This is a genomic window from Desulfobacula sp. (genome assembly GCF_014237455.1).
Lineage (GTDB): Bacteria > Desulfobacterota > Desulfobacteria > Desulfobacterales > Desulfobacteraceae > Desulfobacula.
This window is the reverse complement of the sequence record NZ_JABZFL010000058.1, coordinates 1-47,855: the sequence shown is the minus strand read 5'-3', so window position 1 is coordinate 47,855 and position 47,855 is coordinate 1. Positions and strand designations below refer to the sequence as shown.

Annotated in this window: 45 protein-coding genes and 1 pseudogene; 23 read left to right on the top strand and 23 right to left on the bottom strand. The window is 41.5% G+C overall.

All coding sequences use genetic code 11. From position 1 onward, the window contains the following. The first annotated feature begins 198 nt into the window (after window positions 1-198). From HGJ91_RS08840 to HGJ91_RS08790, 11 genes are all read left to right on the top strand, one after another. Complete coding sequence (locus HGJ91_RS08840; protein WP_291347354.1) at window positions 199-360, top strand: hypothetical protein; 162 nt, start codon at window positions 199-201, stop codon at window positions 358-360. 209 nt (window positions 361-569) lie between these two features. After that, window positions 570-1,463, top strand: a complete 894-nt coding sequence (locus tag HGJ91_RS08835; protein ID WP_291347353.1) for a hypothetical protein — start codon at window positions 570-572, stop codon at window positions 1,461-1,463. Window positions 1,464-1,608: 145 nt separating this feature from the next. Continuing rightward, on the top strand, window positions 1,609-2,241 hold the full coding sequence (locus tag HGJ91_RS08830; protein ID WP_291347352.1) for a hypothetical protein: 633 nt from the start codon (window positions 1,609-1,611) through the stop codon (window positions 2,239-2,241). A 123-nt stretch (window positions 2,242-2,364) separates the two neighbouring features. Continuing rightward, window positions 2,365-2,646: a toxin gene (locus HGJ91_RS08825; RefSeq protein ID WP_291347351.1), complete on the top strand. Its 282-nt coding sequence runs from the start codon at window positions 2,365-2,367 to the stop codon at window positions 2,644-2,646. Beyond that, complete coding sequence (locus tag HGJ91_RS08820) at window positions 2,639-2,950, top strand: CopG family antitoxin (protein WP_291347350.1); 312 nt, start codon at window positions 2,639-2,641, stop codon at window positions 2,948-2,950. Before HGJ91_RS08825 ends, HGJ91_RS08820 begins: the two co-directional genes overlap by 8 nt. A gap of 211 nt (window positions 2,951-3,161) precedes the next feature. Beyond that, a complete protein-coding gene (locus HGJ91_RS08815) occupies window positions 3,162-4,136 on the top strand; it encodes a MoxR family ATPase (protein WP_291347349.1) in 975 nt (324 codons plus the stop codon). Between the two features lie 15 nt (window positions 4,137-4,151). Continuing rightward, a complete protein-coding gene (locus HGJ91_RS08810; protein WP_291347348.1) occupies window positions 4,152-5,030 on the top strand; it encodes a DUF58 domain-containing protein in 879 nt (292 codons plus the stop codon). Continuing rightward, window positions 5,031-5,573 carry a hypothetical protein gene (locus HGJ91_RS08805; protein WP_291347347.1) on the top strand — a complete coding sequence of 181 codons (543 nt, stop codon included), beginning with the start codon at window positions 5,031-5,033 and terminating at the stop codon, window positions 5,571-5,573. Next, entirely contained in the window at window positions 5,573-6,568 is a 996-nt protein-coding gene (locus HGJ91_RS08800) for a VWA domain-containing protein (RefSeq protein ID WP_291347346.1), read from the top strand. The genes HGJ91_RS08805 and HGJ91_RS08800 overlap by 1 nt, the downstream gene beginning before the upstream one ends. Next, window positions 6,569-8,341 carry a VWA domain-containing protein gene (locus HGJ91_RS08795; protein ID WP_291347345.1) on the top strand — a complete coding sequence of 591 codons (1,773 nt, stop codon included), beginning with the start codon at window positions 6,569-6,571 and terminating at the stop codon, window positions 8,339-8,341. A 4-nt stretch (window positions 8,342-8,345) separates the two neighbouring features. Further along, window positions 8,346-10,814 (top strand): BatD family protein, encoded by a 2,469-nt coding sequence (locus HGJ91_RS08790; protein ID WP_291347344.1) that lies wholly within the window; start codon window positions 8,346-8,348, stop codon window positions 10,812-10,814. Window positions 10,815-10,866: 52 nt separating this feature from the next. Here HGJ91_RS08790 and HGJ91_RS08785 read toward each other — a convergent pair whose 3' ends face one another. The 5 genes from HGJ91_RS08785 to HGJ91_RS08765 all read right to left on the bottom strand — a co-directional run bounded on the left by HGJ91_RS08785 (window position 10,867) and on the right by HGJ91_RS08765 (window position 18,493). Beyond that, window positions 10,867-13,536 carry a PAS domain S-box protein gene (locus tag HGJ91_RS08785; protein WP_291347343.1) on the bottom strand — a complete coding sequence of 890 codons (2,670 nt, stop codon included), beginning with the start codon at window positions 13,534-13,536 and terminating at the stop codon, window positions 10,867-10,869. Window positions 13,537-13,548: 12 nt separating this feature from the next. Continuing rightward, window positions 13,549-13,989 carry a response regulator gene (locus HGJ91_RS08780; RefSeq protein WP_291347342.1) on the bottom strand — a complete coding sequence of 147 codons (441 nt, stop codon included), beginning with the start codon at window positions 13,987-13,989 and terminating at the stop codon, window positions 13,549-13,551. Window positions 13,990-14,062: 73 nt separating this feature from the next. Further along, window positions 14,063-15,667 carry an ATP-binding protein gene (locus HGJ91_RS08775; protein WP_291347341.1) on the bottom strand — a complete coding sequence of 535 codons (1,605 nt, stop codon included), beginning with the start codon at window positions 15,665-15,667 and terminating at the stop codon, window positions 14,063-14,065. After that, window positions 15,664-17,043 (bottom strand): ABC transporter substrate-binding protein, encoded by a 1,380-nt coding sequence (locus HGJ91_RS08770; protein ID WP_291347340.1) that lies wholly within the window; start codon window positions 17,041-17,043, stop codon window positions 15,664-15,666. The genes HGJ91_RS08775 and HGJ91_RS08770 overlap by 4 nt, the downstream gene beginning before the upstream one ends. Window positions 17,044-17,062: 19 nt before the next feature. Further along, entirely contained in the window at window positions 17,063-18,493 is a 1,431-nt protein-coding gene (locus tag HGJ91_RS08765; RefSeq protein WP_291347339.1) for a PAS domain-containing protein, read from the bottom strand. Between the two features lie 357 nt (window positions 18,494-18,850). Here HGJ91_RS08765 and HGJ91_RS08760 point away from each other — a divergent pair, with 357 nt between their 5' ends. After that, window positions 18,851-19,408 carry a DJ-1 family glyoxalase III gene (locus HGJ91_RS08760; RefSeq protein WP_291347338.1) on the top strand — a complete coding sequence of 186 codons (558 nt, stop codon included), beginning with the start codon at window positions 18,851-18,853 and terminating at the stop codon, window positions 19,406-19,408. Here the strand turns inward: HGJ91_RS08760 and fdhD are convergent. The 14 genes and pseudogenes from fdhD to HGJ91_RS08690 form a co-directional block, all read right to left on the bottom strand. Beyond that, a complete protein-coding gene (gene fdhD / locus HGJ91_RS08755; protein ID WP_291347337.1) occupies window positions 19,405-20,223 on the bottom strand; it encodes a formate dehydrogenase accessory sulfurtransferase FdhD in 819 nt (272 codons plus the stop codon). The two genes, HGJ91_RS08760 and fdhD, sit on opposite strands and share 4 nt — an antisense overlap. Window positions 20,224-20,273: 50 nt before the next feature. After that, window positions 20,274-21,932 carry a class I adenylate-forming enzyme family protein gene (locus HGJ91_RS08750; RefSeq protein WP_291347336.1) on the bottom strand — a complete coding sequence of 553 codons (1,659 nt, stop codon included), beginning with the start codon at window positions 21,930-21,932 and terminating at the stop codon, window positions 20,274-20,276. A gap of 17 nt (window positions 21,933-21,949) precedes the next feature. Beyond that, complete coding sequence (locus HGJ91_RS08745) at window positions 21,950-22,699, bottom strand: ABC transporter ATP-binding protein (protein ID WP_291347335.1); 750 nt, start codon at window positions 22,697-22,699, stop codon at window positions 21,950-21,952. Then, window positions 22,692-23,477, bottom strand: coding sequence for an ABC transporter ATP-binding protein (locus tag HGJ91_RS08740; RefSeq protein ID WP_291347334.1), 786 nt, complete (start codon window positions 23,475-23,477; stop codon window positions 22,692-22,694). Before HGJ91_RS08740 ends, HGJ91_RS08745 begins: the two co-directional genes overlap by 8 nt. After that, window positions 23,474-24,487, bottom strand: coding sequence for a branched-chain amino acid ABC transporter permease (locus HGJ91_RS08735; RefSeq protein WP_291347333.1), 1,014 nt, complete (start codon window positions 24,485-24,487; stop codon window positions 23,474-23,476). The genes HGJ91_RS08740 and HGJ91_RS08735 overlap by 4 nt, the downstream gene beginning before the upstream one ends. A gap of 4 nt (window positions 24,488-24,491) precedes the next feature. After that, window positions 24,492-25,358: a branched-chain amino acid ABC transporter permease gene (locus tag HGJ91_RS08730; protein WP_291347332.1), complete on the bottom strand. Its 867-nt coding sequence runs from the start codon at window positions 25,356-25,358 to the stop codon at window positions 24,492-24,494. 59 nt (window positions 25,359-25,417) lie between these two features. Further along, on the bottom strand, window positions 25,418-26,692 hold the full coding sequence (locus tag HGJ91_RS08725; RefSeq protein WP_291347331.1) for an ABC transporter substrate-binding protein: 1,275 nt from the start codon (window positions 26,690-26,692) through the stop codon (window positions 25,418-25,420). 159 nt (window positions 26,693-26,851) lie between these two features. Further along, the gene (locus HGJ91_RS08720) at window positions 26,852-27,835 is read right to left on the bottom strand and encodes a universal stress protein (protein ID WP_291347330.1); all 984 of its coding nucleotides are present in this window, start codon (window positions 27,833-27,835) and stop codon (window positions 26,852-26,854) included. Between the two features lie 316 nt (window positions 27,836-28,151). Beyond that, on the bottom strand, window positions 28,152-30,119 hold the full coding sequence (gene acs, locus HGJ91_RS08715; RefSeq protein ID WP_291347329.1) for an acetate--CoA ligase: 1,968 nt from the start codon (window positions 30,117-30,119) through the stop codon (window positions 28,152-28,154). 48 nt (window positions 30,120-30,167) lie between these two features. Beyond that, the gene (locus HGJ91_RS08710; protein WP_291347328.1) at window positions 30,168-31,442 is read right to left on the bottom strand and encodes an OFA family MFS transporter; all 1,275 of its coding nucleotides are present in this window, start codon (window positions 31,440-31,442) and stop codon (window positions 30,168-30,170) included. A 248-nt stretch (window positions 31,443-31,690) separates the two neighbouring features. After that, window positions 31,691-33,094, bottom strand: a complete 1,404-nt coding sequence (locus HGJ91_RS08705) for a sigma-54-dependent transcriptional regulator (protein WP_367142592.1) — start codon at window positions 33,092-33,094, stop codon at window positions 31,691-31,693. Between the two features lie 29 nt (window positions 33,095-33,123). Beyond that, window positions 33,124-34,650, bottom strand: a complete 1,527-nt coding sequence (locus HGJ91_RS08700) for a cache domain-containing protein (protein ID WP_291347327.1) — start codon at window positions 34,648-34,650, stop codon at window positions 33,124-33,126. Window positions 34,651-34,933: 283 nt separating this feature from the next. After that, window positions 34,934-35,773: pseudogene (locus tag HGJ91_RS08695) on the bottom strand (aldehyde ferredoxin oxidoreductase C-terminal domain-containing protein); the annotation flags it as partial. An 18-nt stretch (window positions 35,774-35,791) separates the two neighbouring features. Then, window positions 35,792-36,571: an aldehyde ferredoxin oxidoreductase N-terminal domain-containing protein gene (locus HGJ91_RS08690; RefSeq protein ID WP_291347326.1), complete on the bottom strand. Its 780-nt coding sequence runs from the start codon at window positions 36,569-36,571 to the stop codon at window positions 35,792-35,794. A gap of 354 nt (window positions 36,572-36,925) precedes the next feature. Here HGJ91_RS08690 and HGJ91_RS08685 point away from each other — a divergent pair, with 354 nt between their 5' ends. The 3 genes from HGJ91_RS08685 to HGJ91_RS08675 all read left to right on the top strand — a co-directional run bounded on the left by HGJ91_RS08685 (window position 36,926) and on the right by HGJ91_RS08675 (window position 39,116). Beyond that, complete coding sequence (locus HGJ91_RS08685; protein ID WP_291347325.1) at window positions 36,926-37,309, top strand: IclR family transcriptional regulator C-terminal domain-containing protein; 384 nt, start codon at window positions 36,926-36,928, stop codon at window positions 37,307-37,309. A 129-nt stretch (window positions 37,310-37,438) separates the two neighbouring features. Then, window positions 37,439-37,918: a hypothetical protein gene (locus HGJ91_RS08680; RefSeq protein ID WP_291347324.1), complete on the top strand. Its 480-nt coding sequence runs from the start codon at window positions 37,439-37,441 to the stop codon at window positions 37,916-37,918. 154 nt (window positions 37,919-38,072) lie between these two features. Beyond that, window positions 38,073-39,116, top strand: a complete 1,044-nt coding sequence (locus HGJ91_RS08675) for an NAD(P)H-dependent glycerol-3-phosphate dehydrogenase (RefSeq protein WP_291347323.1) — start codon at window positions 38,073-38,075, stop codon at window positions 39,114-39,116. Between the two features lie 88 nt (window positions 39,117-39,204). Here the strand turns inward: HGJ91_RS08675 and HGJ91_RS08670 are convergent, their stop codons facing one another. Together HGJ91_RS08670 and HGJ91_RS08665 are read right to left on the bottom strand one after the other, a co-directional pair. Continuing rightward, complete coding sequence (locus tag HGJ91_RS08670) at window positions 39,205-39,822, bottom strand: GAF domain-containing protein (RefSeq protein ID WP_291347322.1); 618 nt, start codon at window positions 39,820-39,822, stop codon at window positions 39,205-39,207. A 175-nt stretch (window positions 39,823-39,997) separates the two neighbouring features. Next, on the bottom strand, window positions 39,998-41,134 hold the full coding sequence (locus tag HGJ91_RS08665; RefSeq protein WP_291347355.1) for a glycosyltransferase N-terminal domain-containing protein: 1,137 nt from the start codon (window positions 41,132-41,134) through the stop codon (window positions 39,998-40,000). 208 nt (window positions 41,135-41,342) lie between these two features. Between HGJ91_RS08665 and HGJ91_RS08660 the strand changes: the two genes are divergently transcribed. From HGJ91_RS08660 to HGJ91_RS08625, 8 genes are read left to right on the top strand one after another with little or no spacing between them, the layout of a single operon-like run. After that, complete coding sequence (locus HGJ91_RS08660; RefSeq protein WP_291347321.1) at window positions 41,343-43,106, top strand: ABC transporter transmembrane domain-containing protein; 1,764 nt, start codon at window positions 41,343-41,345, stop codon at window positions 43,104-43,106. Window positions 43,107-43,117: 11 nt separating this feature from the next. Beyond that, window positions 43,118-43,285 carry a Trm112 family protein gene (locus HGJ91_RS08655; RefSeq protein WP_291347320.1) on the top strand — a complete coding sequence of 56 codons (168 nt, stop codon included), beginning with the start codon at window positions 43,118-43,120 and terminating at the stop codon, window positions 43,283-43,285. Window positions 43,286-43,288: 3 nt separating this feature from the next. Continuing rightward, window positions 43,289-43,831, top strand: a complete 543-nt coding sequence (locus HGJ91_RS08650; protein WP_291347319.1) for a DUF4416 family protein — start codon at window positions 43,289-43,291, stop codon at window positions 43,829-43,831. Next, a complete protein-coding gene (locus HGJ91_RS08645) occupies window positions 43,828-44,709 on the top strand; it encodes a YicC/YloC family endoribonuclease (RefSeq protein WP_291347318.1) in 882 nt (293 codons plus the stop codon). Before HGJ91_RS08650 ends, HGJ91_RS08645 begins: the two co-directional genes overlap by 4 nt. Window positions 44,710-44,738: 29 nt before the next feature. After that, complete coding sequence (locus HGJ91_RS08640) at window positions 44,739-44,999, top strand: DUF370 domain-containing protein (protein ID WP_291347317.1); 261 nt, start codon at window positions 44,739-44,741, stop codon at window positions 44,997-44,999. Between the two features lie 4 nt (window positions 45,000-45,003). Then, entirely contained in the window at window positions 45,004-45,573 is a 570-nt protein-coding gene (gene gmk, locus HGJ91_RS08635; RefSeq protein WP_291347316.1) for a guanylate kinase, read from the top strand. After that, entirely contained in the window at window positions 45,570-46,313 is a 744-nt protein-coding gene (gene rlmB / locus HGJ91_RS08630; protein ID WP_291347315.1) for a 23S rRNA (guanosine(2251)-2'-O)-methyltransferase RlmB, read from the top strand. The genes gmk and rlmB overlap by 4 nt, the downstream gene beginning before the upstream one ends. Beyond that, on the top strand, window positions 46,310-47,080 hold the full coding sequence (locus HGJ91_RS08625; RefSeq protein WP_291347314.1) for a ComF family protein: 771 nt from the start codon (window positions 46,310-46,312) through the stop codon (window positions 47,078-47,080). The genes rlmB and HGJ91_RS08625 overlap by 4 nt, the downstream gene beginning before the upstream one ends. Before the next feature lie 137 nt (window positions 47,081-47,217). Here HGJ91_RS08625 and HGJ91_RS08620 read toward each other — a convergent pair whose 3' ends face one another. Together HGJ91_RS08620 and HGJ91_RS08615 are read right to left on the bottom strand one after the other, a co-directional pair. After that, on the bottom strand, window positions 47,218-47,520 hold the full coding sequence (locus tag HGJ91_RS08620) for a helix-turn-helix transcriptional regulator (RefSeq protein ID WP_291347313.1): 303 nt from the start codon (window positions 47,518-47,520) through the stop codon (window positions 47,218-47,220). Beyond that, window positions 47,510-47,855: type II toxin-antitoxin system RelE/ParE family toxin (locus HGJ91_RS08615; protein WP_291347312.1), on the bottom strand; the 346-nt coding region annotated here is incomplete at its 5' end. The genes HGJ91_RS08615 and HGJ91_RS08620, both read right to left, overlap by 11 nt.

Here is a 47,855-nt window from a genome sequence, read left to right as displayed (position 1 = left end):
ATGGAGTGAAAAACATGTTTACTGATGACCAGCAGGAGGAGACCGTAAGCAAAAAAACATATTTTTTGTTAATGGATAACTATTTTTTATTGACTTACTTTCTTATAGGCGCTCAAACAATTTGCCGTCTTAACCATTCCAGATCTTTGGAACTTTTATAACCTTTCAGGTCACGCGCAAAAATTACAGGCAAACCGGTTGGACAAGACACTCCTGAATCTCCTTGATACCCTAATCCCCATCCACCCTGACATTCCCATTGATGGCTTTATCACTCATGTTCAGGATCAAACCATGAAAAAATGCCTGAATTGGGGATATCCCTTTACATCATTTTTCTGGTATGGCAAGGTGATTTGAGCGTTTATTAAAAGTAAATTTGAAAACTGTATTAGATGCTTTAATATGATATCATAAAGAAAATATATAGCGGTATTATGCAGATTTTTTTCTGCATAATATGATACGTTATGATTTTATTGCAAAATTTTCTTCTTTAAATAGTGGTGCTAATGAAAAATAGAATAGCTGTAACTTTTCAAGGAAATGATTGCATTCGGATAATTCCAATGCCACCGAAAAATGGAAATGCAGAAATCAAATTCCATTTTTTTGATGACTCATACATAATTCGAAAATTCGATTTCAACCAAAAAGAAGGTGGGTTAATATACATTCCCATAGATCATGGGCAAGCTGAACACGAAATATCATATCACAGCGCTAATGATTATCATCCAACCCCCGTTTTATTGCCAAAATACAAAGACGAAAAAAAACGGACACTAATTAGCGATGAAATAATTAATTTAAGTCTGGCAGAAATAATCGTTCCTATACCAATTTGTAGGTTTACAACCAATATTGCCCCAAAAAGAAAGTATCGAACGAAAGACCAACATTGGGCAATTGAGCTATCTGACAGATATAATACTGCTGACATATATATAGCTGGAAAGGATTATAACTTTGAGGAGATGAGTAAGAAATTTCCTATGATCCTTAACTTTCTATTTCCCATCACAACTGTCGATTTCCTTGTTTATGGTTCAGGTATGGCCACTGAGCCTATCTTTAATAAGATGTTTGAAAATAAAAAACCGATTGTTGCATTCCAGTCAACCATCGTAGGAGATTATCAATTTTTTTGCAGGACTTATCAATTATTCAAAACTGATGCCTTTAGAATGTATTCAAAAGAAGAATACAGCAATAATAATTTCATCGAGTTTTTTAACAACATTGACTACTTGGATCTGCTTGCAACAACGAATATTGCCTACAAGTTGACTCCTTCGAAGACCACTCCCATTAAATCAGCTTACGAATATGACCTTGAAAATCTGAAGAAGATTGGTTTTCGAAGAAAATCAATCTTGAAACTTGAAAAACGATTCTCTAAAAAGAAAAAATTATACGAGGAGCTAAAGAAGTTTAGGTCAGGTATTATAATGGGATCATAACATATTGAAATTATAACCACGGCATTAAGATCGACGGCAAAAAGCCGCCGCGCTTTATGCCGAACGTTAGCTGCACAGGAGTTTGATCATGTTAAAAAAATAGAAGAAGGGCCTTCTTGAAATAATAAAAAATAATGAAATAGACGTGGAAATGTTTTCCGTTAGTGATATTGATGTTGAAGGTGAGAGTGGTCATTTTGAGATAAAGGTAAACAATTCACCATTGAAATTTTTGATTAGAAATTCTTCTGGAAACTTTTATCAATTAGATTGTAATTATACTCTTTTTGCTCCCAATTACCCGATGTCTGGCTTCATCCCAGAACAAGACTGGTTTGACATCGGGCAGATATATAGCCAATTCTCAAATTGGCTAAAAGATACTGTCAAAGAGTACTTTGACGAAATGCTTTTGCCTGATCATTGGCAACAGCTGAACGCTGAAAAGACGATTATTTCTGGTGCTGAGATAAATTCAGATGATATTTCAAAATTTTCAGCCAATGAAAAACAACAATTAAAGCTTTCCATCAATGAATTTCGATTACTGATATTAAAAACTTATAGACCGACACCTGACGAAATAAAAGTGATCGATAGTCGTTTGGAATATTTGGCTGAATCACTGGAAAGACTTAATAAAATAGACTGGCGAGGTTTGGCAATATCTACAGTTATGAGCATTTCAATCGCGCTTTCTTTGGATACTGAAAAAGGGAAACTTTTATTCGGCCTTTTTAAGCAGGTATTCGCAAAGGTTTTACAATTGTTACAATAAAAAAAATCAGCTAACCTTTTTTTTCACAGGACGCCAAAAAACCGGCGCCTGTGAAAATGACGTTAGGTTTCCAATCCAAAGAGTTTTGTTGACATTAAGCACACATTCCATTAGGTTTGATTTATGGAACATTATAAATGGAATAAAGAAAAAAATGAACAGCTTAAAATAGAACGTGGTATGAGTTTTGAACAAATAACCATGCATATTGAACGAGGTGATGTTCTTGATATTGTAGCTCATCCCAACCAAAAGAAATATCCTAACCAGCAATTACTCGTAGTTGAAATTAATAATTATGCCTATCTTGTTCCATTTGTCGAAGATGAAAATGGCAAATTTTTAAAAACAATAATTCCAAGTCGCAAAGCCACTCGTGATTATTTAGGAGGTAAGAATGCATAAAACCAAACTCGATAAAAATGAACAAGAAATTTTGAAATCCTTTGAACAAGGTGAGTGGAAGTCAGTGCAAAATGTCAAAGAAGAAATAATAAAACACCAGCAGTATGCACGTAACACTTTGAAAAAGGATAAAAGGGTTAATATCAGAATCTCTTCTAAAGTTTTGGAAGAGATCCAGGCCCTTGCTGTAGAGAATGGAATTCCTTATCAAACACTTATGTCTAGTGTTCTTCACCGTTACGTTTCGGGCTATCTTATAGACAAACCAAGACCGAACAAACCGCCGGAGCAGACCGGGGGCTAATGAGCGGCTCCAGAAAGTATCGGCTTTAGCCTCAATTTTGATTTTGTCAGTTGAAGGCTGTTTGCCTTGCGGGAGCATATGGATCTTTGCTTATACGGTTCATTTCTTGACACTTTAGTTGCCAATACTATATTAGTTAAAATTTATGATTAAAAAATTGTTTTTTGTCGGGGTTGTTATGTGTAAATCTATAATATGGGCATAAAGGATTATGGAACAGATCAAAGAATCAATTGAGAAAAATTATCTGTTAATCAGCAGTATCCGAAATGAGATTTCAAAAGAACTGGTAGGTCAGGAAAAATTGGTGGACAGTCTTTTGACAGGGCTTTTAACAGGAGGGCATATCCTTATCGAGGGGGTCCCCGGGCTGGCAAAAACAAAAGCGGTAAAAGTGCTGGCTTCCGCTGTGCAGGCAAAGTTCAAGCGAATCCAGTTTACTCCGGATCTTTTACCGGCGGATTTGACCGGTACTGAAATTTATCGCCCCAAAACATCTGATTTTATTACGAGAAAAGGGCCTTTGTTTAACAATATTATCCTGGCAGATGAAATCAACAGGGCGCCTTCCAAGGTCCAGTCCGCACTCCTGGAAGCCATGGAGGAAAAGCAGATAACCATAGGAGACCAAACCTATCTATTGCCGTCTCCTTTTCTGGTTCTTGCCACCCAGAATCCCATTGAACAGGAGGGGACTTATTCTTTGCCTGAAGCCCAGGTGGACCGGTTTATGCTTAAAGTACTCATTGATTATCCCGACAAGGCTCAGGAACTTGTGATCCTTAAAAAGAACAGCTTTCAAAAGCCCGATGCCATCAAGGCGGTCATCAATTGTGACCAGCTTGCCGCTATGGGTGAATTGATCGATCAGATCTATGTGGATGAAAAACTCAAAGAGTATATTGTAGACCTGGTGTTCAGCACGCGGCAGCCTGAGAAATACGGGATGGATGTGGCCGAATATATCGAGTATGGCGCATCTCCAAGGGCCACTATTTTTCTTGCAAAAGCCGCCCGGGTAAATGCATTTTTATCAGGCAGGGCTTATATCACACCCCAGGATATCAAGCTTGTGGGGCCGGACGTATTGAGGCACAGAATTATTTTAAGTTTTGAAGCAGAGGCAGAAGATATCTGTTGTGACGATATCATACAGACTGTTTTTGATTCGGTTGAAGTACCCTAAGGGAAGCAGCACCAGATGATCCCGGCGCATATTATTAAGAAGATAAAGCGGATACACATTAAATCCAGCCGTACGGTAAACAGTATCATGGCAGGACAGTATAAATCCGTGTTCAGAGGCTCGGGTATTGAGTTTGAAGAAGTCCGGGAGTATTGCCCGGGAGATGATGTTAAAACACTGGACTGGAAAGTTTCGGCAAGGCTTGGCAAGCCCTTTATAAAACTTTACAAGGAAGAGCGCGAAAGCATAGTCATGCTGCTGATTGACATGAGTTCCTCTTTGAAGTTCGGGACATTTTCGGGGCCAAAACTCGAGAGAGCCGCCGAGGTGGCATCGGTTCTTGCGTTCAATGCCATTAAAAACAGTGATAAAGTGGGGGCGATTTTTTTTACGGACCGGGTGGAGAAATATATACCGCCTAAAAAAGGCTCCAGCCATATCTGGCGGGTGATAAAAGAGATATTCACTTTTCCGCCCCAGGGAAAAGGAACCCATATATCGGCAGCTCTGGATTATCTGGCAAAAATATCCAAGAAAAGATCTTTTGTCTTTGTCCTGTCCGACTTTCTGGATGACGGGTATTTGAAAAGTCTGAGAACTATCAGGCAACGGCATGAGATCATTGGGGTAATGATATATGATAAAGGGGCGTTCCATCTTCCTTTAAAAGGGATTATCACCCTGTCTGATTTTGAAACCTCCAAAGAATTGGTTTTTGATGGATTTAATAAAAAAATCCGGGAAGAATTTACATCCAGAAAGCGGTCACACTACAAAAAAACATTGAGTATTTTTTTCAAAGCCAAAAGTGATGTGATCGAGCTTGAAGCAGGTGCTTCCGTATCTGATACCTTGCTGCAATACTTCAGGTTCAGGGAGAGGCGGTTAAGGTAAATGCAGGATATCCATGACATAAGGCCCCCGGTCCAGGTTGGTTTTGATCCGATGCTGTTTAAAATTGTCTTAATGGTATTGGGGGGAATTTTTGTCTCAGCAGGCCTGTTTTTTTTGATAAAAAAATGGTTGAAAAAGAGAAAACAACCCAAAGACCTGAAATATCTTTCCGAACCCATGGCACCGTATGAAGCCGCGTTAAAGGAACTCGAATTTCTTTTTCAAAAAGAAATGGTTGATCCAAGACTCTTTTATTTTGATTTGACAGCCGTTCTGCGACAATATATCGGCCGCTCTTATACCATCAATGCCATAGAGATGACCTCACAGGAGTTTGTCAACCACATCAACCGGCTTGATTTTGATAAAGCGGTAAAAAGAGATATTGCAAGGTTTTTCAAATTGTCCGACCCGTTTAAATATGCCGGGACTGTCCCTGAAAAGGACCGGGTAAAAGAAGATCTCTTGTTTATCAAAGAAAAGATTCACCAAATAGAAAAAGATCTGATAAAACTTAAGGAAAAAGAAGAGGAGGCTCAATAATGTTCAGGTTTGCCTCTCCTTTGTTTTTATTATTGTTTTTTGTGGTCGCCCTTGTCTGGTTTCTAAGGCTTAGAAAGAAAAGTACCAGCCATATCAAGGTGTCTTCGTTAAAAGGAGTTGAGCCGCTTTCTCAATCTTTTATGGTGATGCTCTCAAGATTTGTGCCTTTTTTAAAAATAATCGCTCTGATTCTTTTGATTCTTTCCCTTGCAAGACCCCAGTGGGGGGATAAAAAAATAAACGTGACCACAGAAGGCGTTAATATTATCCTGGCCCTGGATCTTTCTGAATCCATGCGGGCCCTTGACTTCAAAAAGGATAAAAAGATTGTAACACGGCTTGAGGCGGTGAAAACTGTGGTCCGGGAGTTTATCATGAAACGGGAAGGGGACCGTATCGGCATGGTCGTTTTTGGATCAAATGCCTTTACCCAGTTGCCTCTGACCCGGGATTATAACACCATTGCCTTTATCCTGGACCACTTGAAAATCGGAGCGGCAGGACCCAGAACAGCCATTGGGGATGCCATTGGAATTTCATTAATGCGGCTTGAAGATATTCAAAGCAAATCCAATATTATTATTTTACTGACAGACGGCAAAAGCAACTCAGGGGAGCTTTCCTGGCAGGATGCTACAAAGATTGCCGCCCAGAGAAAGGTGAAAATTTATACCATTGGGGTAGGAACAAAAGGGGAAGCCCCGTTTCTTGTGGACGGCCTGTTTGGCAAACGGTATGTGTATCAAAAAGTGGATGTGGATCTGGATGCTTTAAAAATAATTGCTAAGCAAACACAAGCTGATTTTTTTGAAGCAGGGGACTTAAAATCTCTTGGGCAGATTTATGAGATGATCAACCGGCTTGAAAAAACAAAGGTAGATGTTGAAAAATGGGTGGAGTACAAGGAATTATATCCCGGGTTGCTCATGGCCGGCCTGATCCTTTTTCTTATGAATATTGGTTTGAGTAATACAAGATTTTTAAGGATACCGTAAATGAAATTTGCCAATCCATATTTGTTGAATTTATTATGGGGTTTAATCCCGGTGTTCGGTATAATGGCATACGGTATTCGGAAAAGAAAAAAAATACTTTCCGGATTTGCTAAGGCTGACATGGTCTCTTTAATTGTTCCCGGGTTTGATCCCAGAAGAAGGTGGATAAAGGCCGTTTTGATCACCATCGGCTTCGGGTTTGCTATTGTTGCCCTGGCAGGGCCGCAACTGGGATACAAATGGGAAAAGACAACTCAAAAAGGGGTGGATATCATGATTGCCCTTGACTGTTCGAAAAGTATGCTGGCACAGGATATTAAACCCAACCGGCTTGAGCGGGCAAAAAGAGAAATTATTGATCTGCTGCACATGATGAAATCCGACAGGGCAGGGCTTGTGGCATTTGCAGGACGTGCTATCCTCCAGTGTCCTCTAACTCTTGACCATGAAGCATTTAATATTTTTTTAAAGGTTCTGGAACCCGGATTTCTGCCGGTTGGCGGCACCAATCTTAATGCAGCGATAAAGACCTGTTATGATGGGTTTGAAGAAGATTCTGATACTGAAAAAGCCATTATTATTATTACGGATGGAGAAAGCACCTCGGGTAATGTGGAAGAGGCAGCTAAAGAGATGGCCAGGCAGGGAATTAAAATATTTAGTATCGGGGTCGGAGATCTTCAGGGCGCACCCATACCCGATGAAAACGGCGGGTTTAAAAAGGATGTATCCGGCAATATTATTTTGTCAAAAGTGGATGAAGAAGGCCTTGAAAAGCTGGCGGCCATGACAGACGGAACCTATGTCAGGTCCGTAGCCGGGGATATGGATCTTGATCTGATTTATAAGGATAAGATCCTTGGAACCATGGACCGAAAGACCCTTACATCAGGGAAGAAAAAGGTCTGGGAAAACAGGTATCAATGGTTTCTTTTTCCGTGCCTGGTTTTATTGTTAATAGAATTTATTTTGTCTTCAAAAAAGAAATTAAAAGGATTGGTCATATTTGTTTTTGTATTTGGCGCCGGTTTTTTTGTTTTTCAGAATGGGCCCGCTTATGCAAAAACGGTTTCTTCCAGCGTTAAACAGGGGATACAAGCCTTTGACGAGCAAAAGTATGAACAGGCTAAAAAACATTTTATTGATGCCCAGCTTGAAAATCCGGAAAATGCAACGCTTTATTATAATATTGGTGCGGCTGCCTATATGAACAAAGAGTATGATCAGGCTAAAAAAAATTTCATTCAGGCTGCAAAAATAGAGGATATCAAACTGCGTCATGATGCACAGTATAACCTTGCCAACACAGACTATCGAATGGGAAAGCTTGATGATGCCATCAAAGGGTATGAAAATATTTTAAAAGAGTTTCCCGAGGACAGGGAAGCAAAAGAGAACCTGGAGTTTGTCAAACAAAAAAAGCAGGAGCAGCAGCAGGAAAAATCGAAATCCGATAAAGACAAGGATGACAAAGAAAAAAAAGAAGGACAAGGCAAGCAGGAAGAGCAAAACCAGGATAAAAACCAGGACAAGAAAGAGCCGAACAAGGGTTCTAAACAAGACAAAAAACAGCCGGAAGAACAAAATCAGCAGAAAGATAAATCTGAAGGAACACCATCTCAACCTCAGGAGAACAAGAATGCAGCCCCTGAAGACAAACAGCCCGAACAGGCAAACCAAAATATGGAAAATATGCTCAACAGGCTTGAAGACAAACCTGGAAAAGCAATGATGCCTGTGTTACAGAAACAACATGTTGAAAAAGACTGGTAATAATATGAATCTGAAAAGAATTTTTTTCATCTCAATGGTGCTGCTGGTGACAATACCTGCAGCCGGTTTTTGTTTTGATGTTACTTCCCATGTGGACAAAACCCGGATTTTTAAGGATGACTCTGTTTTTTTAAAGGTGGAGGTCAACGGCGGGAAAGCAGACCTTGATTTTTCCATGGTCAAGGATTTCAAGGTGATACCTCGGGGGTCTTCTTCAAGTTATAATTATATTAATGGCAAATCCGAAAGAAAGGCAACTTATAATTTTGTCCTGATGCCGCTATCAACTGGAGAGTTAAAGATTCCTGTCATCAAGGCGACACGGGATAGTGAAATTGGTTTTACCCGGGAAATTGTCATCCATGTATCTGACCGGGTGGTGAAACCCGGTGATATCAAGGTATTGTTTGCCAGGGCGGATGTGGCAAACACCCGCCTTTTTGTGGGGCAGCAGTCTGTCTATACATTAAAATTTTTCACTTCAAAAAAATTATCGGGTTTGGGGTTTGAAACTCCGCCTGAATTTAACGGGTTTTCATCAAAACCATTTGAAAAAGAAAAAAGTTATACCCTGGACATTAAAGGTGTCCTTTACAATGTCTCCGAGGTCAACTATGTCATTATCCCTGTCAGGCCGGGGACGTTCAATATTGATCCTGCGGTTCTGATAGCCAGGGTGATGGTGAAATCAAATCGTGATCCGCGGTTTGGGTCTTTTTTTAATGATTCGTTTTTTTCATCTAACAGTTTTAAACCTGTCCGGGTGGCTTCAAATCCGGTCAAAATTGAGGTGTCTCCTGTTCCCCCATATCAGGGCCAAGGTAAGGTTTCAGGCCTTGTCGGCCATTTTGATATTGAGGGAAATATGGATCAAACAAGCCTTAAAGCCGGGGAGTCGGCTACGCTCACCATTAAAATTTCAGGGTCAGGAAATATTATGGATGCAAGTCTTCCTGAAATTGATCTGAATGATGAGGCATTTAAAGTATATGATGACAATCCGGTTGAAACCATTCATCTGACAGAAACCGGATATGAGGGGTTTAAGATATTCAAGAAAGCTATTGTCCCTGTCAATCCCGGGAAATATGTGATCAAACAGGTTCCCCTGATCTATTTTGATGTGGACTTAAAAGCGTATCAAACGGTTTTAACCGATGAAATTAAACTTGACGTTATCCCATCTGAGGAAATGCACCTTGCCGTTAAACCCTTGAATCGCACAACGGATAATTCCGTTGTCAAACAAGAGGTTTCCCTTGTCAATAAAGATATCCTGGAAATAAAAGAAGGGCTTGTGGTGTTGGAAGATTACAGGGAAATTAATCCGTTCTTATTTGTTTTATTGTTGTCGATGCCTGCAATTTTGTTTTCAGGGGTTAAACTTTTTACCATGGTTACAAAAAAGGAATTATCTGTTGAAAAGATAATGGAAGAAAAGGCAAGGCATCATTTAAAACAGGCCCGGAAAATGGGCAGCGGGGAAAAAGGCTTCCTGGGGCATCTTTATTCAAGCCTGGTGGCCCTCATCCTGGCCAAAGGGAAAAAAAGGGGTGAAACCGTCACGATAAAAGAAGCCCAAACCATTTTAACCAGGGCCAATGTGGATAACCTCCGAATAGACCAGATCACCCATCTGCTTGAAACAATTGAATCTGTTCGGTTTGGTGGAAAGAAAATCGATGAAAATAAAGCAAAACAGCTTTTGTCAAAGACAAAACAGGCAATGAAACTGTTTTGTTTTGCATTGGTTTGTCTGGGGGTATTTTCTTTTGTCCCGCAAAAAGCAATGGCTGATCCTACAGCCATATTTATAGACGGGATTAAAAATTACAAGGCCGGTCATTTCAAACAGGCAGCCAAAAAGTTTGAAGCGGTTGCAAAAAGTTCTGTCAAGAACCCCTATCTTTTTTATAATATTGCCAATGCATACCTGAAAGCCAATGATATCGGTCATGCCGTTTTATGGTATGAAAGAGCAAAGGTTTTGGCCCCTAATGATCCTGATCTGAATTTCAACCTTGAGTATGCCAACACCCTTGTGAAAGATAAAAAAGAAAATTCAGTGGATATCATGGATGTTCTCTTCTTCTGGGATAACCTGATTCCTGCAAAAACAATTCAGATCACAGCTGTTTTCTTTTCCTTTGTTTTTTTCACATGGGCGGCAATTAAAGTTGTGAAAAAACAAAGGGTTTTTTCAGGAACCGGCATCATCCTATGTGCTGTATTTTTTCTGGTCACAGTCATCACATGCGTGAATTATTATAAACGGTCTGCACAGCTTTACGCAGTCATTGTGCTGGAAGAAGCAACAGTTCGTTCAGGTGTGACAGACACCTCTACAAAATTGTTCAGCCTTCATGCAGGAACCCGCGTAAGTGTTGAAGAACAAAGAGACGGCTATGTGAAAATACTGTTTTCAAAAGGTAAAGTCGGGTGGGTGAAAACAAAGGAGGCGGTTATTATATAACCATTATTCTTTTGGTTTCTTTTTTTTCATTTTAATATACCAAATTTTTATCTTAATCCAGCACTTCACGTATTTTCCTGGCAAGATCCTTCATCACAATCGGTTTCAATATAAATCTCTTAATACCCAGAGATGTCGCCTTTTCTTCAGACATGATTTCACTGAACCCGGTACAAATCAATATGGGAATATCGGAGCGTATTTTAATCAGCTCAGTTGATAGTTTATCTCCAGGCATATTCGGCATTGCCATATCCGTGATGACTAGATCAAATGTATCGGGGTTAGCCCGAAAAGCTTCAAGGGCTTCAAGGCTGCTGGTACGTGAAGTAACCTGATACCCCAGGCGCTCCAGCACCTGTTTTTCCATTGCAATGATTACTTCTTCATCATCCACCAGAAGAATTTGTTCTGTTCCACCCTGGACTGGTTCTTTAGTCTGGATATTCTGTTTTTTAAAAGAACTTTTTTCTATTGGAAAATAGGCTTTAAATTCCGTTCCTTTTCCAGGCTCGCTGTAGACATGGATACTGCCATCCATGCTTTTAACAATACCATGTACAACCGACAATCCCATTCCAGTTCCTTTGCCTATTGCTTTGGTGGTAAAGAATGGGTCAAAGATTTTTTCTGTCACATTTTTATCCATGCCTGTGCCTGTATCCGATACAGTTAGGCAGGCATAATCACCAGGTGTCATATCAGGAATTATTACGTCCTGTTCACCTAATTCAACTTCTTTGAGGCTGACTTTCAGTTCTCCTCCAGTCTCCTCCATGGCATGGTAGGCATTAGTTGCAAGGTTCATTACAATCTGATGAATTTGTGTGGGATCAGCTTTGATCGCACTACAATCCGCATTGATATCCAGTGTGATATCAATGGTGGTGGGAATGGTGGACCTGATCAGTCTCAATGCTTCCTTGACAACAGGCTGCATCTTCATCAGGATTGCCTCGGTAGTATCCTGACGGGCGAAGCTGAGTATCTGTTTTACAAGGTCCGTGGCTCTCAAGGCACTGGTATGAATTCCGTTCAGGCTGTCCCGGATTGGGCTGTCCTCAGGAATGTCCGCTAATAACATATCTGAATAGCCTAAAATTGGGAAAAGAATGTTGTTGAAATCATGGGCAATACCGCCGGCAAGGGTGCCAATGGTTTCCATTTTTTGGGCTTGTTGGAGTTGGGATTCGAGCTTCTTTTTTTCTGTGATATCAATAAAGCTATCTAACAAGCATTCCTTACCACCCAAGAGTACGGTGGTAACAGTTTTTATAATGGAGATTTCTTCTCCATTTGCCTTAAGCAATATACGCTCTGAGTTATCTATTTTTTGTCCAAGATCGGTAATCGGGCATTTTCCCTTTTCCGCAGGGCAGATATAGTTATGGCACACGTGACCGATAATCTTTTCTTTAGGAGCGCCGATCATTTTGATTGCAGCAGGATTGGCATCAACAATTGTGTGTGTTTCTGCATTGATGACCACGATTCCTGTTTGCATGGAATCCAGTATGGTCTTTAAACGTCTTTCACTATCCTGAAGCTCCTTCTCTGCACTCTTACGTTCGGTGATATCTCGGGTGCTCCCTTGAATATATACGGGATTTCCTGCATCGCCCAATATTATTTTTCCGGTTATCTCGCAGGAGATTTCTTCACCGTTTTTATGATAAATACTCATTTCAAACACTTCGGTCGTCTTTTCAGGCAAGTTGGCCAAAGCATCCGAAATTATTGCCAGTGTTTTTTTCATTTCTTTTGATGAACAATGTTCGGATAATTTGCTCCCCGTCCATTCTTTCGTTGTATAACCGAAAAGAGGGAATACCGCCTGATTGATATAAGTAAATTCCAAATCCAGATTCATCTGCCAGATGCAATCAATTGTGTTCTCTGCTAATAAACGATGTTTTTCTTCGCTTTTCCGCAGTGCTTCCTCAGCCTGCTTGCGCTCGGTGATGTCTGTAGTAGAGCCAAAAACGTGCAATTTCCCGTTTTTTTCAAAACACCTGCCTTTTGAATTAACCCAGATTGTTTGTCCATTGTCTTTTACTAATTCGTATTCGCAATCAATTGGTTTACCTGGCGACATTATTGCTTCTCTGAAAGCATTATTTACCTGTTCCAGGTAATCGGGTTTTATGTAGCCGAAATACTTATCCCAGTCATTTTTCATTGTTCCAGCGGGTAACGCCAATATTTCATCTAAAAAAGGGGAAGTATAAGTGTTCTCAAAAGTTCCGTCGTTTGCAATATCTGCTTTCCAGATAACTATTGCAATATTAGACACAACCTGTTTAAAATTTTCATTGCTTTTTATTAAAGCTTCTTCTGCAAGTCTGTTTTTGTCTCTTTCCTCTTTTAATTTAAGAACATTTTTAATTGCAGGAGTTAATCTTGACAGGTTTTCTTTGATAACATAATTCCAGGCGCCTTTTTTCATGGAATCAACGGCCATCTCTTCTGAAAGGGAACCCGTTACAATAATGAATGGAATATCCGGGATTAGTTTTTTGGCAATTTCCAATGCTTCAAATCCTGTGAATTGGGGTAAGCTATAATCGGAAAGTATAATATCCGGTTTGAAGTTGTGGATAGCTGTGATAAAATTCTTTTCTGTTTCTACCAGCTCAAAAGTAAAATCAAATTTATGCGCTGCCAATTCTTTTTGGATAAGTTCAGCATCAAGCTTGTTATCTTCCAGCATTAATATTTTCATTTTTTTTAGCCTTTACCTATCAGGTGGAGATTCATTCAGGATTGCCCAGAACGAGCCAAGTTCTTTCACTGCTTTCACGAAGTCTTCAAATTCTATGGGTTTTACAACGTAAGCATTAACGCCAAGATCATAGCTTGTTATCAGGTCGCTTTCCATTTTGGAAGAAGTGAGTATAACTACCGGGATATGGCAGAGATCATCACTCTTTTTAATCTGCCTGAGTACTTCCAATCCGTCGACTTTCGGCATCTTCAGATCAAGCAGCACAACAGCCGGATTACCATTTTCCCGATCTTTGTATTCAGCGCGTTTAAAAAGATAATCCAGAGCCTCTTCTCCATCTCTTACCACATCTATCTCATTAGCTAAATTGATATCCTCTAAAGCAGCAAGTGTAAGCTCGATATCTCTCTGGTCATCTTCTGCTAATAGTATTCTTTTCAGGTTTCTCATTTTTTCTCCTTTCCAAAGCTTTTTTTAAAATACTAAATTCACATTTTTCTATCAAGAGCATAAAATTTTATTTTCAAACGTCAGATAATGTAAAAAAGAAAGAAGCGCCTTTATTTATTTTTCCTTCTGCTCTGATGTTCCCGCCATGTTTCGTTATAATACGTTTCACATTTGCCAATCCGATACCTGTGCCCGGAAATTCATTAATATTATGCAAGCGCTGAAAAACATCAAATATTTTACCAACATATTTTTGATCAAAACCAACCCCATTATCTTTGATGAAAAAAATGGCGTTACCGTCTGTATCTTTATCTGTGCCAATATGTATTTCCGGGTTTTTATTATTGCCTGTAAATTTGATGGCATTTGAAATAAGGTTTATCCATGCTTGCTGAATTAATGAAACATCGAGATTAACATCCGGCATATCATCAACCGTGATAGAGATATTATTCTCTTTGATATCAGAATCAAATGTCTGCAATGCTTCATCAATTGCGATTTTCATATTGAATTTGATCTTTTTCATATCTTTTCTGCTTAACCTTGAGAAAATGAGCAGATCATCAATGAGCTTGTTCATTTGTTTGGAAGAATTAATTATGTTATCAAAATAGTTCTGTGATTTTTCATCAATTTTGTTCTTGATATTTTTATTGAGAAGTTTGGTGAATCCGTCAATATGACGCAGCGGCGCGCGAAGGTCGTGTGAAACCGAATAGGAAAAAGCTTCCAGTTTTTTATTTGAAGCTTCTAATTTTCTGTTCGATAAATCAAGTTCTGCTCGTGATTCATTTACATCTTCCAGAAGAAGCGTAAGGGATTGTCGGGATTTTGTAAGTTTCTTTGTTTTTCCTTCTAACTCAATTGTCCGTTCCTTCACTAGCTCTTCCAGGTGATCTCGATATTTTTCCAATTCCCTTATATTATCAAGACCTTTCTGTTGCTCTTCCTTCAATCGTTGATTACGTTCAGCCAGTCTATCTGCCGTATCATTAAAGGTTAAGGCGAGTATCCCAAGCTCATCATGTGAGTTAACGGACAGCCGGTGATTTAGATTTCCTCTCCTGACCTCAGAACACATATCAGTCAAACTCTTAAGCCTGTTTAATATAATTTTTTGGGACAGAAAATATATTAATAAAAATGATAATATTATGCCGAATATATTCAGGTGGAGAACAAACAATATATATTGTCTGACTCTGTCGTTAGATTTTTCAAATGAAAGTTCAAGGTGAAAAATACCAACCACTGTATTTTTGACAATAATGGGGTGCAGTGAAATTTGAACAAGAATTTTGTTCTGTCTGGTAAAAGTTATAATATAACCTTGAAATGCTTTGTCGATCTGTTCCTTGTTAATCTCATATACGGAACCGCCGGTAGTAAAGGCAATACTGCGGTCTTTTTTTATCAGTTCGGCTGATAAAACTTTCTCATTGAGAAGTTTTTCTATTTTTTCCTTTTGTTTTATGCTGCTAAAGCTTAAATCACCACTTTCCAATAAAATTACATAAGATTCAATTCTGTTTGAAGTCAGTTTCCTTTCATCTTCTATTCTATGCTGAATTGATAATATACTGATGATTATCATCACCAGAACAAACGGCATCATAGTAAATACAAATATTTTCGTTCTTAAGCTCAAATCAGATATTTTACTTTTTTTCATTTAACTTCTTTCATAATCTCATCATAAGCCTGCTGAGCAGTTATATTTTTGTCTAACAGCTGCAACAGTTTTTCGTTAATATTCTGCTGCAAAAGCCGGTTCTTTTTTCCTAAGATGTATCCTGCATTAGCGCTATAATGAACATTGCTGCCATATTTATCTGTAATTCTTGTAATGAATTGATCAAAAGGGTCATCGCCGATATCAGAAGAACTTATATTACCGACCAGTCCTGTCGGCGCTTTTGCATAGCGCACCCATTTCTCGGCAACCTGTGGTCTGCTCCAGAACATCAAGAGCTTAATTGCTTCTTCTTTATTGGCACCATCTTTCATTACAGCCCATGCTTGAATAAAGCTCCCAAGATAATAGTCCACTTTCTGAAACACTGGTAGCTCGACAGGAACCATCTTTGCCGTCTTTTCTTTGTCTATCCCCATCCAGTGGCTGTACATCCAGGCCCCCCGTACATCAAAGAGGCATTTTCCTTCTAAGGGATAGTGGCGTGTCTGAAACCACGGGCTCGATGTGTGGGAGTCTAACAATGGGATATACCGCCCCATCTCCTCAAAAGCCTGAAAAGTCTTAAGGAGAGCTGCGTTCTTCTTGTTGGAACCTACCCCTTCCTTTGCCATGTCGAAATTTCCAAGTTCCGATTTGAACAGGCTCTGGAATAGTGTTTCAGACGACAAGAAATCATTGCATTCGTATAATGCGCGAATATTCGTATCATGCTTCTTGTTGTACTGATCAACAGCTTTAAGATACGAGAGAAGGTCGTCGTAAGTCATATCGGCATGTTTTACTTCGATATCCATATTTTCGGCGACATCTTTGTTATAATACATCAGGAAGTAAAAACCCTCGATGTATGGACCAATGATTATACCTCCGGTCTGTTCCCTGTAAATAGGATTATCTATGATGAACGATTTCTGCGTTTGCTTAAAACCATCTACCTCTTCGAAATTCACAAGATGTTTCTGTCCCCAATGTGGATCTCGCAGTTCTTCGGCGACGTACTGGTAAATGCGATCGTCCAGCCAAACAACATCCCATTTTATATCACCGGTTTCTATCATCTTAACAATATATTTAGCCATTTCCTGTTTGCCGCGAAGTCCCATTATGTGCTGTGGATATTTGAGATTGATATCAATATCAGGATTCATCAGTTCGAAGTCCTGAGCAACTTCTTGCACAAGGGTTTCGCGGCCATATTCAAGAAGCCAGTGACCTATCCAATTCAGTCTTTTTTCGGTTTGTTTGGAAGTTTCCTTAAAATCATCTCTTTTCTTTACGGTCGGCGCATCATTATCAGCACACCCAATCAGGAGCAATATTAATAAAACACATGAAATAAGTTTCGATTTCATAGAATTATGCCAACCCCTTTTATTTTATCTCAAGCTTCTTTATTTTATCTTTCAGTTCTTTTATTCTGAATTCTCTGTCCTCAAATAATCTATTATAGCGTTCTAATTCTTTGTTTTTGTCTTCCAGTTCCGTTGTGCGTTCTTTGACCAATTCTTCCAAATGCTCTTGGTGTTTTTTGAGTTCTTCCTCTGCCCGCATCCGATCGGTGATGTCCCGTAGTGTCTCAATAGCCCCTATGATATCCCCATTTTGAGCTTTCAGCGGAGTAACACTAAAGGAAAGCCATTTCCCTTTTTCTCCCATATCCGGAAAGAAATCTTCCGCTTCAAAAGCGCCTTCTATAAGCAAAGATCTTCTGAATTTACCACGGTAATATTTATTTAACTCTTTATCCGGGAGTTTATTGAGTATAATATCTGCCATTACCGGTCTTTGTTCAGAATAGAAAGGTTTCCACTGGTTTTTTGTACCGATCATTTCTTTTGCAGTAATTTCTGTTAGATTTTCAGCAGCTTTGTTCCAATGTGTTATTATGTGTTCTTTGTTGATAACAAATGTTGCTATGGAGTTTCCCTGAATGATCTGAAAAAGTTCTTCTTCGCTTCCTCTTAAAGCAATTTCACCTTCTTTTTGTCTGCGCAGGATCTTTGAGGTAATCAGTCCACATACCAGGCAAAAAATGAAGAAAAAGGTTCTTGTAAAAATATTATACTTCGGGATATCCATCGCCAGAAGGTCGATAAATGAATCGCCCTTATGAAAAGCAAAGGCATAAAAGGCACTGTCCATCAGCCAGAACAAACATCCCAGCAATAAAAAAAGACTGATTATGTAACCGGTTTTTCTGCTATCAATATATCCTTTCAATTTAAAAAATATTCTTACGTGGCTGACAGTCAAAAGCACATCCGCTAAAAGTAAAATTATAAAAGCCACTGCCGCCTGTTTAATCGTAACAAAAACAGAGAAATGCAGGGGAATCGTGTCGGGTGCGTTCGATGCCCAGCCCCAGGACGGCGGATTCTGGGTAATTGCCCATCTGCTTAATGTTAATAAATTTATCGAGTTGAGAATTCGGAATGGGATTTCCACAATGTACATACTCAACCACCATTTGTAAGTTTTCTGCTTTCTGCGAAGCTCTGCAAATATACCATGCCAGACAACCCATAGCGTAAATGGCGGTACAACCAGAAGAATTGCATAACCATTACTCGGCCCCCACAGCCACCACATGCTCTGGCAGCCACCCGTCAGAGCAGAAAGCAATCCGTATTTCCACCCCCAGCTCAAGGTTATAAGTATGGGGAATAACAGTCCAAATAATATGGCAGCAGTGTATTCCCCAAAAGGGAAAATAATTGTATGGAAGTTACAGAAAAAACCAAAAAGGCCAAAAAGAATTGAGATAGATATTTTATAGATATTTTCTTTGTTTTGACTAATCATTTCAAATCCCTTTTTTTCTGAACTTAGGGGTCTTTTTTTTGAGAGTATTTCATATCATCAATTTCAGTCATATTACTGAAGTTTAGAAACACCATATAAGCGGTTGATGTTCAGCTGGAAAATAATTTGATCTCAGTATATCAAAACTTTAAGAATACTGCAAATAACCCGATTTTAATAGAAATCAATTTTCAAAATCCTTAATGTATTCTTCTATTTAAAATTGTTGAAAGGTTTAATAGTTCTGCGATCTGCCCGGCTATCTGAACACGGCTATCTGAACTATTTGACATCAATAAAAGCACCTGTTATCTTTGATTATTTTCTTTTCAATCTTAAAAAGGAAAGGAGCATATCATGGAAAAAAAAGTTCTTGTTCCGGTGGCCCAGGGTGTGGAGGAAATGGAAGCCATCACCATAATTGATGTTCTTCGACGGGCAGGTGCAAGTGTTATTGCAGCATCTGTGGATGAGATCAATATCAAAGCATCAGGAGGCATCGAATTTAAAGCAGACAGACTGATCAAAGACTGTATGGATGAACAATTTGATTTGATTGCCCTTCCGGGCGGTATCCCCGGAGCCAATAATCTTCGTGATTCAAAAGAGCTTAAAGTTCTTCTTGGAAAACAGGCAGACCAGCAAAAATATTATGCTGCCATCTGTGCTTCTCCCGCGATTGTACTACATCATCACGGGCTTGTCACCCCGGGTAAGGTGACCTGCCATCCCGGGTTTGTGGATATGATTGATAATGGCAATATTGTCGAATCAAACGTTGTGGTGGATGGGAATTGTATCACCAGTCGGGGAGCTGGGACAGCATGCGATTTTGCATTGAAACTTGTTGAATTGTTGTATTCTAAGGAAAAGAAAAAAGAGGTGGCACAAAGTCTTGCATTATCTGTTGATTAATCGAGGCGCTTGACGTCATCCGGTACTGACGCCTGAATTCTTTTTTCATGGGTGTAGACATTAAACCGGTTGTTCCTTGCAAACCCGATAAGGGTCAGTCCTGCTTTGTCTGCAAGTTTAATAGCGCTAAGAGTAGGCGCAGCATTGGAAATAACAATGGGAATGCCGGTTTTAATTATTTTGCCGATAATTTCAAGGGACATCCTGCAACTGACCGTTGCAATTTTATCCCGTGTGTCCATCTCTTTTAACAGGATATCCCCTGCCAGTTTGTCAAGGGCGTTGTGCCGGCCGATATCTTCATAATAAGATAGGATTTTTGACGAATTGCAGAGTCCCGCACTGTGAACTGCGCCGGTCTTATGAAACAGTTCGGAATGGTCCCAGTGCAGTTGAATCAAAGTCAGCACCTGATCATAAGTGATCCTGAGGTGATCCTCTGGGCAGGATGAAAAAAGGTCTGCTGGGTCCTGTAGCAGTGTCCCACCCGATGATCCCTTGACCTGATGGCCTTTTTCGAATTCGGTTAACCTTTCCTGCGCCCGGTCATCCAGTGTGATATGGCACTGGTTTCTTTCTTTAAAAAACTCAATGGCCTCTACATCTTTTTTTTTATGAACAATGCCCTGGGTAAATAAAAACCCCACAGCAAGTGCCTCAGTATCCGTCATGGAAAACACCATCTGAAAGGCTTTATTTTTATTAATAAATATTTCAAGGATGTCTTCATCAATAATGCTGTCTTTCATCAGGATTTTTTTGTTATCTTTAATTCTGGTGATATCAACCTGTTTGACGATATGTTTTCTGTCCATGTGTCTCTCCAATACAGGTCCAGGCCAATCAAAATGATCGCTTACGCTTATTAAGCCTTTTTTTCTATTTTTCTTTTTTCATCATCCCTGACTTCACGGCGCAACAGCTTGCCAACTTTTGATTTAGGCAACATATCCCTGAACTCCACATACCCCGGAACCTTGTATGACGCAAGCCTTTCGCTGCACCAACGGATCAGTTCAACACCGCCGACACCTCTTGCATCTTCTTTCAGCACCACAATGGCCTTGATGCGTTCCCCCGTCTTTTCATCGGGAACCCCTATGACACAGGCATTAATCACCGTGGGATGATCCTGCAGCACGGCCTCGATCTCAGAAGCCGATACCCTGTAGCCCTTGTGCTTGATCACATCAGCCGATCTTTCCATGTAAACCAGTTCACCATCGGGTTTGCAGCTGACATAATCGCCCATCCTGCAATAGATTTTGTTATTGACCTTTATATAAGTTTTTTGAGTTTCTTCAGGCTTTTCATAATATTCTTTCATAGAATAAGGCGAGGTGACGAAAAGCTCACCGTTTTCCCCGTCCTCAACACACTCCAGTGTAACGGGGTCCATTACGATACATTCCCGGCTTTTCAAGGGATACCCGATGGAAGAGCCCGAAGAAGGTTCAGTCCCTATTTTGCTGTAGGTCACGTGTCCCGCTTCTGTAGAACCGTAAACCTGGTATATGGGAAGATCATATTTTTCTTTGAACCGGTTCATGACCTTGCCCGGCAGGACATCCCCGCCGCAGAAACAATAGGCCAGAGATGACAGATCATACTGGTCCAGACGGTCATTTTCCAGGATCATCCGGTACAGGGCCGGGACCCCTAAAAGCCACCTGACTTTGTATCTTTGCATAGACTCTAAAATGGCATCCACCTGGGGCTGTGGCATGAGGACGACCATGTTGCCCTTATTTAACCCAATGGCCATAAAAAATCCCAGGGCCATGATATGGAACAGTGGATTAATTCCAATATAGATATCTTCACCTTCTTTTAAATGGTCCCCTGCCACATCATAGGTCACATCATTGATATAGGATGTGGAGCCGATATGGTTGCCTGGCACCCCCTTGGGAAAGCCTGTAGTGCCGCCTGTATAGAGAATATAGGACAGGTCGGTGACAGGATCAATCTTTATATCCTCTTTTAGGGGGTCTGCTTTAAGAATTGATTTAAAGGATAAAATTTTGTCATTATAGTTTACCCTGCCATTGGGAACCTTATCAAACAAAAGGCCCAGGCCTCTTTTCCAGGCCGGTAGAAGATCCACAAGATTGGTCACAATGGCCCGCTTCAACTTTGTACTTGCAAAGATTTCTTTTACATACCCGAAATTGGTATCCATGCAGATAATGGTTTGGGCCCCTGAATTATTGATCATATATTTGATTTCATGGGAAGTATAAATCGGGGAAACAGGCACTATGACTGCCCCTGCCCTCTGGATGCCAAGATAGGTAACCACCCACTGGATGCAGTTGGGGATATATAAGAGTATCTTGTCTCCTTTTCGCACACCAAGATTTTTTAATCCGCCGGCAAAGCGCTCGCTTAAGTTTTTCAGGTGTTTATAGGTAAAATGTTCACCCAGATATAACACGGCCGTGTTTTGCGGATATTTTTCACTCATCAGGTCAAATCTTGTAAAGGAGAGTTCCTTTTCAAGCGGTATGATATTTTTCGTCATTTAGGATGACTCCTTTTTTATGAAACACCAAAGTATGCAGACTTTACATCTGGATTATTCATGAGTTCCTCCCGTGTTCCTTCCATGACAGCCGCCCCGTTTTCAAGGATATAGGCATAATCTACAATGGGGAATACAGGTCGGGCATACTGCTCTGCTATGATTATGGAGATCTTTTTTTCCTTCTGGATGGCTTTGGTCGACTTGATCAGGGTGGCCTGCATCAAAGGACTTAACCCTAAAAGCGGCTCATCCAGCAAAAGGACCTTTGGCTGGGCCATCAATGCCCTTCCTATGGCCACCATCTGCTGCTCACCGCCGCTTAGAAATCCGCCCAGACGATTCTTAAGTTTCTGCAAAGCAGGGTATACTTCCATAACATACTCCAGGGTGTGTTTCGCCTGGGCCTTGGTGGCCAAATATCCGCCGATACGAAGGTTTTCCAGCACAGAGCTTTCCTTGAATAACCGCCGTCTTTCAGGGCAGAGAACAATTCCGGCCTTTGCCCGAAGGCTGGGTTTCAGGTTCATGATGTTCTGGCTCTGAAATATGACTTCCCCTCTCAGGGTAATCCGTTCACCCCCTGCCATCAATTCTTTTTTCCGGATATCCAGCATAATTCCGGATAAGGAATACATGAGCGTGGATTTGCCGGCAGAGTTTGCTCCGAATATACCAACGATTTGGCTTTCATCACATTTAATGCTGATATTGTTCAGAGCGATCATGTTTTCGTAAAATACCATTAAATCGTGGGCTTCAAGCATATGTCATGACCTCCTCAACCTCTTCAGATCCAAAATAGGCTTCCTTGACCTTTTTATCTGCCATGACGTCTAAAGGTGTCCCTTCGATGAGTTTTTCGCCGAAATTCAGGACCATGACACGGTTGGCCACCTGAAAAAGCTCCCTTAAGCGGTGCTCAATCATTACAATGGTAATCCCCTCATCCTGGAGCCGTTCAATCAAGGGGACCATGGAGGCAATCTCGCTCATGGAAAGCCCTGAAAACACTTCATCACAGATAATGATCTCAGGTTTGAGGGCAAGACATCTGGCAAGTTCCAGCCGCTTTAGGTAGCCTGTAGGCAGAGTGGACGTTTTTTTAAACGGGATATAAGAGTCCCTTTCAAACCCGATATCTTCTAGTATATCAATGGCAATCGTCTGCCTATTGCCAAGGTTTCCGCCACCTCGCCAGCCCCCTGTCCGCTTGGCTCTGGGTGAAAAAAGCGGGATTACAAGATTTTTATAGGCAGGCAGGCTGTAATATGGTCGCATGACCTGGAAGGTTCTTGTCACACCCATGTCGGCAATTTTGTGCGGTGGTCTGCCCGTGATATCTTTGCCTCTGAAAAAAACTTTGCCCGAGGTGGGCTTGATAAAGCCTGTAATACAATTAACAATAGTGGTTTTTCCTGATCCGTTGGGTCCGATAATGCCTAAAACATCTCCAGGGAAAACATCAAAACTGACATCCTTTAGTGCCTTGACACCACCGAACCTTTTGGAGAGCCCGTTCATTTTTAGAATAGGATCTGTCATATTTTGGTCCACCTTTCAAATTGTTCATATTTTCTTTGTCCAAATTCCATGATACCCCCACTTTTGAAAAGGATGAATCCCACAAGGATGGATGCATAAAATACGATCCTTAATGTTCCAAAATCCCTTAAAAGCTCTGAGACAGGAACCAGGATCAGACACCCTAAAATAGGTCCCACAAGCGTTCCTGACCCACCGATGACCGTGGCAGCAATGGGAAGGATGGAAAAATCAAGGGCAAACTGGGAAATGCCCGACCACATGTAGATATGGGTGAGACACGCCCCTGCCATGCACCCCATGGCAGAGGCGATGAACACGGCCAGGGCCTTGTATCGGGTAATGTCTATACCCGAGGCCTTTACGGCCTGGTCATTGTCCATGATGGCCGTAAAGATCAGCCCCCGATCTGTTGTGACAAAACGCCGTAGGCCAAACAGGAAAATCAGCACCATGCCGATCACAAAATATTGTTCCGCAAAGGAGGAAGAAAAACTATCAATCCCCACCAGTCCGTCAGTACCCCCGAAAATGTCAAACGCTTCAATGACTCTTGCCATAAATAGAGGATACATTAATGTTACAATAGCAAAGTATACTCCTTTTAAGGGGAGGCAGGGCAAGAGCATGAGTGTGCAAAAAATACCGCCGATAATGGCAGCCAGAGGAACGGTGAGAAACGGGGGGATTGAAAAATAAGAATTTAAGATCCCGGCAATATACCCCCCTGTTCCAATAAAAAAAGCACCTCCCAGAGAGACCAGCCCCACATAATGGGCCAGAAAATCAAAACTCAAGGCCAGTATGGCATAAATACAGACAATTGATATGACCCGCTGCCAGTACATGTCCGGCATCAGAAACGGGAGGGACAGCATTCCTGCAATCATAATAAATCGGGGCAAGGTCAAATAGGAAAGTTCCCGCCAGGACATTAACGCATAAAGTCCGTCCGACCTGACCTTGATCCCGCGATTTATTCGTTCTTTTCTTGATTCTTGAGTGCTCACTTTTTTACACCCTCTCTTCCAGTTCTTTTTGTTGGCCGAACAAGCCGGACGGTTTTAGGATCAGGGTCAGGATAATGGCCAGAAGGGCCACCACCATTTGAAAATGCGATCCGATAAAGACAACAGTCAGAATTTGGGCATACCCGATGATAAAAGCGGCAAAAAAAGCGCCCGTCCAGGAACCCAGTCCCCCAACAATACAAACGGCAATGGACATGATCAGAACATGATACCCCGATTCCACCACAATATTGCCAAGCGGCAAAATTAATGTGGCGGCAACGCCGGCAAGAACAGCCCCGAATCCCATGGCCAGCATGGCCATGAAATCCGAATCAATGCCCAGCATCAGTGCTGCCCGCTCATCCTGGGCCATGCCCTGGAGCGCAAGCCCGATTCTGGTATGATGGGTAAACACCCATAGTCCTGCCACAAGAAGGATGCCGATAACCATCATGATAAGCCTGTGAAAATCCACGGGAACGCTGCCGATCATGAGGCTTCCTTCCATGAACACGGGCAGTGTATAGGTCATGCCCCGGAAGCCCCCAAATCTGAAGCCTTCAAGGATGGCAAGCCCGATGGCATAGGAAGCGATAATCTCGGAAATGTTCATTCCCCTCACCCGTATCAGAACAAACCGGTACATGAGAATTCCCAAAACCCCGTTCACACAAAGGGAAAGAATGATGGATATGAAATAGGGCAGTCCGATCTTATGAAATAAGGTCCAGGTGACAAATCCGCAGACAATATAAAGTGCTCCATGGGCAAAATTGGGCACACGACTGATACCATATACCATGGCAAAGCCGAGGCCCATTAGAGCAAGGGACACAGAGTTGATGGTTCCGTAAACAAGAATTTCCATAAAAAAATCCCAATATTATAGTGTTGAACAAGGTAATTAAAAAAAATAGTTTTACTTTATCAATTTTTAATCATCCACGGTGGAAGTTGAATACTGCCTTTGGCAATGCTTTTCGGGTATACTACAATCCGTTTGCCATCCTGCCATTGGAGAATGGAACCCACAGCGCCGTCTTTGGGATCCTGGGCAACAATAACCTGGTGGCTTTTGGGATCAAACCTGAGTCTTCCGTAAACCCCCATTATATCCGTCTGTTCAAGGGCTGTTATAACTTTGTCTGAGTCAAGGGTTCCTGCTTTTTCAATGGCATCTTTTAATACATATACAGCCATGTAAGAGCTGGATGATCCAAGACCTTCAGGCTCAACACCCCATTTTTTGGCATAGGCATTGTAAAATTTCATAGTCCATGGTGTGGCATCGGATGGGGCGTTTCCGGCATTTACCACATTGCACAAGGTATATTCACCCTTACCGTTTGTGGCTTTCCAGAATCCCGGTTGTTCAGCAGCAGCCAATGTGGAACCAAAGGGCAGTGCAGGTATTTTAAGATCATACCATTGTTTTAGAAGAATGGCGCTTTCCGGCATATCCATCCAGATATTGATGATTTGAGAACCCGTTGATTTGACTTTTAAAAGTGCCATGGAAAAGTCTGTGGTGCCGGTGGGGAAGATTTCAGTCCCCGTCACCTCAAATCCCTTGGAACCGGCCACTTTCCCCATTACCTTGGCCGCACCCCTTGCATGGGACACATCCTGGGCCATGATAAATACCTTGGTTAAGCCATACCTTTCTTTCAGGTCTGCAAAGTTTGCAATCATTTCACCGATCAGGTTGACGGCTTCCCCGTGAATTCTGAAAGCGTATTTAAATTTGTCATATTCTTTTGCCACTGTTTTATGATATGCAGGGGTTAACACCCCACTGGTTACAATAGAGATTTTTTTATGCTTGGACAATAAAGACAGGGCGGCAAGGGCTGCTTCCGACCTGTTGGGCCCGCCTATGATAAAATCTGCCTTTTTACTCAAAATCAGTCTTTCAACTGCCATCAATGCTTCACTCACAGGCACTCCCGGTTCAAGGTCACGGGTGTCAATCACTTCAACTTGAAAAAGACGTTTTTCACCTGCTACATTAACACCGCCTGCTGCATTGATTTCATCCACGGCAAGCTTGATACCCCGTTCTGCGTCCCATCCGTATAAATAGGCTGTTGACAAGGGTGCACCGATAATAACGGGTTTGCCTGCAAATGCGTTGGAACCCAATAATCCAAAGAAAACAGCGATAAAAAGAATAAGGATGATTTGTAATCTTTTGCTCTTCATTTTTTTCTCCTTTGTTAATAATATTATCGTTTTGATAATACTTAATATCCCCCAGAATCAGAGTGTCTGATTCCATAAATTGCTATATCCAACTTTAAAGATTGTGTCAAATGGATTTAGGCTTCATGTCAGCTCATCTCAGAAATTCCCTTCTGATTTTCAGGAGACCGTTCTGACCACAAGAACAGGGCAGGAAGCCCGACTGATAACACGATCAGTTGTAGAGCCAACCAGAAACTGTTCCAAGAGGCTGTGACCGTGAACGCCAAGTACGATCATATCTACTTCTTTTTGTACGGCATAATCGATCAGTTTCTTATAGGGCTGACCTTCAAGCAGGATAGTAACGGGTGTACACCAGTTCCGGCTCTCTTCAGGAACCATAGAAGAAAGCTGTTTTTCAAGGCGGCTTGATAGAGTGCTCTTTTTCCCCAAATCCTCATGAGTTGCATTCTTTTGCAGATTCAAATATTCAGACCGGGCCCATTTGGTGTAGTCACCGCCCTGTATTTTCATATAGTCTGAGGCTGTTAATTTAATTTGTTCTGTCGACCTGATAACATGGGCCAGGTAAAGTTGTGTCTGAAATTCCTGTGCCAGGCTCAGGGCATAGTCAAAAGCCAGTTTGGAATCCGGGGAAAAATCACATCCCACAAGAATTCGATTCAGTTTTATGCCCTCCTCAATTGCGGAAACCAAATGATTTTCCCGTGCATGCAGAACCAGGAGCGGGCATGACAGAATTTTCACCAGTCTATCTGTGACAGAGCCGATCAAAAATCGTTTTACACCTGATCCGCCATGGGTCGCGGCAATGATCATATCAACATTGTTTTTACGGGCAGTTTGATCGATTTCATCTGCTGCATGCCCGTATGAGACGATGATTTCACAATCAATATCAGACGCTTCTGCTATTTTCTTAAGTCTATCCTTTGCATGTCGTATGCGATCACCCTTGACATCAGTGTATGCAATATAGGAGTGTCCAAAACTTGAAACCATAAGTGCTCCCGATACGATATGGCATAAACAAAGTGTTGACCCAAATTCTGAAGCCAGTGATTTTCCATAGGAAAGGATAATATTTGTGAAGTCTGAAAAATCGATGGCACACATTATTTTTTTTGGTTTTATCCTCATGATTTCTCTCCTTTTTTAAAATTATTGTCGGGTTAGAGAAAAATAATTTTTACTTTCCATATGTGGTTTGCCCTGGCTGAAGAACAAGAAATATGTAAGCTCGAAAAGGAATAAGGAATACTAACATCACATCAGTGACTTAGATTGTAATATTCTTACACAAGGGTCGTCAAGTGCATTATAGATAATTTTATTTTATTGAGGTGTTGTGCGGCAGGCAGGACATAATAAAGTCCGGCCTGAAAATCATATCGATCCTCAGGCCGGATTTTTCATATAACTCATTAAATTTTCGATCAATGGAACTCTAATAAAGCTAATTACTGGTCAATTTCTTATGACATTCGATCAGGTCGTCAACCACCTCCGGATCTGCCAGGGTGGAGATATCCCCCAAGCTGTCAAATTCATCGGTTGCAATTTTTCTTAAGATACGGCGCATGATTTTTCCTGAACGGGTTTTGGGTAATGAGGGTGAAAAATGGATAATATCAGGGGTTGCAATGGGCCCTATCTCTTTTCTGACATGAAGTTTCAATTCACTTAAAAGTTCATCACTGGGTGTTGCGCTGACCCTGAGGGTTACATATGCATAGATTCCCTGGCCTTTGATGTCATGGGGGTATCCAATTACCGCGGCTTCCGCTACTTCCTTGTGACTGACAAGGGCACTTTCCACTTCGGCTGTTCCCATTCTGTGCCCGGATACATTGATGACATCATCCACACGGCCGGTGATCCAATAGTAACCATCTTCATCCCTGCGGCATCCGTCACCGGCAAAGTAGTATCCGTCAAACATCTGGAAATAGACCTTTTCAAACCTATCATGGTTATTGTAAACAGTCCTCATCTGTCCGGGCCAGGGTTCTTTAAATGCTAAAATACCGTCACAGGCCCCTTCAAGGATTTGTCCTTCTTCATTTAAAATTACCGGCTTAACAGAAAAGAACGGTAAGGTTGCCGATCCGGGTTTCTGGTCAATGGCATACGGCAGCGGAGTGATCATTATGCCGCCGGTTTCAGTTTGCCACCATGTATCCACAATCGGGCATCTTTCTTTGCCCACATGTTTAAAATACCATTTCCATGCCTCGGGATTAATGGGTTCGCCAACTGACCCCAAAAGTCTTAAGGATGAAAGATCATATTTTTCAACCCATTCTTCCCCTTGGGCCATCAAAGCCCTGATGGCTGTTGGCGCAGTATAAAACTGGTTCACTTTCCATTTGTCAACGGTTGCCCAGAAACGTCCCGGATCAGGATAATTGGGGACGCCTTCAAACATGAGGCTAGTGGCCCCCTGTGACAGGGGGCCATAAACAATGTAACTGTGTCCGGTTACCCAGCCGATATCGGCAGTACACCAGAATATGTCATTGTCATGGTAATCAAAAATATACCGAAAGGTAATCCCGGTATAGACCATATAACCGCCTACATTGTGTTGTACCCCTTTGGGTGTTCCGGTTGACCCGGAGGTATAAAGGATAAAAAGAGGATCTTCTGCATCCATCCATTCCACCGGGCAATCACTGCTTTGTTTCTGAGCTTCTCCATGCCACCATACATCCCGCCCTTCTTTCATTTCAATATCAGAATCGGTTCGGTTTACTACAAAACAGCATTTAACCGAATGCCCCTTTTTTTCGCACAGATCCATAGCCGCATCTGCATTGCCTTTTAAGGGAATTGCCTTTGCCCCTCTCATCACCCCGTCAGTGGTCACAAGAATTTTGCAATGGCTGTCCAGTATGCGGTTGGCAAGAGCGTCAGAAGAGAAACCACCAAAAACAATACTGTGAATGGCACCGATACGGGCACATGCCAGCATGGTGACTGCCAGTTCAGGTACCATGGGCATATAAATGGCAACTCTGTCACCTTTTTGTACCCCTTTGGATTTTAGAGCATTGGCAAATTTACAGACCTTTTCATGGAGTTGTTTGTAGGATATTTCAAGGTCTTCACCAACAGTATTGCCTTCCCAGATAAGAGCGGTCTGATCGCCCCTGTCTTTTAAATGTCTGTCAAGGCAGTTGTAAGCGATATTCGTTTTGCCGCCTCTGAACCATTCAATATTAACAGGACCTTTGGAGATACTGTAATTAAAATCCCGGACAGTGTCCCATTTTTTTTCCCAGTAAAATTGTTCCGCCATTTCCGTCCAGAATTCATCCGGTTTTTCAATAGAACGATTGTACATTTCTTCGTACTCATCAATCGTTTTTACCCAGGCGTTTTTTCGGTACTCATCCGGTGCATGAAATTTAAACTCGCTCATCTTCTCTCCTCTTTGTAGTTAGAATCCATTTGCAAAAGTAACATCAATTTAGATTTTTTCAGTTGCGGGAGTGGCTATAAATTCAGGTTGTTTGTAAGTCTCAGTAACAGGCGCTTTGGTCATCAGGGCCAACACAGCTCCGATGAGAAGCAGTCCTGCGGCAAGAACATATGCCATTCTTGGGCTGTTGGTATACGCAACAATCATTTGAGACACTCTTGGAAAGATGAAACCGCCCACCCCCCAGGCACTGAAAACCAGGCCGTAATTGACGCCAAAGTTTTTTAAACCGAAAAAATCTTTGGTGGCAGACGGAAATAAAGAAAGGTTCGTACCGTAGTTAAACCCGATGAGCATGGCTGCAAGAACCAGAAGCATGACCTGCGCCGGTGTGATAAACAGGAGAGAAAAGATGACAATTGACTGAAAAATCAACATGATAAAAAGAGTGTTCGCACGTCCGATACGGTCGGAAAGGATACCGGCTATAACACGACCGGAGGCATTTCCCACTGCCATTAATGCCACAACCACCCATGCCATTTGGCCCATGCCCTGTTTGGCCATTCCTGCCACACCACCAATGATCATAAGACCTGCACCCGATGCAATACAAAAAATAATCCATAATTTATAAAATGTTGCTGTGCGGAGCATTTTTCCGGGTTCAAAATCAATCGAACCACTTGCACCAGAAGTCGTGTTCTGAGCGGCATCTGGATGAACATAACCTTCCGGGGGATTTACCAAAAATTGAGCAAGGGCAGAGACAATAACGAGAAATGCAATACCGAAAATAAGCATGGCTTGGGAAAGCCCGACCTTTTCAATTAAAAATATTGCCAAAGGAGCGATATATACAGATGCCAGGCCAAACCCGGCAACAACGATGCCGGCAATCATCCCGGTTTTCGCAGGCGGGAACCATTTAATGGCAGGCGGTGTTGCAGAGGCATAACCAAACCCAAGCCCCATTCCCATGAGAATACCGAATCCGATTATCCAGCTGATCCATGCAGTGGAAAATGAAACGATAATCAGGCCAAGGCCTGTGAGGATGCCTCCGATGACAGCCGTAATCTTCGGGCTGAGCCTGTCCTGAACACGGCCTGCAAAAATCATGGTAAATGCAAATACCAGGCAGCATACGGCATAGGGATCATTTAAGGAAGCCAGGCTCCAGTTAAAAAGGCCATCGCCTGCCACGATTGAGTCTTTGATTGTCATTTTAAATATACTCCAGGTATAAAGTATACCCAAAGCCAGGTTTATACCTAATCCTGCCATTGTTACGCGCCAACCAAGGTTTTTAATTTGAGCCATCTTAAGATCCTCCTTTAATAAGTAATTACAATTCATTACATTGTAATAGCAAACATTGTGCCGGGAGGAATGAAATTCTCTATCTATCTGTTTTTGTTGAATTTTAACTAAAAAATGAATTTATGAGGGTTTTACAGAAGCACAACAAAAGTTGTAGAAAAATATATCAATCCGAACGATTGTTCGGTAGAATAGGCCAAAAGGAGGCTTCCCACAACTTTTGTTGTGAATACAACTTTTGTTGTAGATTAATCTTCGTTTTTTTCGAATTTTAATTTCTGTAGTCTTTTGCTCAGGGCCTGCTGGGAGATACCCAGAATTCCGGCTGCTGCAGACTGGTTGCCTCCGGTCTGTTTCATAGCCTTCTCCACAAGTTCTCTGGAGGCTTCTTTCAGGGTGGGAAGAGAAAAACTTTGATGATCTTTTTCTTCCATCCCTGATCCGGATGTATCCAGAGCTTTGAACAAATTAGCTGTGATGGGCCCTTCCCGGTGTCGTGAGATAGCATCATACACCATGGACTTAAGCTCCCTGATATTGCCCTTGAAAGGATAGGTTTCTATCTGCTCGATCAATGTTTTTGGGATGTCAGGAACAGGTTTGTCCAGCTCATTGGCTGCCTTGCAGATAAACCGGTCCAGTAGCAGCGGTAGATCCAGAAGACGCTCCCGCAGGGGCGGCAGCGTTAGCGTATGGGTAGAAAGACGATAGATCAAATCTTTTCTGAAGATCCCTTTCTTTTCAAGGGCCCATAGATTCAGGTTGGTGGAGGTAATGATTCTGGCATCAGAATGCTTGATCTTGTCAGATCCCAAAGGAAGGTATTCCCTTTCCTGGAGCAGCCTGAGCAATTTAACCTGTGAGGTCAATGCAAGGTCTCCGATTTCGTCCAGGAAGAGCGTGCCGCCGGCAGCCTGTTCGATTAATCCCTGTCTTGTTTTTTGTGCACCGGTGAATGCCCCCTGGATATGGCCGAAGAGGGTGTCGGAAAACACGTTGTCATCCAATCCAGCCACATTGATTACAACCAGTTTCCCCTTTCTTTTGCTCAGGGTATGGATGGACTGCCCAATCAGTTCTTTTCCCACGCCTGTTTCCCCGAAAACAAGGACAGGCTGGGAAGATGGGGCAATGGCTTCGATATAGTGAAAGACGGCGTGCATCTTTTTATCCTGAGTGATAATATGTGCAAATGCCGTGGGGTTTTTAATCTGGGAGAACAGATCGCTTGCAGGAGAATCATGAAATTTATTTTTCAGGTCTTCATAAGCCAGCGCCTGTTTGACAGCTGCTAAGAGTCGAACTTCTTCTACCGGCTTGACCACATAATCCATGGCACCAATTTTCATGCATTTTACCGCCGTGTCCACATCAATGTCACCGGTGAGGATAATTACGGGTATTCTGGGATAGGTCTTGCGGACAATTTTAAGCAGACGTCCACCGTTGATATGGGGCATATTCAGGTCCAGGATCATGAGACAGGGAATCTTGCGTTCCATTTGCCGGATCACGTCCCTGGCATCACTGATGGTGATAATATTGTCCATGCCTGCCATTCTCAGGCAGGTATCCACTGCCAGAAGAATTTCCGGTTCATCATCCACAATAAGGATGGGTCGATCCATGGTCTGTTGTCTGTTCGTCATCATTATATCCCGTCCTTTTTAACTATGGTTTCCTATCCGCTGAAGGGCAGCAGTATTTTTACGGTCAAACCGTTTCCAAATTCCGAAGTAAACTCCAATATCCCCTTGTGGTCATTTACAATTTTTTCCGAAATAGAAAGTCCGAGACCTGTTCCTCCGTCGTCTCGTCTGGTTGTAAAAAAAGGATCTTTTAATTTTTCTAAATTCTTCGGAGGAACACCCGGCCCGCTGTCCGATACTTCGATAACAATAAAAGAAGCGTCTGGGATTTTTGAAGTTTGCACATGGATGGACTGTTCCGGATTTTCAAGGGCTTGACTTGCATTAACAAGCAGATTGATAATCACCTGTTGCAGTTTCTGTGAATTGCCTAAAATTTTCGGCAAGTTGTCTTCATAATCAACTGACAGGTGGTGGGTGGTTTTTTTCAATATGGAGTGGGTCAGGTTCAGTGATTTTTCCACCACAAGGTTGACATCAACCTCGTTTTTCATATCCGCTTCTGTGGAACGTGAAAAATCCTTTAACTCGGAGATAATTTTTTTTATTCTGGCCGCACCGTCTTCCATGGCTTTGAGCATAAGGTCTATTCTTTTGCTCAGTTCAGCGTATGGCATTGAACAGACGACGGCATCCTTATTTTTCATGTAGTATTCATCCAGGACTGGAGTAAACGACTGCCAGGCTTTTTTAAGGTTCGGAGCATTGAGCATCAAGGATGTTGCAGGATTATTTATCTCATGGGCAACACCGGCCACCAATGTCCCCAGGGATGCCATTTTGTCTGCCTGAAGGAGTTGGTTTTCCCTTAAACTGGAGTGTTCCATGGCTTTTGTTCGTTCTTTTTCAGCCGTTGTTCCCTGCCATATAATATAACCGGACAGCATTAAGAACAGAATCATAATCCCTGAGCAGGTATAGATTAACTTTCGTGTAATAGCACTGATTTCTTCTCTAACATCTTCAACATAGATACCGGTTCCAATAATCCAGCCCCAGAATTGGAATTCTTTTACATAGGATATTTTAGGAACAATTTTTTTTGAGTCTCCTTTCCACTGCCATAAATAATCCACATAACCCGCCCCCTGTTTTTTGACGATTTTAACCATTTCAAAAAACAATCGTTTTCCTGCCGGATCTTTAAAATTTGACACATTCTGACCCACCAGATCTAAACGGTATGGATGCATGATCATATTAGGGGTCATATCATTTATCCAGAAGTAATCTTCAAGTTCAGGACCGTATCTTAATTGCTGCAACTGTTCTATGGCCTGTTTTTTTGCTTTTTTGTGGGAGATCTCTCCCTCCCGGGCTTTTTCATAAAAAAGATTCAAAGTACTCCATGCACTTTCTGTTAAATGCAGGATGCCTTCCCTTTTCCCGTCCATCATATTTTTTTCTAGCAAAGGGATGATTAAAAGAAAAATTGTCAGAATAAAGAGGATTATTGTCAATGCAACAGGGATGACGATTCTCACTGGAAGTTTTTTCAGGAACAGGGGAGAGTGTTTTTTATCAGCATCCAATGATTTTATTTTTTTTGGAGCATCCATGTAAATTTCAATAATCAAAGTATCCCAAGCTGTCAAGGAATTATTAAATATGAATGATTAAATCAGGCAATCCGGGTTGCAAAATATTCAAATTTTTTTTGTAAAAAATATGAAAAAAATAATACTTTCCGGTGAGAGTGTGGATGCACTTGTGGCTTATCCATACCCTGGAAATGTCAGGGAGATGGTCACTGATTTGGGAATAAAGATCTTTAAGACAGTTTTGAAAAGGCGTCGCTAAAAATTAGATGGTATTTTTTTTCTGGGGAATGCCATTGGTATTCTACCCTCGTAATTTGTAATAATCCTGTATCAACTGTGTCAGCTCGTCTTTTGAAATACCTTTTTGGTTTTCAAGTTTTTTTTTAAAAAGCCGTGGAGGCAGAAAGTCATCTTCAATCGTAAGCCCTTCCCTGAGATTAAATTTTCGGGTTTCATCGGTAACTCTGGAGGCAAGGGCCTGGAGGTCCTTTTTTGAGAATTCAATGCCGGTGGTCATGAAGAAAATTTTTGATAATTCTTCCCAGGGGTAGAAATCCCTGTAAAACCGGCACAGGATAAAGGTGTCAAACAGTGTGCACCGGTCTTCAAAATCCAAGAAAAGTTCAGCCTTGTTTTCAATTTGATCCGGATCAATCATGCCTGAGAGTTCAGGTTTATAAAAGGTACTTTTTAAATGGCAGGCACCCCTTGGACTGACGGCATAGGCCAGCCCCATACCTTTTAGGACTCTGGGGTCGTATCCAGCAGGCTCAAGGCCTTTGACATGGACTGCCATATCCTTCATGTCCATTTCCTCGCTTGCTGATTTAATCCCTTCATCAATCTTTCCCCTTTGGGACGCTTCAATGGTAAGGGCGGCAAGATTTCCAGCGCTGATGGTGTCCATTCCCAGGCGGTCGCAGATATCATTCAGCCATGCAATATCTTTTATGTTGTCAACCATGCACAAGCCACCGAATGCATATATGGTTTCATACTCGGGGCCTTCCAGTTTCAAGCCTTTATGTTTCCCCTCTGTAATGTTGACATATTTTCCACAGCCCATAAAACAGGTCTTGCAGGAGCGGGGTTTTGCATTGAGCTTTTTCTGCATGCTTTGAGCATTGATTTTTTCCCAATGTCCACAGGTTCCCCTGGACTAGTACTTTGTGGGGAATGCACCGGCATTGTTCAGTCCGGCAACCATGACAGGCGTACCCTGGGTTCTGTAGACATTGGTGGCCGGGTGGTCTTTGAACTCCGCCAATATATTTTTTGAATATTGCCTGATTTGATCGGGGTCATGGAAGGTGCGTTGCCGGGTCCCGTGAAAGACAAGAGCTTTAATTTTTTTGGAACCGAGAATAGCTCCCATACCGGCTCTTCCGGCCGACCGCCAATAATCGTTTTCCACAACTGCAAACCGGACCAGGTTTTCACCGGCAGGGCCTATTACCATGGCGCCGCATCCTTTTTTTCCACAGAGTTCCTTTACGCTGTCTTCAGTCTCATAGGTGTCTTTTCCCCATAGTTCTTCAGCGTTATGGAACAAAATGTCCTTGTCTGAAATTTCAAGCCAGACAGGTTTTTGGGAGGAGCCTTTCAAAACAATGAAATCATATCCTGTTCTGCTGATGGATATGGCAACCTTTCCGCCTGAATAAGATTCTCCATAAAAATCGGTTAAAGGCGATTTGGAAAAAATGCCATATCGACAACTGCCGTAAATCATGCTGTCGGTTACAGGGCCCAAGCCGATAATGAAGTGGTTGTCCGGTGAAAAGGGGTCCACACCTGGTGGATTATGTTTTAAAAGCAGGTGGGTGCCCATCCCTTTGCCCCCCATGTACATTTTTAGCGTTTGATCATCAATCTTTTGAACGTCTATTGTCTGATCGGTGACATCAATGATGACGAGACGATTGAAAAATCCTTTCATACACGATTCCTTACCCGGTAAAAAAACGGTGTTTCATAATAGTGCTATATTGCAGGCCGGCCTTTGTTTTGTGTTTCAGGCGCAGGCCGACATAATCAGAGAACTATTCGGTCAGTTGCTTGAAGCATTCTTCCATGATGGAAAGGCCCTTGTCAAGCTGTTCGTCTGTGCCTGTTTTTAAAAAAAGCTTTACTTTTTGTTACGCTATGCATAATTTTATATTGTTATTTCAAAGATATTTTCAGAATAGCATTCTTTCGAGAGAGCAAAAGGAGAAAAAGAAAAGATGAGGCCACCAAGACCTTTCAACTTACACCCAAAGTGTTGCGGCTCGGGGCCTGGGTTATCAACTCCATGGGAATTAAACAGCGATTGTTACCCTATATGAAAGCCATTCGAAATGATCTGGATGTAACCACCCATTGTTCGATACTGGAAGGGAATGGAATCGTTGCACTGGAAAGAATTCGCTCTTCTAATGTTCTAAATCTGGACTTGGGAACCGGATCAAAATTGCCGCCGTATGCTACTTCTATGGGCAAGGCCATTGTTGCATTTATGGATATTGAAGAACAAAAAAAAATAGCGGAACAGCTTGATTTCCAACCGCTCACCCCTAAGACCATCACTGAAAAGGATTTATTCCTGGCTGAATTACAAAAAACCAGGCTAAGGGGGTATGCAGTGGCAGACCAGGAACTGACAATCGGGTTAAAAAGTACAAACTATAGATTCTAAAAGTGAATTAAAAAGGAAATTAAAATGAAAAGTATTAAAAATTTGATGGCTGTGATCCTTCCTTCCATGAAAGGGCTTTAGACTATCGAACATACGACAGCTACAAGAAGGAAAGCAAAACAGAGAAGGTTGCAGGTATCTTTGGGTGTCGGTCTTATATTTTTTGCTTTCTTAATAGAAATGGTGGCCGTGCATCCGTCCGGCATCTATTCCTATACCCGGAAAGGATATAAAGAGTTCAAAATTGGCCTTTTGAAAGAAGCGGTGTTAAAAAATATCAATAAGCGAAAAACCATCAGGACAATCAGGGTGTGTGAATCTGATAAGGTTTTTGAACTGAAATCAAGAAAACTTTTTGAGATGGAGAAAGATTTGATGCTATCAGATTTTTGGATCTGCCATGATAGGACCGGAAAGGATTTTTTGTTTTTGTTTAAAGATGAAACCCTTGAAAAGATATTGCTTCAAAGATTGCGGTTCGGGAAAAAAGACGGGTCTATCCTTTTTTCTCAGTGCAACCCTGAAATTTTAAAAGATATTGACAATTATCTGGTCACCCAGGAAAAACTGGACGTATTTTATGATACGGATTCAGGAGAGAAAAACTGATATCTGAATATGATTTATAAAAAGGATACAGAGAGTTGCTATGGCAGAATAAAGTTGATCCTGATCCTGGTATAGTGTATAAACAGCCTTTTATGCTCAATTAGGTTGTTTTTAATATCAGGATCTTGTCAGATCTGAAAGGGAAGCTTGACGCATGAGCAGGATGATTGACATAGTAAGAACCCGGATAGGGGTTGTCGGTGCGGGCGCCTGGGGAACTGCCCTTGCCAAATTGCTTGCAGATAAAGGATTTGTTCTGAATCTTTGGGTGTTTGAGCAGGAAGTAAAAGAACAGATTGAAACGGATCGAGAAAACAAGGTTTTCCTTCCCAATATAAAATTGCCGGATAATATTATTCCAACCAATGATCTTGAAGTTGCGGTAAAAGAAAAAGATTTAGTGCTTGTTGTGGTCCCGTCTCACTGTATGAGGGATGTGGCAGAACAGATGAAAAATTATATCAGCCCTGAGACCGTCGTTGTGACAGCATCCAAGGGGATTGAGAATAAAACGCATATGACCATGACCCAGATTCTTGCAGAAAAAATTGAATTTCTCCCCAAAGAAAATATTGCAGTGATTTCAGGTCCAAGCTTTGCCAAGGAGGTTGCCAACAAAGTACCGACAGTTGTTGCAGCCGCATCAACCAGCCGGGATGTGGCAGAATTTGTTCAGAAAATATTTTCCTGTTCGACTTTCAGGGTATATGTCAATGATGATCCTGTCGGCACTCAGATCGGTGGTGCCATGAAGAATGTATTGGCCATTGCCGCGGGTATTTGCGATGGTATGAAAATGGGTCTTAATCCAAGGGCCGCTCTGATTACAAGGGGCCTTACCGAAATGAACCGGCTGGGAACAAGATTGGGGGCAGATCCTCTGACCCTGGCGGGGCTTGCAGGTGTAGGAGACCTTTTATTGACCTGTACGGGTGATTTAAGCCGTAACTATACGGTGGGAAAGCAGATCGGGGAAGGCAAAAAACTCGACGAGATCATTTCCGAGATGAGAATGGTTGCTGAAGGGGTTAAAACAACAAAATCCGTCTACAACCTGTCAAAAAAACTGGGTGTTGATCTTCCTATCTGCAATGAAGTCTATTCTGTCCTTTTTGAAGGCCTTTCTGTTAAAGAGACGGTTGAACGTCTGATGAACCGTTCCTTAAAACATGAACTTGACGGGGTTCTCGACAGTTAATTTAAAAAATCCATTCATTTGGCAGGCCTTCAGGCAGCTTAAGGGTCATTTGCAAGCTGCCTGGAAGGATAATTAGCTGATTAAGTTTTTAATAATCGCAGATTGACGGGTCAACGCTTTTGGGAACCCCTTCATGGGGCGTCCATTTTTTTGAACCATAGGTATCTTTTCCCCTCATGTTTTTAAGAATCTCTATACTTGTTTTATAGCCTTTGTACATTCTGCACATGTCCATGGCCATACCGCATATCAATGCAACGGCCTGGGCAAGGGTGATATCGTTAAAGGAAAATTCCCAGGGGTTAGCTGTATAAACACGTAGTGCACCAATGATTTTATTGTGGCTGATAATGGGGACGCCCAACAAAGAAGAGATACCTTCTTTTTTGGCTGCTGTGGGATATTGGATTCTAGGATCGTCCGTTACATCATAAATAGCAATGGGGATGGCATCTTTTGCTTCCCTGATCGTCTGCATGAAATGGATCGGCCCTTTGTTCAGGTACTCAGAGCTTAAACCGGATGATGCAACAAGGCCCAGCTCACGGGTTCCTCTGTCTACCAAAAATATCGAGCAGCCTTTTGCATTGAATGCCGTTTTGACACTCTCTGCCGCCATAAGGGCCACTTCTTCCGGGTCTCTGCACTGAGAAATGGCAGTTGTTAACCGGACAATCGTGTCATAATAAATGGTATGATTTTCCATAAATGCCTCCTTCCCTTTGGATTATAAAATAGCACCGCATGAATACCTTGGTGCCTGATAAACAAAAAATTCAGGGTTGAAAAGAGATGTAGAAACAAAAGAGCTGAATGGTACAGAAGAAATCAAATTAAAAAAGAGTGGAACTATCAGTTTGATTGTATTAAATATATACCAATCACATATATCCGTCAAAGGATTTTAAAATTTTATTGCAGACCTTCTCTGTGCCACCCTGATTTGATTCGATAAATTCTCGGGCCAGCCGTTTACGATCTGATCTGTTGACAGGGACTTCAAGGGCGTTAATGATTGTTTCGGCTATTGTTTTCCAATTGTCTTTTTTAATGACCACACCTTTTTTAAAGATGTCGTTTTTTATCCAGGCAAAATCATCATAATAAGGGCCTGTGACAGTGACGGCATCCTCAATGGCCGGTTCAATGAAGTTCTGCCCGCCCATTGGTTTCAGACTGCCGCCGACAAAGACAACCGAAGCAAAACCATAGGCGGTTTTAAGTTCTCCAAATGTATCCCATAAAATGATTCCCGGGCTGGTCAGGGGGGAAGTTATCCCGGATCTTAAGTGAAAGTTTAAATTTTGGGAAGTTAAGCGTTTTTTCCAGGTATTGATCCTGTGCATATGCTTGGGGAATACGGCCACCACCTGGCCGGGGAACGCCCTCAAAATTTTTTTTAATATAAGGATAACGTCTTTTTCTTCCTGTTTCCTGACAGATGCCAGAATGGTCAGTGGCAAGGTGTGGGGGAGAATCTTTTTTATTTGGTCCAGGGGTTTGGAATCAGAAGTATTCGTTCCAATGGATTCAAACTTGATGTTCGGCATAGTATTAACCGTTACTTGTTCGAAAATTTGCTGGTATCTTTTGGCATCCTGCCTGGAAGTTGCAAGAATATAATCCGGTGCCAGGTGTTCCCATAAAAATTTTGTTTTCAGATAATGTGTAAAATTTTTTTTAGAAAGCCTTGCATTTATGATAAAAATTTTGCTCTTGTTCTGCTTCAGATAATAGAACAGGGCAGGCCAGATTTCTGTTTCAAGCAGCACCATGATACAAGGATTGATGGTTTTTACAGCTTTCTTAATGGTTACAGGCATATCAAAAGGAAACCACTCTATTTTAAGATCAATAAATTTACTGAGATTGTTCCCGGTTAATCCGGTTTTTAAAATATCAAGCCCCTGGGATGTTGTGGAGGTGGCTAAGACCGTTGCCTTTGTTTTTGGTTCAAGCGTTTGGAGGATATTGACAGCAAGGTAGGCTTCGCCTGCAGAAGCAGCCTGAATCCAGATGTCAGCCTTTGTGTGGTGGAATGAAGTGATCGGTTTTTAAAACCGGATTTCAGACGGTTGTTTTTCTTAAGAAAAGGAATGCTTATGCTCCAGAGCATATTGTAAAGTTTGAAAAAATTGAGTATAAAGGCATTCTTTGTCATGGGGACATATGCTTTCATTTTTTTTAAATATTGACAATACCTCTTGGTATAATAAATTAAGGTTTATGGAAAAGAAAAATCTGAAATTATCCAGATCACGGCGCAAAAAGATCATCTCTCTTGTTTCTATATACCGGAAAAGGCTTTTACTGGCCGCTTTCTGCATGGTCGTTGTGGCTGGTGCAAACGGTGCCATGGCGCTTATGGTCAAGCCGGTCATGGACGACATCTTTATCAATCAGAACAGGGACATGCTTTTATTGATCCCCGGGATCGCCATCCTTATTTTTTTCTTAAAAGGCGCGGGCTCGTACGGGTCTGAATATTTGATGAATTATATCGGGGAAAAGATTATCCGGTTTTTCAGGGAATCTTTGTATGAAAAGATTACCGATCTTCCTATCTCCTTTATTCATAAAGAAAAAACAGGGGCGTTAATGTCCCGTATAACAAATGACGTGAACATTGTTAAAGGCATGGTTTCAACGGCAGTGATTAACGTGTTCAGGGATTCCTTTTCAGTGATTGCTTTTTTGTTTGTTATTTTTTACCGGGACTGGCAATTGGCATTGGGTGCCTTTGTCGTTCTGCCCCTGGCTTTTTATCCCATTGTTCTGTTTGGCAGGCGGGTTAGAAAATTTTCCACAGGGACTCAGGAGACCATGGCGGACTTGAATTCATTTCTGCATGAAACATTTACCGGCAGTAAGATTATCAAGATTTTTAATCTACAGGCATTTGAAAAGGAACGATTTAAAGAGAAAACAAAAATACTTTTCAGGTTTGAGATGAAAAAAGTCGTTGCCAGGGCATTGTCCTCTCCTGTCATGGAATTTTTAGGCGGACTTGGCATTGCATTTATTATCTGGTTTGGCGGCCTCCGGGTCATTAACGGAACATCAACACCGGGAACTTTTTTTTCGTTTCTCACCGCTGTGATGATGCTCTATGATCCGGTAAAAAAAATATCCGGGCTGAACAATACTATTCAGGAAGGTGTAGCCGCAGCTACAAGGATATTTGATGTTTTGGAAAAAGAGTCTTCCATTATAGAAAAGGAAAATCCTGAAATTCTCACAAAAAGCATCTTTGATGTTGAATTCGACCATGTCAGTTTTTCCTATAATGATAACGAGGCGCCAGCATTAAATGATATCAATTTAAAAGTGGCGCCCGGAGAAGTCCTGGCCCTTGTGGGGATGAGTGGAGGAGGAAAAACCAGTCTTGTCAATCTTGTGCCCCGGCTGTATGATGTCACCGGAGGGGCCGTGTTGATCGGAGGAAAAGATATTAAAGATTTTTCGATCATGTCATTGAGGGATCATATTTCCATTGTGACCCAGGAACCGATTCTTTTTAACGAATCTGTGAAAGATAATATCCGATACGGCAAAATGGATGCCACGGATCTTGAGATAGAAAAGGCGGCAAAGGCAGCTTATGCCTATGATTTCATCCAAGGGTTTCCTAAGGGATTTGATACCATTATCGGTGAGCTGGGTTCCAGACTTTCCGGGGGAGAAAAACAGCGGCTTTGTATTGCAAGGGCCTTGATCAAGGATGCACCGATTCTTATACTGGATGAAGCAACTTCTGCATTGGATTCACAAGCCGAAAGGGTGGTCCAGAAGGCTTTGGAAAACCTGATGCAAGGCAGAACATCTTTTGTAATCGCTCACAGGTTGTCCACAATTGATTATGCCTCCCGGATCATTTTGTTGAAAAACGGGTCCATAAAAGAAGAAGGGACCCATGATGAGTTAATGGCCGCAAAAGGAGAGTATTTTAAACTTCAGGCCATGCAGACTGTTAGAGGTTCGAATAATTAAAGGAGAAAACAATGGCAGTTTCTGAGGAATTATTGGAAATATTGGTTTGCCCCAAATGCAAGGGTGAGATTCATTTGAATATAAAAAAAGACGGGCTGGTCTGTGACGCGTGTGCCCTTTTATATGAAATAAAAGATGATATCCCCATTATGCTGATTGATGAGGCAAAGCCGCTGTAGCCGATGAGTATTCCGAAAAATCCAGATCCTGCAAAACTGGTTGTCAGCTGTTTCATGAACAGCAAGGCTTATCTTGAAAAGTTTTTTCCCATGCTTGAAGAAGTTTGTGGCCCCGTGGATATTATCAGCCGCTGGCTTGATTTTGATTATACCAATTATTATTACAGGGAAATGGGGTCTCCTTTGTTTCGAAAGGTGTTTGCATTTAAAAATCTGATTGCCCAGGATGAGCTGTCCTTAATTAAAGAGAAGACCAATGAAATTGAAAACCGGTTTGAAATTTCAGGGAAGCGGGCAGTCAATATTGATCCGGGATATCTTGTCTCCTCGCGGTTTATCCTGGCAACAGGGAAAGAATATTCCCACAGAATTTATATTGGCCGAAAAATTTATGCAGACCTGACATTAATGTATTCAAAAAAAGAGGGCTTTAAAACTTTAGAGTGGACATATCCGGATTATGCATCACAAAATATGCTCTCATTTTTATCAAAGGTTAGAGATAAATATCTTTTGGATTTAAAGGCAAGTAAAGGAAAAAAATGATTAAAAGTATGACCGCTTTTTCGCGATCTTCAAAAACGCACGACACCACCACAGCCGATGTCACCATCCGTTCTTATAATTCACGGCATCTTGATATGGCGTTTTATTGTCCAGAATCCTGCCAGGTATTTGAAGAGGATATTAAAAAGATTATTGCTAAAATCCATGGCCGGGGAAGAATTGAGATCAGGCTGTCTATCCAGGATGATGCAAAGGACCTAGATCAGTTTGAAGTGGATGAGGTAAAGGCAACCGCCTATTACCAGGCATTAAAAAAGATAAAAGAGGACTTAAACCTGTCGGTTGACATCACCATGGAAAATATTTTATCCGCCAGGAATGTGATTGTTCCTTCCAAAAAGGAGCAGGATTTGGAAAGCCTGTGGAAGGCAATAGGGTCGGCTGTTGAGACTGCCAGCACCCATCTGGATCTCATGCGCAGAGAGGAAGGGAAAAATCTTTTTTCGGATTTGACAGTAAGGATTGATTATATTGAAGGCAATTTAAACCAGATTGAAAAAGATGCCGCTAAAATCCCCTTGATTTATAAGCAGAGGCTCATGGAAAAAATATCCTATCTGACCTCTGATACAGAAGGACTCGATCCTGTCAGGATTTCGCAGGAGGCGGCCATTTTAGCTGACAAGAGTGATGTGTCAGAAGAGATTGTCCGACTTTACAGTCATATTAAACAGTTCAGAGATATTCTTGATTCAGATGATTCCCAAGGCAGAAAACTCAACTTTTTAATTCAGGAATTTAACAGGGAATTTAACACCATCGGATCAAAAGCAGGGAATGCGTCTTTGTCCCATATGGTGGTTGATCTGAAATCAGAGCTTGAAAAGATCAGGGAACAGGTACAAAATATTGAGTAATATTATTTATAATTAAGAAGGATTAATTAATGGAACAGCCTCTTTTAACTATAGGGTTTGGAAACACGGTGGTGGCGGGAAAAGTTGTGGCAATTTTGTCTCCCAATTCATCTCCCATGAAACGGGTCAAGGATGAGGCCAGGGAGGAAAAACGCCTGATTGATGTGACCCACGGCAGAAAGACCAGGGCAATGATCATCATGGAAAGCAACCATGTCATTCTTTCCATGACCCAGGCTGAGACCCTTTCCAACAAATTTGAATCCCTGATGAATCAGGAAGAAGAATAATTCCATGTCTGGCATTGGAAAGCTGTTTGTCATCTCAGCTCCTTCAGGGGCCGGGAAAACAACATTGGTAAGAAAGGTATTAAACCGGTTTAAAGGCCTTTCTTATTCTGTATCCCATACCACCAGAAATCCAAGGAGAAATGAACAGGAGGGCGTTGATTATTTTTTTATCACCTCTGTGGAGTTTGAACAAAGAATAACCCTGGATCACTGGCTTGAATGGGCAAAGGTTCATGATAATTACTATGGTACATCCAAAGAATTTGTAAGAACCTGCCTTGAAAAAGGTCGGAGTCTTCTTCTGGATATTGATGTCCAGGGTGCAGGACAGATAATGACATCAAATTCGGATCTGGTTTCCATATTTATCATGCCTCCCTCTTTTGAGATTTTGTCTCAACGGCTTGAGAAGCGTGGGACTGATTCAAGGCAAGTGATTGCCCAACGCCTTGAGAATGCAAAATCAGAAATCGTTCAAAAAGACTTGTATCAATACGTGGTGGTTAATGATGACCTTGATGAAGCCATAGAAGCCCTTTGCTCTATTTTTGAAAAAGAGATGGCGCAATCATGAAAGAGAAAAATGATATTCTTTTTGGGTTCCATTCCGTGTATGAAGCATTGAAAGCCCGGAAAAGGAAATTTTACAAGATATTTATTTCAAAAAAAAGATCCCCCAAAAGAGCTGAAAAAATAGAGGCCCTTGCCCGGGAAAGAAAAATTCAGATTGAATATAGTGATTCTGAACTTCTGGACAGGATGACAAACTTTTCAAAGCACCAGGGGCTGGTCGCCAGGACTTCTTTTTATCCAGTCCAGAAAGCAGCCGAAGTGATGACCATGATCAGTGAAAGCGAGAGCCCTTGTTTTATCCTGATTATAGAAAATATTGAAGATCCCCATAATCTTGGGGCATTAATCAGAACAGCGCTCTGCGCCGGGATTGATTATATTCTCATCCCAAAAGACCGATCTGCCGGGCCTTCTTCAACAGTCTCCAGAAGTTCAGCCGGTGCCATGGAGCATGCCGATATTTACACCATCACCAATACGGCTTCCATATTAAGATCCTTGAAAGAAAGCGGGGTGTGGATATCCGGCCTGGATGCAGACGGAGAAACATCATTGTTTGATGCGGATCTGACCGGAAATATTGCACTGGTTATTGGCGGAGAACACAAAGGGATCAGGCCGGTTGTAAAAAAAGAGTGTGATTTTTTATTATCCATACCTAATCAAGGGAATATTAATTCCCTGAATGCTTCTGTGGCAGGCGGTATTGCCATGTATGAAGCTTTTCGACAGCGGACATGAAACTTAAAAACTATATCCGGGTTTTTGAACAGCTTTTATATCCGTTAAAGTGTTTAAAATGCGGTGTCTATATTGATCCTGATACGGTTAAATCCCATACAATGGAGGCCTGTTTTTGTGATCATTGCATGGCGCTGGGATTTTACCCCATTGACACGCCCTTTTGCATAAAGTGCGGGGTTCAGTTTTATAATAATTTTAGTGAAAATCATGTGTGTGAAGCCTGCCTGAAAACACCCTTAACACTTGACCGGGTTAGAGCAGCAGCAGAGTATAAAGGCATAATAAAAAACGCGATCCCCCTTTTTAAATATCACTCAAAATTGTCGGTTGCAAAGGTGTTTGAGCATTTGTTGTTTCAGACATTTTTACGCCACTATGCAATATCCCGGATTGACCTGATCATGCCGGTACCGCTGCATAAAAAGAAACTGAGAGAAAGGGGATTTAACCAGGCATTTATTCTGATCCGAAACTTTGTGAAGCGCTATCAACAGGTTTTTGAACAATCGCCTTTATGGGAAATTGATACGATTGCACTTGCCAGAATTAAAAAAACACAACCCCAGACAGGCTTTGATATTGAACAGCGGAAATCCAATTTGAAAAATGCATTTAAAGTTGTTAATCAAAAGACAATTGATAATAAACACATCCTCTTGATAGATGATGTGTTTACCACCGGCGCAACCTGTAATGAAGCGGCCAGGGTATTATTGAAACACGGGGCAAAAAAAGTTGATGCACTGGTGCTGGCCAGAACCTGAGACCCCAGCACAGAACCCAAATTTTAATATTTTTGTCAGCGGGCGCTTGAAAACAAGGGTGGTTTTTTTTTGCTTTTAGCCCAATCAAGGCTTTTGAGGACAATCTCGGCCGGACATTTCCGTGAGCAGAATTTGTTTTAAGCAGTTAATTTTACAGTCCGTCTTCCTTTTGTAGCTACCAATTGATAACCTAATGGTTTTAACAATGATGCCATCGTTTTTATGGTAATATTAGTCGGCTTCATTGATCTCATATTTTGGATTACAGAGGTAGATATGCCGGACTCTTTGGAAAGTGCCCTTACGCTCATATGCTCTTCATCCATAGCTTCAAGCAGCAATTCAGAAAAAAGAAATTGTACATATTCTTTTTCAAATTTTTTCTTTTGTTCTGAATCACTCATAACTCGATCAAAGGTTGACTTCATTTTATTCTTCATAATAATCTCCATTTGTTACCCTTGAGTCATAATTTTTCATTCTTTTTAGCGCTAAGCTCTTTTCTTTTTTGGGCAATTTTTGAGCCTTTTTTCGAAAACCATTTGTGACTACAATTTTTTTCCCTACATAGAAGAATGATAGAAACCGATCTGGCTGCGGTTTAAAGGCAAATATTTTTTCACCTTCATTTCGGAATTTTGTAATATCAGATATTTTACCGAAATCACCAATCCTTTTGAAGAGCATCAATGTTTTTCGTTTTTGAGCATTAGAAAGAGTTTCAAAAAAATCAAGCGCTTCACTCTTCCCCTTTTTATCAAAAAACCATTCAACG

What these genes read in the sequence shown, in the direction of transcription:
- HGJ91_RS08640 (WP_291347317.1), top strand. Translation starts at nt 44,739, where the DNA reads ATGGAACAGCCTCTTTTAACTATAGGGTTTGGAAACACGGTGGTGGCG.
- HGJ91_RS08770 (WP_291347340.1), bottom strand. Translation starts at nt 17,043, where the DNA reads ATGAAATCGAAACTTATTTCATGTGTTTTATTAATATTGCTCCTGATT.
- HGJ91_RS08625 (WP_291347314.1), top strand. Translation starts at nt 46,310, where the DNA reads ATGAAACTTAAAAACTATATCCGGGTTTTTGAACAGCTTTTATATCCG.
- HGJ91_RS08775 (WP_291347341.1), bottom strand. Translation starts at nt 15,667, where the DNA reads ATGAAAAAAAGTAAAATATCTGATTTGAGCTTAAGAACGAAAATATTT.
- HGJ91_RS08685 (WP_291347325.1), top strand. Translation starts at nt 36,926, where the DNA reads ATGGGAATTAAACAGCGATTGTTACCCTATATGAAAGCCATTCGAAAT.
- HGJ91_RS08820 (WP_291347350.1), top strand. Translation starts at nt 2,639, where the DNA reads ATGCATAAAACCAAACTCGATAAAAATGAACAAGAAATTTTGAAATCC.
- HGJ91_RS08700 (WP_291347327.1), bottom strand. Translation starts at nt 34,650, where the DNA reads ATGGATGCTCCAAAAAAAATAAAATCATTGGATGCTGATAAAAAACAC.
- HGJ91_RS08765 (WP_291347339.1), bottom strand. Translation starts at nt 18,493, where the DNA reads ATGATTAGTCAAAACAAAGAAAATATCTATAAAATATCTATCTCAATT.
- gmk (WP_291347316.1), top strand. Translation starts at nt 45,004, where the DNA reads ATGTCTGGCATTGGAAAGCTGTTTGTCATCTCAGCTCCTTCAGGGGCC.
- HGJ91_RS08675 (WP_291347323.1), top strand. Translation starts at nt 38,073, where the DNA reads ATGAGCAGGATGATTGACATAGTAAGAACCCGGATAGGGGTTGTCGGT.
- HGJ91_RS08670 (WP_291347322.1), bottom strand. Translation starts at nt 39,822, where the DNA reads ATGGAAAATCATACCATTTATTATGACACGATTGTCCGGTTAACAACT.
- HGJ91_RS08645 (WP_291347318.1), top strand. Translation starts at nt 43,828, where the DNA reads ATGATTAAAAGTATGACCGCTTTTTCGCGATCTTCAAAAACGCACGAC.
- acs (WP_291347329.1), bottom strand. Translation starts at nt 30,119, where the DNA reads ATGAGCGAGTTTAAATTTCATGCACCGGATGAGTACCGAAAAAACGCC.
- HGJ91_RS08720 (WP_291347330.1), bottom strand. Translation starts at nt 27,835, where the DNA reads ATGAGGATAAAACCAAAAAAAATAATGTGTGCCATCGATTTTTCAGAC.
- HGJ91_RS08690 (WP_291347326.1), bottom strand. Translation starts at nt 36,571, where the DNA reads ATGAAAGGATTTTTCAATCGTCTCGTCATCATTGATGTCACCGATCAG.
- HGJ91_RS08620 (WP_291347313.1), bottom strand. Translation starts at nt 47,520, where the DNA reads ATGAAGAATAAAATGAAGTCAACCTTTGATCGAGTTATGAGTGATTCA.
- HGJ91_RS08750 (WP_291347336.1), bottom strand. Translation starts at nt 21,932, where the DNA reads ATGACGAAAAATATCATACCGCTTGAAAAGGAACTCTCCTTTACAAGA.
- HGJ91_RS08760 (WP_291347338.1), top strand. Translation starts at nt 18,851, where the DNA reads ATGGAAAAAAAAGTTCTTGTTCCGGTGGCCCAGGGTGTGGAGGAAATG.
- HGJ91_RS08650 (WP_291347319.1), top strand. Translation starts at nt 43,289, where the DNA reads ATGAGTATTCCGAAAAATCCAGATCCTGCAAAACTGGTTGTCAGCTGT.
- HGJ91_RS08800 (WP_291347346.1), top strand. Translation starts at nt 5,573, where the DNA reads ATGTTCAGGTTTGCCTCTCCTTTGTTTTTATTATTGTTTTTTGTGGTC.
- HGJ91_RS08725 (WP_291347331.1), bottom strand. Translation starts at nt 26,692, where the DNA reads ATGAAGAGCAAAAGATTACAAATCATCCTTATTCTTTTTATCGCTGTT.
- HGJ91_RS08655 (WP_291347320.1), top strand. Translation starts at nt 43,118, where the DNA reads ATGGCAGTTTCTGAGGAATTATTGGAAATATTGGTTTGCCCCAAATGC.
- HGJ91_RS08705 (WP_367142592.1), bottom strand. Translation starts at nt 33,094, where the DNA reads ATGATGACGAACAGACAACAGACCATGGATCGACCCATCCTTATTGTG.
- HGJ91_RS08785 (WP_291347343.1), bottom strand. Translation starts at nt 13,536, where the DNA reads ATGAAAATATTAATGCTGGAAGATAACAAGCTTGATGCTGAACTTATC.
- HGJ91_RS08805 (WP_291347347.1), top strand. Translation starts at nt 5,031, where the DNA reads ATGCAGGATATCCATGACATAAGGCCCCCGGTCCAGGTTGGTTTTGAT.
- HGJ91_RS08780 (WP_291347342.1), bottom strand. Translation starts at nt 13,989, where the DNA reads ATGAGAAACCTGAAAAGAATACTATTAGCAGAAGATGACCAGAGAGAT.
- HGJ91_RS08660 (WP_291347321.1), top strand. Translation starts at nt 41,343, where the DNA reads ATGGAAAAGAAAAATCTGAAATTATCCAGATCACGGCGCAAAAAGATC.
- HGJ91_RS08795 (WP_291347345.1), top strand. Translation starts at nt 6,569, where the DNA reads ATGAAATTTGCCAATCCATATTTGTTGAATTTATTATGGGGTTTAATC.
- rlmB (WP_291347315.1), top strand. Translation starts at nt 45,570, where the DNA reads ATGAAAGAGAAAAATGATATTCTTTTTGGGTTCCATTCCGTGTATGAA.
- HGJ91_RS08745 (WP_291347335.1), bottom strand. Translation starts at nt 22,699, where the DNA reads ATGCTTGAAGCCCACGATTTAATGGTATTTTACGAAAACATGATCGCT.
- HGJ91_RS08730 (WP_291347332.1), bottom strand. Translation starts at nt 25,358, where the DNA reads ATGGAAATTCTTGTTTACGGAACCATCAACTCTGTGTCCCTTGCTCTA.
- HGJ91_RS08815 (WP_291347349.1), top strand. Translation starts at nt 3,162, where the DNA reads ATGGAACAGATCAAAGAATCAATTGAGAAAAATTATCTGTTAATCAGC.
- HGJ91_RS08825 (WP_291347351.1), top strand. Translation starts at nt 2,365, where the DNA reads ATGGAACATTATAAATGGAATAAAGAAAAAAATGAACAGCTTAAAATA.
- HGJ91_RS08835 (WP_291347353.1), top strand. Translation starts at nt 570, where the DNA reads ATGCCACCGAAAAATGGAAATGCAGAAATCAAATTCCATTTTTTTGAT.
- HGJ91_RS08740 (WP_291347334.1), bottom strand. Translation starts at nt 23,477, where the DNA reads ATGACAGATCCTATTCTAAAAATGAACGGGCTCTCCAAAAGGTTCGGT.
- HGJ91_RS08790 (WP_291347344.1), top strand. Translation starts at nt 8,346, where the DNA reads ATGAATCTGAAAAGAATTTTTTTCATCTCAATGGTGCTGCTGGTGACA.
- HGJ91_RS08710 (WP_291347328.1), bottom strand. Translation starts at nt 31,442, where the DNA reads ATGGCTCAAATTAAAAACCTTGGTTGGCGCGTAACAATGGCAGGATTA.
- fdhD (WP_291347337.1), bottom strand. Translation starts at nt 20,223, where the DNA reads ATGGACAGAAAACATATCGTCAAACAGGTTGATATCACCAGAATTAAA.
- HGJ91_RS08810 (WP_291347348.1), top strand. Translation starts at nt 4,152, where the DNA reads ATGATCCCGGCGCATATTATTAAGAAGATAAAGCGGATACACATTAAA.